We start from the raw sequence: 41,769 nt of genomic DNA on the forward strand, positions 1-41,769 counted from the left end.
GCAGGAGAAGAGGGCGTTCCCGGATCCGGGAACGCCCTCTTCCTGTTAGGCGGAACTTACGAGAGCCGGAACGCCGGGTCCGCCGGCAGGTCGAAGGTGCGCTCCCGCGGCTCGGATGTGAGTCCGGCCGTGAAGCTGAACCCGAGGCCCGGCCGGTCCGCACTGTAGAGGCGGCTGTCGCGGATCCGGACCGGCGACGGGCCGGCCAGGATGCCCAGCTGTTCGAAGGAGGCGTCCTCCACGTCCTCCACGCTGACGGCCTCGGCGAGGGTCAGCGCCAGCTGGCCGGAGAGCTCGGGCAGCAGGTGCGGCGCCACCCGGATGCTGTTGGCCCGGGCCAGCTCAACGATGCGGCGGAAGGGCGTGATGCCGCCTACCCGGATGATGTTGGGCTGGACGATGTCCACCGCTTCAGCCTCAATGAAGTCGCGGAACCGGTAGATGGTGTGGACGTTCTCACCCAGGGCGATGGGCACGGGGGATTGTTTCCGCAGGCGGCGGTAGGCCGATAGGTCGTCGGCACGCAGCGGTTCCTCCAGCCAGTCCAGGCCGAACTGGGCCAGCACGTCCAGGGCGCGGAGGGCAGCGGGCAGGTCCCAGCGCTGGTTCGCGTCGATCATCAGCCGGCGGTCGGGACCGAGCACCGACCGGACCGCCGCCACGCGTTCGGCGTCCTCGGCCAGGTCCGGCTTGCCCACCTTGATCTTAACGGCCTGGTGGCCGGCCGCCACCCACCGTTCGGTCTGCGCCACGAGTTCGTCCAGGGTGTAGTGCAGGTTCACGCCGGAGCCGTAGACCTCCACCGATTCCTGCCGCTGGCCCAGCAGCCCGGCCACTGACACCCCCGCGTTGCGGGCGGTGAGGTCCCAGAGGGCAAGGTCGACGCCGGCCATCGCGATGGTGGTCAGCCCGCCCCCGCCTGCCTCATGCAGGCGCTTCCAGAGCTGGTCCCAGACCACTTCCGGCTTCGCGTCCAGACCGGTGATGAACGGGGCGATGTCGTGGTCAAGGAGGGCCTTGACCGCCTGCGGCCCGATGGTGGGGGTCCAGGAAAAACCGTGCCCCGCACCGCCGTCGTCCGTGAAGAGGCTGGTGGCGATGATGTGGTTTTCGGGCGCCTCAACCCCCCAGCTGCGTCGCAGCGGCACCGTGATCAGGCGCGTGTGCAGCCCGGTGATCCTGGCCGGCATCAGCGGCCGGCCAGTTCGTGGCCCTTGGCCAGGATCGCCTTGAGTTCCACGAGCTGCTCTTCGGTGGGGTCCACCAGCGGCGGCCGGACCGGGCCGACGGCCAGGCCGGTTAGGCGCAGCCCGGCCTTGATGAGGGAGACGCCGAAGCCCGGCGTCTGGTCCCGCAGGCGCACCAGGGGCGCGTAGAAGCCCTCGAGCAGCGCCTGCCGGCGGTCCTCGTCGCCGCTGGCGTAGGCGTCGTAGTAGGCGGTGGCGATTTCCGGTGCCATGGCGAAGGCGGCCGAGGAGTACAGCGGGATGCCGAGTCCGCGGTAGGCGCCCTGGGTGAGTTCGGCGGTCAGGAGCCCGTTGAAGAGCAGGAAGTCCCCGCGTCCGCTGGCTTTGACGGCGGTGACGATCTCCTGGGCGAGCCCGACGTCGCCGATGCCGTCCTTGAAGCCGATGACCTTGGGGTTGCCGGCGAGCCGTGCGATGGCTTTGGCCGTGAATTTGGCCGTGCCTCGGTGGTACACGATGACCGGGAGGCTGCTCGCCCCGGCCACCGCCTCGATGTAGGCCACCACTCCGTCGGTGGGCCCGGCGACCAGGTACGGCGGCAGGACGAGCAGGGCGTCGGCGCCCGCCTCCTCGGCCGCGCGAGCCGCGGCGAGCGCGTGGCCCAGCGGTCCGCCGGCACCGGCGATGACGGGCACCTGCCCGTTGACGGTTTCGACGGCGGCGGTCACCACGGTGCGCACCTCGTCGATGCTCAGCGCATGGAACTCGCCGGTTCCGCAGGCCGGGAACACGCCTCCCGGGCGGTGCTCCAGGCGCGAGGCGATGTGTTCCTTCAGGACCTCAACGTCCACGGCGCCGTCGGCGCTGAAGGGGGTGACGGGAAAGAAGAGTACACCGTCGAGTTTCATTTGGTCTCCTGTGATCCGGTTGTGGCGCCGACCATTGCCTCTTCGGCGAGTTCTGTGCGCCAGGTGCGTTTGGGTTCCCAGCCGAGCAGCCGCTTGGCTTTGGCGATGGAAAAGGCGGGGCTGGTGCCGGTGAGTCCGGCGGCAAGCGCGGCGCTGCCCGGGACGAACCGGGGCAGGAGCGTGGCCAAGGGCTCGGTGGCCAGCGCGTCGGCGGCACCCACGAAGAACGTCTCGCCGTTGGGGATGGTGTCCATCTTCTGCAGGAGCATGTCCAGGAAGTCGGCCACGTCCCGGGCGTCCACGTAGTTGAAGAGGGCAGGCGCGGACAGGGCGGGGTCGGCGAGCCGCTCGCGGACGGTGTGGCCCTGCTGCGTGGGGGCGCCGTCCCATTCCTCCGGCGAGATGACATAGCATGGCCGGAAGGCAGCGTAACGGATCCGGCTGCCCTGGGCGGCGGCGAACATCTGCACCGTCTGCTCGGCGATCAGCTTGGACAGGGCGTAGGCGTTCCAGGGACGGGGCGTGGTGTCCTCGTCCACCGGAAGGGACTCCGGCAGCCAGCCGGCCGGCGAACCATAGCCCAGCACTGTGGGGCTGCTGGCCGTGATGATCCTGCCGATCCCGAGTTCGGTGGCCGCGCTGACCACTGCGAAGGCCAGTCGGGTGTTCGTGCTGAGGATGACTTCCTCGGGCGCGCTGAAAGGCACGGCAATAGCAGCGAGGTGGATGACGGCGTCGGGCGCTGTGCGTTCCAGGAGGCGGAACGCCTCACCGGGGGCCAGCAGGTCCGCGGTTTCCTGTTCGACGCCGGCCGGGAACATGCCGGCCGGTACGGCGTCCCGGTCCGCCGAGACTACGTGGTGGCCTGCCCCGGCGAGGCCCGCGACCACGCTGCGGCCCAGGCGGCCGGCGCCGCCGGTGACAAGGATTCTGCTCATGGTGATTTCCTGTTCTGCTGCGTTCAGGCGCGGCCGCGGCGCAGTTCCACGCCCAGGCCAAGCTCGCTGATGCGGACGGGGAGTTCGGTTTCCAGCGACGTGTTGCCCGCGATGCCGACGGCCACGGAGCGCAGCCCGTCAAGATAGCCGGAGGGGCGTCCCAGCGGGTCCTTGCCGGGGCCGTTGAACAGGTCGGAGAGGAGGAGGTTGTCGCCGCCGCCGTGGCCGCCCTCGCCGTTGACGATGGGCACCTCATATGCGGGCTCCCAGTGGCGCTGGACCACGAGGCGCTCACCGTTCCGGCGTACGGCGTCGTCTTCCTCGACGGGCGTGGCGGAGGGGTCCACCACCGTTTTCTTGTCGGTGCTGTGGACGACGGCGGCACGTTCCACCACCTCCAGCTCGGCCCTGCCTTCGGTTCCGTTGACGGCAACCCGGTAGCCCTCCCAGGGGCTGTGCGCGTTCAGGGAGTAGCTGAGCGTGGCCCCGCCGTCGTAATCCACGGTGAGGGCCAGGTTGTCCTCAATGGTGATGCCGTCGGTGAAGACGTCCTGGTCCCGGCGGTAGCCGTCGAACTTCTCGTTGTCGTAGTACAGTCCGCGGAGCCGCTCGTCCTCGCGGAGGTCCAGGACGAACGGGTCCCGTGTTTCCGGGGTGCTGCCTTCTGTGGTGCCGCGGTCGGGTCTGGCGCCAAGGCCTCGCTCCGCGGCATTTTTGGCACCGTAGAACCGCAGCCCGCCGGAAGCGTAGACCCGCTCGGGCACGTCGTCGATCCACCAATTCACCAGGTCGAAGTGGTGCGACGCCTTGTGGATGAGCAGCCCGCCGGAGTTCTGCTTGTCGCGGTGCCAGCGGCGGAAGTAGTCGGCACCGTGGACCGTGTCCAGGACCCAGCTGAAGTCGACGGAGGTGACCTTGCCGATCACGCCGTCCTGGATGATCTTCTTCAGCGCGCTGTTCCGGGGCGAGTAGCGGTAGTTGAAGGTGACCACCACGTTCCGGCCCGTGGCCGCCGCGGCCGAGGTGATGCGGCGGCAGCCCTCGGCGTCGATGGTCAGGGGCTTTTCAACCACGACGTCGGCCCCCGCCTCGAGCGCCTCGACGATGTAGTCCGCGTGGGTGTAGTCGGGCGTGGTGACGATGACACGGTCAATCGCGTTGGCCCTGATGTATCCGGTCAGGGAGCCGGGCTCGAACGAGTCGGCCGGTACCGCCGCGCCCAGTTCCTGCATGAGCCGCTGGTAGTACTCCACCCGGCCGGGGTTTGCGTCGGAGAGGGCCACCAGCTCCGCCACGTCCGCGTGCTGGCCAAGGATTGCGCGGATGTACATTTCCGAGCGGCCGCCGGTGCCGATCAGCGCGATGCGGGACCGCCTCGTTGCCGTGGCAGGCTCCGGTTGCTGCTGCCGGGCGGTGTCGACGTTGACCATGGATGGGCCCCTTTCCGAAGGCGGTAGGCGGGCTGCTTGACGCCCTGCCCACATGTAGGAAGAATCCTGAGAAAGCGTTTTCTCGAAACGTTATAAGCTTTGTATCAAGACAGCGGCGAGCGCGTCAACCGTCTTTTGAAAAGCCGGAAGTGGCGCTGAGCCGGGGCGTTGTTATGTGCCGCGGCAGCGAACGCGGCACGGGACAGACGGAAGGAAGTTATGGCCAGGAGAACGGGCACCCGGCGCATTGGCATTGCGGACGTTGCCACCAAGGCCGGCGTCTCGCACGCCACCGTTTCCCGCGTCATGAACGGCAATTTCACGGTGGACCCCGCCATTGCCCAGCGGGTGCGGGACGCCGCGGCGGAACTGAACTACCAGCCAAACCCGGTGGGCCGCAGCCTTGCCCTGGGCAAGACCGACACCATCGGCATCGTGGTGCCCGATCTCGCCAACCCTACGTTCCAGGCCATCCTCCGGGGCCTCAGCATGGCCGCAGCCCAGGACGGCTACCGGGTGCTGATCGCCGACTCCTCAGAGGTCTCCAGTGAGGAGGCCATACTGGCCGGAGAAGCGCGGCGGCGCTGCGACGGCCTGGTGCTGTGCGCGCCGCGCATGGGCGACGCCGAACTCGAGGAGCTGGCCCCGTCACTGCACCCCATGGTCCTGATCAACCGCAGCACCACGGAGACCCCCGTCCCGAGCCTGGAGGTGGATTACGGCCAGGGCGTCCAGGAACTCGCCGAACACCTCGCGGGCCTGGGACATACCAGCATCGCGTTCCTGGCCGGTCCCGCCCGGAGCGCCTCCAACCGGGCCCGCATGGCCGGGCTGGACAAGTTCCGGGCGGCGAATCCGGGCGTGGAACTCCTGATGCTCGAGGGCGGATCCAGCTTCGAGTCGGGCCATGGAGCGGTGGACGCGGTGCTGGCCAGCGGGGCCACAGGCGTCCTGGCCTTCAACGATCTCGTGGCCATGGGGCTGCTCAGCGGGCTACACGAGCGCGGGGTCCGCGTTCCCGGGGAAATCTCTGTCACCGGCTTCGACGACATCCCCTTCGCCAGGTACACCACGCCGCCGCTCACCACAGCCGCGGTGCCGATCACGGAGCTCGGGGAACAGGCCTGGCACCGGCTGCGGGCGCTGATCCGCAACGCCGAGGCCCCGGAGGAAGAGAGCACCTTCCAGCCGCGGCTCGAGATCCGCGGGAGCACGGGCCCGGCCGCAAGATAGCCCCTCCGCTGTGGAGTTTTTGTACAGATAATGGCCGCTAAACGCCCCGGAAGTCGCGACAAGTGGACAAAAACTCCACGCCCTGGACGAAATTAGGGGCCGCGCGGACTTAGGGGCCGCCGTCGTTATGACCTGGCCGGCGCCAGGAGTACTTCGACGAGCTCCGTCAGGCCGCCGGCCATGTCCACGTTCTTGTCGTACAGCCACTGCAGCTGCAGGCCGTCGAAGGCGGCGATGACCAGCCGCGCGAGCGACTCCGCAGCAGCGTCGGACCGGACCTCCCCCGCGTCCTGGCGCCGGCCAATGTCGAGCGCCAGTTCCCCGACCAGCTGGGAGTACCTGTCCTGGAAGTAGCCGTGGGAGGCGTGCCCGGGGTCGTTGGCGGTTGCGGACGCGACGGCGTAGAGCGTGGTCAGCCCCGGCTCCCGCCTGTTCCGCTCCGCCACGGACGCCAGCACGGTCAGGCCGAACTCGTCCGGCCCGCCGATTTCCCTGCTGCGGCGGTCCCGCTCCGCGAGCACGGCCGTCAGGAGCTCCTGCTTGCCGCTGAAATAGTGGAAGAGCGTGGCCTCCTTGACCCCCACGAGCTCCGCCACGCGCTTGAGGGCCGTCCCCTCGAAGCCCTCGGTGGCAAAGACATCCGTAGCGGTCTGGATGATCTGCTCGCGGCGTTCGGCGCCTTTGGCGTACGGCCCTCGGGGCTTTGATGGAGACATTGCGCCAGTTTATTTCACGCCGCCTGTCTGCGGACGGCTTCGAGTTTTTGTCCAGATGTCGCGGGTTGGAGCGCCGTTTAAGGCCATTACCTGTACAAAAACTCGCCCCCAACGCTTGTTACGGGCCGGTCGGGTCCCCGCCCTTCGGGCCCAGCCCGGCCTCCCTGTAGTACCCCCTGATATGGGCAGCAACAAGCTCGGCCGCCCGGCCGCCGTCGTCCTTCCGGATGGCGGCCAGAATCTCCCGGTGCTCTGACCGGAGCCGCGACGCGGTGGTATCCCAGTCCGGCAGGTTGGCGGTCAGCTGCCCGGCATAGCCCTGGATGGCTTCACGCAGCGACCCCATCATGGCGCTGACCACGGCGTTGCCGGCGGCGTCGGCCAAGGCCAGGTGGAAGCGGACGTCCAGGGCCAGGAAGTCGTCGGTGCCGTGGTCCTCGTCCATGTCGTCGAGGAGTGCGGCGGCAAGGTCAAGTTCGGGGGCGTCCGGCCTGGCCCGGGCGGCCGCCCAGGACTCAAGCAGCACCCGCGTCTCCACCACGTCCTCCACCGGCAGGTGCTGGGTGGCCACGTGCAGCCGCAGCGCGGAGCCGAGTGCCGCCGTCGGATCCGAGATCACCACCGTCCCGGCCTCGGGCCCTGACCCCACGCCCGCCCGGACCACGCCCATGGCCTCGAGAATCCGGATCGCTTCCCGGACGGAGGTGCGGGACACGCCGAGCTGCTCGGCCAGGGTCCGCTCGGCCGGGAGGCGGCCGCCAACGGAGAGCTGGCCGCCGGAAAGCTGGTCCTCGATCCATTGCAGGACAAGTTGGTGCGTGCGCATGGCCACCATGGTACTTGATGTGGTCGGACCACATGCTTTAGAGTGTGGTTAGACCACAGCGGCGAGGCTGTCCCGTATCCTCCCGCATGCCCCACCGAGGAAAGCGCCCGCGGAGGAACGCCATGACCCACACCATTCAGCCGAGCAATCCCGAAGCCACGCCGGCTCCGGACGCAACGGACATTCCGGCGGCGCAGCCGGCCCCCCGTGCCTCAACCGCCAAAGCCGCTGCCGCCATCCCGGCCGCCCTGAAGCGCCGTATCCCGAAATACTCGGATTTGGCCCCGCTCATGCAGTTCAAGAAGCCCGAGTTCAGCAAGGAAGCCCGGCTCAAGCGCGCCAGCACCGTCTGGGAACTGCGCGACATCGCGAAGCGGCGGACTCCCCAGGCACCGTTCGACTACACCGACGGCGCGGCAGAGGGCGAGATCACCCTGCGGCGCGCCCGCGAAGCGTTCCTGGACATCGAATTCCGGCCGGGCATCCTGCGGAACGTTTCCAGCATCGACCTGCGCACCGACATTCTGGGCAAGCCCTCCCGCCTTCCCGTGGGCATCGCCCCCACCGGCTTCACCCGGATGCTGCAGTCCGAAGGCGAATACGCCGGTTCGCAGGCCGCCGAGGCCGCGGGCATCCCCTATACGCTCTCCACTATGGGCACCGCCTCGATCGAGGACGTGGCCGCGGCGGCACCCAACGGCCGGAACTGGTTCCAGCTGTACTTGTGGACCGACCGGGACCGCTCGCTGGAACTGATCGAGCGCGCAGCCAGGGCCGGGAACGACACCCTCATGGTCACGGTGGATACTGCGGTGGCCGGCGCGCGGCTCCGTGATGTCCGCAACGGCATGACCATCCCGCCCGCGCTGACCCTGAAGACCGTGCTGGACGCCTCCTACCGCCCGGCCTGGTGGTTCAACTTCCTCACGCACGAGCCGCTCACCTTCGCCTCGCTCTCCCGGTACACGGGCACAGTGGCCGACCTCATCAACTCCATGTTCGATCCCACCCTCACCTTCGAGGACCTGGACTGGCTGCGCGAAACGTGGAAGGGCAAGCTGGTGGTCAAGGGCATCCAGACGGTTGACGACGCCCGCAAGGTGGTGGACCACGGCGCCGACGGCATCGTCCTGTCCAACCACGGCGGCCGGCAGCTGGACCGGGCCCCGATCCCCTTCCACCTGCTTCCCGAGGTGTCGAAGGCGCTCAAGGCGGACAACAGCAACGCCGCGATCATGCTGGACACGGGCATCATGAGCGGCGCGGACATCATCGCGGCACTCGCCCTCGGCGCCGACTTCACGCTGATCGGCCGCGCCTACCTGTACGGGCTCATGGCCGGCGGGCGGGCGGGCGTGGACCGCGTCCTGCAGATCCTCGAGAAGGACATGGCCCGCACCATGGCGCTTCTCGGCGTCAGCAGCATCTCCGAGCTGACCCCGGACCACGTGCGGATCCTCGGCAACTAGGCTGGGGCCCGCTACTTCTTGCGGCCGAACTTGGGCAGGTTGGCCAGCAGGTCGGCGGCCTTCGTCGCGGCGCGGCCCACGGTGCGGCCGATCTGCTGCGGAACGGTGTCGTCCTGGCCAGCGTTTCCGGCGACCTGTCCGCCCGGAACCACGACGGCGGGACTCAGCTGGCCGCTCGCCGGCCGGCCGGGTGCGTGGGTGGCATCGCCCGCTGCAGTCCCGGAATGTGCCGCAGCCGCGGGGACGAAGGCGTCCGGGACGCCGGCAGAAGCCGGGCCGGGAGAACCTGCGCCGGCCGACGCCGGGCTTCCGATCGACGCCGGGCTGCCGGTCGCGGCGGCCGGTACCCGCCGCGCGGAGCCGGCCTGCGCTTCGTCCGCCTGCTGTTCCGGCGCCTGCTGAACCGCCACCTCCGGTGAGGCTGCGGCGGAAGCCGCACGTCCGACGTCGAACGTCTCCAGCCAGCTGGCGACCCCCTCGAGCGGCTTGGTGTTGAGCGCGTAGTAGCGCTTCTGGCCCTGCGCGCGCATGCTGACAAGGTCTGCTTCGCGCAGCACCTTCAGGTGTTTGGAAATGGTGGGCTGGCTCGCGGCGAGCTCCTCGACCAGCTCCCCCACGGCTTTGTCCCCGGCCTGGAGGGACACGAGAATGTCCCGCCGCGTTGCCTCAGCAATGACGGCAAATACGTCGTCTGTCACCATGAGACCCACCCTAGCGACATATACGCCGGATGGCATCTAGTATTTCGCGCCCGGACCGTCCCGTGAAGAAGGGTTGAAGCTAGTCGAACCAGGGGTCCAGCCCGTGCAGCGGGAAGACTTCCTTCCGTGTGGCCATCACGGTGCGGTCCACGTCGTCGTTGGGATCGAAGCCGACCTCCCACGACCGCCACCAGAGATCGGCGTCGTCACCCATGCTCTCCGGCGTGTCCACGCCGTAGCGCTCCTGCACATACGACCGCCACGTCTCCGGCACTGGCGTGCGCAGCGGCACCGGACGGTTTGCGGCGATGCCGATCAGGTGGCTCCAGGTCCGCGGCACCACGCCGGTGATGTGGTATCCGCCGCCCCCGGTGGCAATCCAGCGGTTTTCGCAGTACCGCGCGGCGAGGTTTGCGACGGCGGCGGCGGCCTCACGCTGCCCGTCCACACTGACGTTGAGATGAGTCAGCGGATCAAGCCGGTGCGAATCGCACCCGTGCTGGCTGACGATGACCTCGGGTCCGAAGGCGCCCACCAGCTGCGGAACCACGGCGTGGAAGGCCCTCAGCCAGCCGGCGTCGCCTGTCCCCGCAGGCAGTGCCACATTAACAGCGCTCCCCCGGGCCCCGGGACCGCCGGTCTCGTTGGCGAAGCCGGTGCCGGGAAACAGGGACATTCCGGTCTCGTGCAGGGAGATGGTGAGGACGCGGGGGTCGTCCCAGAAGATACTTTGCGTCCCGTCCCCGTGGTGCGCGTCAACGTCGATGTATGCCACCCGCTGCACGCCGCCGTCGAGCAGTTTCCGGACCGCCAGGGCGGCGTCGTTGTAGACACAAAAGCCGCTGGCGCGCTCCCGTGAGGCGTGGTGCAGCCCGCCGCCGAAGTTCACGGCCCTGACAGCCGACCCGTCCAGGATCGAGCCCGCGGCGAGGATGGATCCGCCGGCCAGCCGGGCCGCGGCCTCGTGCATCCCGGCAAAGGCGGGGTCGTCCTCGGTGCCCAGCCCGTAGGACGCGTCCGCGGCGGCGGGATCGTCGCTGGCCCGGCGGACGGCGGCCACGAACTCGGGGCTGTGGACGGTGGTGAGTTCGCCGTCTGCCGCCACGTGCGGGGCGGCAAGAGTGACGTTGTTGAGGTCCAGCAGGCCCAGGCTCGAGGCCAGGCGCGCGGTCAGGTCCAGGCGCTCGGGCGCCATGGGATGTCCCGGACCGAAGTTGTACGCCGTCATGGCGGCATCCCACACCACCATCGTCGGCAGTGCGGGGAGGCTGAGTCCGGACTGGAATGTCATTACTCACAGGCTACCGGAGCACGGTCTGCTCCCGGGCCCGGCCACGGCGCGGGGTTTAGTGGTTTACTACTTGAGGAAGCAGAGTCAATCGAGGAACAGCCGCACATGACCCAGAGCCAGTCAAGGTCCAAGAGCCCGGCCAGCTGGCAACCCGCACCGCCGGAGCGTGAGGGCCTGTGGATATTCACGGGCATCCGTGACTTCATCGATGACATCGCCAACACCTCCCCGGCCCGGCTGGCCCTGAGCGCCTTCGTGGTGGTCATCGTCCTCTTTACTGCCCTGCTGTCGCTGCCGGCGTCCTCTGCCACCGGCGACTTCACTCCCCTGCACCAGGCCCTCTTCACCGCGGTCTCGGCTGTCTGCGTCACGGGCCTGACAGTGGTGTCCACTGCCGTGCACTGGTCCTTCTTCGGGCAGCTGATCATCCTGGTGGGCATCTTCGTCGGCGGCCTCGGCACGCTGACCCTGGCCTCGCTGCTGGCGCTCATGGTGAGCAAGAAGCTCGGCGTCCGGGGCAAGCTCATAGCGCAGGAAGCCATGAACAACGCGGGCCGCCTGGGCGAGGTGGGTACGCTGCTGCGGATCGTCATCACCACCTCTGTGGTTATCGAGGCCATTCTGGCGGTAGCCCTGATCCCCCGCTTCATGGTCCTGGGTGAGCCGTTCTGGCAGTCCGTCTGGCATGGCGTCTTCTACTCGATCTCGTCGTTCAACAATGCCGGTTTCACCCCGCACTCGGACGGCATCGTCCCCTACGAAACAGACCTCTGGATCCTCATCCCGCTCATGCTGGGCGTCTTCCTGGGCAGCCTGGGCTTCCCCGTGGTCATGGTGCTGCAGCAGAACGGGCTCGACTGGCGCAAGTGGAATCTCCACACGAAGCTCACCATCCAGGTCTCCTTCATCCTGCTCGCGGCGGGCACCGTGCTGTGGGCCCTCATGGAATGGGACAACACCCGCACCATCGGCGGCATGAGCCTGGGCGACAAGATCACGCACTCGATCTTCGCGTCCGTCATGACGCGCTCCGGCGGCTTCAACCTGGTGGACCAGAACCAGATGGAATCCACCACCATGCTGCTCACGGACGCCCTCATGTTCGCCGGCGGCGGCTCCGCTTCAACCGCCGGCGGCATCAAGGTCACCACCATCGCCGTCATGTTCCTGGCCATCATCGCCGAGGCGCGCGGTGATGCGGACGTCAAGGTCTACGGCCGCACCATCCCGGAGGGCACCATGCGCGTGGCCATCTCCGTGATCGTCGCCGGCGCAACGTGGGTCTCGGCGTCAGCCTTCCTGCTCCTGCACATCAGCGGCGCGTCCCTGGACCGGGTGCTGTTCGAGACCATCTCGGCGTTCGCCACGGTCGGCCTCAGCACCAACCTCAGCGCCGAGCTGCCGCCGGAGGGCGTCTATGTGCTGGCCGTCCTGATGTTCGCCGGCCGCGTCGGCACCGTCACGCTCGCCGCTGGCCTGGCCCTGCGCCAGCGCAGCCAGCTGTACCACTACCCGGAAGAGAGGCCCATCATTGGCTAATTCGTCAGGCGCCCCCAACCGCCCCGCCCATAACGCACCGGTACTGGTGATCGGGCTGGGCCGTTTCGGTTCCTCCACCGCCGAACAGCTGGTGAAGCAGGGGCGTGAGGTCCTGGCCATCGAACGCGACAGGTCCCTGGTCCAGAAATGGGCACCCGTTCTGACCCACGTGGTGGAGGCGGACGCCACCAACATCGACGCTCTGCGCCAGCTGGGTGCGCAGGAATTCAGTTCTGCGGTGGTGGGCGTGGGCACGTCCATTGAGTCCTCGGTGCTCATCACCGTGAACCTGGTGGACCTCGGCATCGAGCACCTGTGGGTCAAGGCCATCACCCCGTCCCACGGCAAGATCCTCACCCGGATCGGCGCCAACCACGTCATCTACCCGGAGGCCGACGCCGGCGTCCGCGCCGCGCACCTGGTCTCCGGCCGCATGCTGGACTTCATCGAGTTCGACGACGACTTCGCCATCGTGAAAATGTACCCGCCGCGTGAAACGGTCGGTTTCACGCTGGACGAGTCCAAGGTCCGGTCCAAGTACGGCGTGACCATCGTGGGCGTGAAGTCCCCGGGTGAGGACTTCACCTACGCCCGCCCGGAGACCAAGGTCTCCGCCCGGGACATGCTGATCGTGTCCGGCCACGTGGACCTGCTGGAGCGGTTCGCCGCCCGGCCGTAAAGGTCAAGCACGACGGCGGCACCCGCCGTCGTGCATACCCCCCGCCCGCCGTGGGGAGTTTTTGTACAGATAATGGGCGCTAGAGCCCTCGGAAGTCGCGGTATCTGTACAAAAACTCCACGGCTGGGGCCACGGTGGAGACTAGCCGAGCTGCTTGGTGATTTCGGCGGCGCGGTCGGCAGCGGCGCGCGCGCCGGCCGCGATGATTGCCGGCATGCCGCGGTCGTTGAACGTGGCGATGGCCCGTTCGGTGGTGCCGTTGGGGCTTGTCACAGCCTTACGGAGGGCAGCCGGCTCGGCGCCCGGTTCGGCCAGCATGAGCCCGGCCCCTGCCACGGTTTCACGCGCCAGCAGAAGCGCCAGCTCCTCGTCGAGACCAAGCTCGACGCCGGCAGCGGCCATAGCCTCGGCCAGGTAGAAGGCGTACGCGGGACCCGAACCGCTGATGGCGCCCAGCGCATCCACCTGTTCCTCGGGGATGTCGACGACGGTTCCCACCGCACCGAGAATATCTTTCGCCCGCTGGAGCTGCTCGGGCGAGCAGCTGGTGCCGGCAGAGACCGAGACCACGCCACGGCCCAGCTTCGCTGGCGTGTTGGGCATCGTCCGGATCACCGGCTGCCCTGCGGGCAGGGCGGCTTCAAGCTGGGCGATGGACACCGCAGCGGCAACGCTGATGACGATCGCATCCGGTGACAGGGAACCGCTGATTTCCCGGGCCAGATCCGCGATACCCACCGGTTTCACACCAAGGATCACGACGCCGGCACCCTTCGCCGCCTGCTTGTTGTTGTCGGGCTCTTCACTGCCGGCGATGGCGGTGATGCCGGCGTGGCGCTCGGCCAGCTCCGCTGCCCGCTCCGCGCGCCGGACGGTGGCCACGATCTCCATGGGATCCGTGCCGCTTTCAAGGAGGCCGCCCAGAATGGCCTCGTTCATTGATCCACAGCCAAGGAATGCGATTCGGTTGCTCATTGGTCCATCATTGCAGTTCAGCGCTGCGGATGCAGATGGCGTCCACTGACCGGGAGGAGCGCCATTCACAGGAAGCTCACATGTTGGCCGAAGCATTCACACACCTTCGGCCCCTACCTTAGGAAGTACCTCATTGAGGGTGCGAGTGATGAAGCAAGCATGGGGATGCTTGTCAGGCACCGGCGGTCTGCAGTGGTTTTGCCCATTTTTCTGCAGCAGACCGCCGGTGTCTTTGCTTTAAGCGCCACCGGCAAACGCACTCCCAGCCGGCTTTCAGGTAGTTCACCCTGAACGCCCATACTCGGCCGCTATAGTCGTAAACGCCTCACAGGTGCGAGTGATGGAAACCGGCCCTTCGGGACCGGAGCGGCGCCGGTCGGTTGCAGAAGTGTTCCCCCCAGCTTCTTCTGCGTAACCGGCCGGCGCTTGCTGTTTAAGCGCTTGCTCGTTTAAGACGGACAGTCCGGCCGGGAGGCGTCCAGCGGGGGGAAAAGCAGCCCGGCCCTAGAGTGCAGGTAGCGCCGACGCCTGCTGGACGCCCACATGCGGTGCCGGTTCCAGCGGGCCGTCGAACACCAGCTGGTCGAGACGCCGGAGGATGAGGCCCTCCCGCAGCGCCCACGGGCAGATCTTGATTTTCTTGTACTCAAAAAGCTCCAGGGCTGCTTCAGCCACCAGCGCGCCGGCGAGAAGCTGGTTGGCGCGCGCCTCGGACACCCCGGGCAGGTGGAGCCGGTCCTCGGTTTTCATGGCAGAAATCCGCTGCGCCCAGATGCCCAGGTCCGTGCGGTTCAGGTCGCGCTTTACGTACGGCCCGGCGTCGCTGGGGGCCGCCCCGGCGATCCGCGCCAGGGACCGGAACGTCTTGGAGGTGCCTGCCACGACGTTCGCCCTGCCCACCTCGTTGAAGTTGCGGACCACGGGCTTGAGGGTGGCCCTGATGTAGCGGCGCAGTTCCTTGACGCTCTTGGCGGACGGCGGATCCTCGTGCAGCCAGTCGCGGGTGAGCCGGCTCGCGCCAAGGGGCACGGACGTGGCCAGTTCCGGCAGCTCGTCCTGCCCGAGGGCCATTTCAAAGGAACCGCCGCCAATGTCGAAGTTCAGGATCGTGCCGGCGCCCCAGCCGTACCAGCGGCGGACGGCGAAGAACGTCATGGACGCTTCCTCGCTGCCGGTGAGTTCCTGCAGCGTCACAGTGGTTTCGTGCTTGACCCGGGCCAGTACCGCCGGGCCGTTGGTGGCCTCGCGGATGGCGGACGTGCAGAATGCCAGCAGGTCATCGGCCTTGTGCCGCGCGGCGAATTCCCAGGCCTCCAGCACGAACTCGGTGAGCTCATGCTGGCCCTCGTCGGTGATGTTGCCGTCCTCGTCGAGGTACTGCACAAGCGACAGGGGCCGCTTGTGCGAAGCGAAGGGCACCGGCCGTGCGCCGGGGTGGGCATCCACCAGCAGGAGGTGGACAGTGTTGGAACCGATATCGAGGACGCCTAGCCGCATCCTGCCATTATTCCTCCCGCCGGCGCAGCGGACGCAACCCGCCGCTTACATTGCGGACGACGCCGGTTGCCGGCAACCGCGGCGCTTACTCGCCTTCGAGCCCTGCGGGGTTGGGATCCACCTCGTCGGCACGCTTGAAGTCGCGCTTGATGTTGGCGATGCCTTCGGGGTTGATCTCGAAGCCATAGGCGGCACCCGGGTTGATGACCATCCCGAGCTCATCACCGATGTTGGCGATGATCGCCGCGCCCTGGGTGCCCAGCACGTTCGGGGCGGCCTCAAGGTACTGTGCGTCCACCCGGCTGGGGTGCGAGAACACCGCCAGGACGGGCTGGCCGTCCGCGTTGCCCAGCACGAGCGGCTCAACCTGGGAGTCCTCGCCCTCAAGCGCGTCGGAGCTCACGATGTAGACCTCGTTGTTGAGGAACGACAGGATGACGTCCACGGGATCGGCGTCCGGCTGGCCGCCCCGGGCCAGTTTCTCCTCAAGGTCGTTCAGCGGCGTGGTGTCTGCGGGTTCCGGCTGTTCAGTCATGCATCTACTCGACCACGTTGCCGGGCACGAAGCAATTCGTCCCCTACTTCTTCGCAGCAGCCTTCTTCGCCGGGGCCTTGCGCGTGGCGGTGCGCTTGACCGGGCCCTTGGCCCGCTTTTCGGCAAGAAGTTCGACGGCGCGTTCCCGGGTCAGTTCCTCCAGCGAGGTGCTGCGGGGCACGGTGATGTTGGTGATGCCGTCGGTGATGTAGGGACCGAAGCGGCCCTCCTTCACCACGATGTTCTTCTCCGACACCGGGTCCGGACCGAATTCGGCCAGCGGCGGCACGGCCGCGCGGGCGCCGCGCTGCTTGGGCTGGGAGTAGATCTCCAGCGCCTGCTCCAGCGTGATGGTGAAGATTTCCTCCTCGGAACCAATAGACCGCGAGTCCGTGCCCTTCTTCAGGTACGGGCCGAAGCGGCCGTTCTGCACCGTGATCGGGTTGCCCTCGGCGTCCTCGCCGAGCACCCGGGGAAGGCTCATGAGCTGCAGCGCCTCGTCCAGGGTGACGGACTCCACGGTCATGGACTTGAACAGCGAACCGGTGCGGGGTTTGGCCTTGACGGGCTTCTTCGGCGGCTTGGGCTTGCCGTTCTTGTAGTACTCCACGGGCAGGTTGGCCAGCTGCTCCTCGGTCATTTCCGGGATGATCTCGGTGACGTAGGCGCCGTAGCGGCCGTTCTTGGCCACCACCGTGTGCCCGGTGTGCGGATCGGCACCCAGGACCCGCTCCTCGGGAGCCGCGGTTTCCATGAGCTCCACGGCTTTCTCGGCCGTGAGCTCGTCCGGGGCAAGGTCGTCCGGGACGTTGGCGCGGGCGGACTCCACCACTTCGCCGGTCTTGGGGTCAACCGTGGGCAGGGAGCTCTCCAGGTACGGCCCGAACTTGCCCACGCGCAGCGTGATGCCGTCCGCGATGGGCACGGAGTTGATCTCGCGGGCATCGATCTCGCCCAGGTTGTTCACGATGCTGAGCAGGCCGGGATCGGCGTCTTCGCCGTAGTAGAAGTGCTTGAGCCAGGCGGCGCCAACGGCCTGGCCGTTGGCGATCTTGTCCAGGTCGCCTTCCATGTCGGCCGTGAACTCGTAGTCCACGTAGTCCGTGAAGTGCTGTTCGAGGAGCCGCACCACGGAGAAGGCGATCCAGCTCGGCACCAGGGCCGAACCCTGCTTCCGCACGTAGCCGCGGTCCTGGATGGTGGAGATCGTGGAGGCGTAGGTGGACGGGCGTCCGATGCCCTTCTTTTCCAGTTCGGCGGTCAGGGACGCTTCCGTGTAGCGCGGCGGCGGCGAGGTCTCATGGCCGACGGCGACAATCTCCGAGGCGGTCAGGCCGTCACCCTTGGCAACGTTCGGCAGGCGGCGGGCCTCATCCGAGTCGTCGTCGCCGCGGCTTTCGTCCTTGCCTTCCTCGTAGGCGGCCAGGAAGCCGGGGAACGTGATGACCGTGCCGGAGGCGGAGAATTCGGCGTCGCGGCCGTCGGAGGCTACCGCGCCGAGCCGGATAGTGGCTGTGGAGCCCTTGGCGTCTGCCATCTGCGAGGCGACGGTGCGCTTCCAGATCAGCTCATACAGGCGGAACTCGTCGCCGCTGAGCTGCTGGGCAACCTGTGCCGGGGTGCGGAAGGAGTCACCGGCGGGACGGATGGCCTCGTGGGCTTCCTGCGCATTGGCGGCCTTGCTGGTGTAGACGCGCGGCGACTGCGGAACGTATTCGGGGCCGTACAGCTCGGAAGCCTGGCGGCGGGCGGCCGTGACGGCCTCGTCGCTCAGCGCCGAGGAGTCCGTACGCATATAGGTGATGTAGCCGTTCTCGTACAGCCGCTGGGCGATCTGCATGGTGCTCTTGGACGAGAACCGCAGCTTGCGGCCGGCCTCCTGCTGCAGCGTGGAGGTGGTGAACGGCGCGGCGGGACGGCGCGTGTACGGCTTGGTGTCCACCGCGCGGACACGGAAATCGGCGTCCTGCAGGGCGGCGGCCAGGGAGGTGGCGAGTTCCTCGTTCAGGTGCGCCACATTGCGCGAGGTGAGTTCGCCGTCGTCGTTAAAGTCCCGGCCAGTGGCGACCTTGGCGCCGTCAACGGCGGCGAGCTTCGCTTTGAAGGAGCCGGCATCGGCCCCGAACTGCCCGGTCAGGTCCCAGTAGGACGCGGCCTTGAACGCCATGCGCTCCCGTTCGCGGTCCACCACCATGCGCGTAACCACTGACTGGACGCGGCCGGCGGACAGCCCGCGCGCCACCTTGCGCCACAGCACCGGGGAGATCTCGTACCCGTACAGGCGGTCCAGGATGCGGCGGGTTTCCTGGGCGTCCACCAGCGCGGCGTCGACGTCGCGCAGGTTGTCCATGGCCCGGTGGATGGCTTCCTTGGTGATTTCGCCGAAGGTCATCCGGTACACGGGAACCTTGGGTTTCAGGACCTCCAGGAGGTGCCACGCGATGGCTTCGCCCTCGCGGTCCCCATCGGTTGCGAGGTAGAGAGCGTCGGCGTCCTTGAGCTGGGCCTTGAGCTCGGCCACCTTTTTCTTCTTGTCCGGGGAGACGACATAGTAGGGCTTGAAGTCGTTTTCGACGTCGACGGCGAACTTGCCCAGGGAGGTTTTCTTCAGGTCCGCGGGGAGCTCGGACGGCTGCGGCAGGTCGCGGATGTGACCGATGGAGGCCTCAACGATGAAGCCCTCGCCCAGGTACTTGGCGATGGTCTTGCTCTTGGCCGGAGACTCCACAATCACGAGTTTCTTGCCGGTTTTGGCCTTGCTTGGCACAGTGCTCCTACAGAAAAAGATTGCTCGGGCAGATCAGCCCATATTGGCCTAGTTCACCATATTTTGCAGAATCCTGCGCTGTCATGTGGAAATCGGTGGCCCCGGTCACGGCTGGGACTGCCGGCTGCCCGGCAGGGTGCGGTCATCCGGAATCATGGACCACATGGTGGCGATCCGCTCGGCACCCGGCGGAATGCGGCTGGGATCCTCCAGCTCGTAGCCCCGAAGCAGTTCAAAGACCTTTTCCGTAAGCTCGGCGCGCTGGTCGGCCGTGAGATAGAGCAGGTTGCTGGCGAGCAGAACAGCGGATGGCGGATCCGCGTCCTCGCCGCGCCGCCGCTGCTCGTCGCGCACCCTGGCGTACGCGCTGGCGCGGCGGCGGAACGCATCCAGTTCGATGTCGATGACGGCAAAGTCCGGGCCCGCCACCGCCCCGCCCGAGTTAATCGCGAAATCCGTGCCCGCGGCCTTCCACCGGCGTTCCCGGGCATCGGCAGACGCCTCGGCCGCGACCACGATGCCCCACTTCTGCAACGCCCGCAGGTGGTAGCTCATCGCACTGGGCGTCAGCCCTGTCTGCTGCGCGAGTTCGGTGGCGGTCCGGCTGGCCTGCGTGGAGTACAGCTCGGAGATGACCTCCAGCCGGGCGGCATGGGCCAGGGCCCGGATCGCCTTGGGATCGGTGATTTCCACCTTCTTCTCCGGCCGGCTCTTGCGCCCCGGCGCGGCGCTGGATCCAGGCTCCGGCGGCGGCCATTCTGAAGTCATTTCTTCAGTCTACGCAGCCGCCCACGGGCTCTGAAAGAAGTCTTTGAGATCCCCCGTTCCCGCCGGGCCGGCTTGCTTCGGAAATACTAAGCATGCTTTGCTTACTTCCGTAAACAGACCTCCCGCAAGCAGTTTCGCGGCGGGGCCGCCAATGTTGGCGGTTCCGTGAAAAGCCCAAAGGAAGACCATGATTACCCTCGACGAAGACGCCTTGATGCCGGCAGCCCAGCCCGCCGGCCAAGTGACGGACGCCAGCCTGGAAACGGACGCAGACCTTGACGGCTCCCTGCTGGCGGCTATGGGAACTCCGCGGCACTGCCGGCGGCCCATGAAGCGGCTGGACCAGGAATTCTCCTTGGAAATGGCCATCCGGGTGGACGGCCAGCGCCTGATCCGCTCGATGAAGACCGTGGGCGCCGCCGACGCCGTCACCTACCGCTGCATGTGTGGCTTCACCCTGGACGTTCCCGCTCCCGGAATGAAGCACGCCCACATCAACTGACTCCCTAACAGCATCAGCGCGAACGTACAGTTGTGGCCCCGGATCCGCAGGGATTTGGGGCCACAACTGTCCGTTCGCGCTTCGGTTCGGTGCCTGGGTCAGTCCTGCGAAGCGGGCAGGAGGAAACCGTCGCGGACCAGGTTGGCCACTTCGGTGAGCAGGCCGCCGCGGAAAGCATCGCCGTCGAACCCCTCCGTCCCGCCCAGCAGCGCCTCAAGGGCGCCGATGATCTGCCCGGCGGTCAGGTCGCCGTCGCACGCGGAGACAAAGCCGGCCAGTTCGGTGCTCAGCAGGTTGGTTCGGCGCAGACCTGCGCCCTGGCGGAGCAGGATGACGCCGGGGTGTTCGGCGCCGGGGCGCTGGTGGCGCTCCTCGGTGACGTCCTCGGCCACGAGCAGATGGGCGGCGGACACGTCATGCTCCGCCAGCCAGTCCGCCCGCTCCACGGCCGCCCCGAGGTGCGGGCCGATCGGCTGTTCGATCGGGTAGGTGATCTCCTCGAACCGGTGGATGCGCCGCGCACCCGCCGGGCGGCGCAGGAAGACCATGCCAAAACCGATCCCGCCCACGTTCCGTGACGCGAAGTCCGCCAGGTACGCTGCGTAGGCATCCTGGTAGTGCCGGCGGTCGCGGGTCTCGGAGGAATCCTGCAGCCAGGTCTCGGCGTACTGCTCCGGCCCCACCTGTTCGCGCTGGATAAACCACGCGTCGGTGTCCGGACCGGCCCAGTTTTGCGGCCGTTCGTCCCAGGCCGAGCCCTCCGGAACCTCCCAGTTGCCCAGAAGCTGGGCTGTTCCGCCCGGGGCGAGCACACCGGGCAGGGAGCGGATGAGCGACGCCACGATATCGTCCCCCGGCAGGCCGCCGTCGCGGTAGGTGAACTGGTCCGCCGCGGCCTCTCCGGCGGTGCGGGGTGTGATGACGAAGGGCGGATTGGACACGATGAGGTCGAACTCCTCTCCCGCGACGGGCTCCAGCAGCGATCCGAGCCGCAGGCTCACGCGCTCTTCGGGCCGCGCCGGATCGATGTCCAGCGCCGCGGCATTGAGCAGGAGGTTAAAGCGCGTGAATGCCAGGGCGCGCGCCGAGATGTCGGTGGCGGTGACGTGGCCGGCGTGCTGCAGAAGGTGGAAGGTCTGGATGCCGCAGCCGGTGCCCAGGTCCAGCGCCCTGCCGGCAGGCCGCCGGATGGTGGACTGGACGAGGGTGGTGGAGGCCTGCCCGATCCCGAGCACGTGGTCGTGCCTGAGCACACCGGGCCGCTGGTGCGCAGCCAGGTCGCTGGCCACCCAGATTTCGATGCCCTTGTCCCCGCCGGAGTCCCAGCCGTAGGGCCGCAGGTCCGCCTCGGCCGTCACCTGGGTCGCCGTGATTTTTGCCAGGCCGAGTGCCGCCAGGCCTTCCGCACGGGTCCGGGGCAGGGCGGCGTCGAGCACTTCCGGCTCCTGCGGCACGGCCAAAAGCCAGAAACGCACGACGGCGGCCAGCGCCGCGGTGCGCGGGTCACCGGAGGCCGCCGCTTCAGTGGCGATGAGCGCCGGGATGAGCTGGTCGCGGTCCAGGGCGGCGTACGCGGATTCCCCCAGCAGCTCCGCCACGCCGTCGAGGTTGTAGCCCGCCTCGCGGAGGTCCGCGGCCAGCGCCTCCAGAAGCTCTGGCTGGTCGCTGCGCGGTGCGTCGGGAGTGTTGCCGGTGGTGAAGAGCGTTGGTTCAGTCACCGGCCAAGTCTATTTCCCGGCCGCCCCCTATTTCCCGCGCCTTTATTTCCCGGCCGCCCCGCCGGCGCCGCAGCCCTGTGTGGCGCCTCCTCACTGTCGGTGCGTGCAGCTACAGTTGGGCCATGCTCGGAACCCAGGCCATGGCGGCCGATCCGGATTGGCTCCGCTACGCGGCGGCATTCGCCCCGCTGCTGGCCGCGCTCATTGCCGGCTGGATTGCCTGGCGGACGCTCGCCCAGCGGCGCGAGGCGGACCGGCGGGACCAGTGGTGGAAGCGGACGCAGTGGGCCATCGGCCTCGCCATGGACCCGGACTTCAGCAGGGCGGTCGTGGGTCTGGTCGCCCTGAGGCACCTGGCGGCCAGTGACCTGTGCACCGGGGAGGACTACGAGCTGCTCGACAAGATCGGCGGCGCCAAAATCGACGCGCTGCCCCTGTCCGAGGAGAGCGCCCGGCGCACAGCCCCCGAACCACAGGTTCCCGGACACCAGGCCGCGGGACCGGAAGTCCCCCAAGCTGCCGGACCGCCCGTCACCACGGCAAGGCCAACGGCCATTCCCGTAACCCTGAAGTCGCGCGGCGAGCAGGTACTGGCGTCAAGCGCAGGCACCGCCAAGGTCCTGGCTGAGGCGGACAGACTTGTCTCTTTTGTGGTGTCGCAGCGGGGCCGGCAAAGGGGACGGGAACCCGGCAGCACGCCAACCCGGTAAGTTTGAAGCCATGCCTGTGCGTTGTTCCCTGATTTCCCCTGCCCGGGTGATTCCCCGTGCCCTGGCCGCGGCGGCGTCCGCGGCCATCATGCTGGCCGTCGCAGCCTGCTCCCCCGTGGTTTCGGTCGAGAATGCGGATGTCCCCCAGTGGCGGTCCACCGCGCTGCCCTCCGACAGCCAGGCGGTGCTGCAGGATGCGGGCAAGATCCTCAACCGGAACAGGATCGTCCAGTCCGCCGCCAGCGTCCCGTCTGGCGACTACACGCTGACCGTTACCTGCGACGGCGGGGGCAAGGCGTTCTTCGCGGTGACGCTCGCCGGCAAGGAGCTGACGGAAGCCGGAGCGGCCTGTAATGGCAGCAGGGAAACGGCGAGGATCACCGTACCGGAGGCGGGACGAATGGAGATCAGCGCCTCCAGCGTGGACGCGCCGCTCCTGTATGCCTATCATCTGGTTCCAGCCCGCTAAGCCGGCCGATTACCATCTGTACCGGTGCCGTCGGCGGGCTTAAAGTCGGGGTATGCCCACGGTGCGGATGGCCTCCGCGCATCGTTTTTTGGGGCGGGTGCGACGCATGCGTCGGCTGCGGGCGCCGGCAACCGCCGTCGTGCTTTTCTGTGTGCTGGTCGCAACGGTCCTGGCCGGCTGTGAATACAGCTACGACGACGGCAGGGGCGAACTTCCGGACGCCGCCCCGGTGGTGACGGATCCCGTGCTGCCGCGTGACCCGCTGGAGAATGAGCCGGTGTCAGGCGAGGAGCTCACGGAATGGGCGAAGGACGTCCTGCCCGACGCCGAGGGACAGGTGTTCCACACAAGCTACGGCAGCGTTGCCAGGGGCCGCAGCAAGACCGAGTCCACCAAGCAACTGCCGGGCGGCACGTACTCCCTCACCCTCGCCTGCCGGAGCGAGCGGCGGGTGGCTTTCACCGTGCGCGATTCGGAGTTCGCCCTGGTGGATTTGAGCCTCCGGTGCGGCACGTCCCGCGTCAATGTGGTGCACGTGTCCAAGGACTCGGTGCTGCGGGTGACGGTTGAGTCGCGGGCGGACGCCAATTTCGCGTACCGGATCAGCCGGATCTGACCGCCGGGCCATTGCTGCGCCCGCTCTTAGCGCCATTGCTGCGCCCGCTCTTAGGGGCCGCAACCGCGCCTTGCTGAGGCGGTTCCCCTGCCCGGGGCACCCTGCTTAGGCGGCGCAGCCGTCAGGGCAGCGCAGTGTCTCCGGGTTGGCCGCGCACCCGGCGCAGTACAGGGTGAGCGTGCGGCAGCTGGGGTTCGAGCAGTTCTCGAACTTGCTGGTGGGCGCCTGGCACCGGACGCACTCGCCGATGGTCTTGGCGTCCTCGCTGAATTCGAGGTGCATGCGCTTGTCGAAGACGTACAGGGACCCTTCCCAGAGCCCCTGGTCCTTGAACTTCTCCCCGTAGCGAACGATGCCGCCGTCGAGCTGGTACACCTCCTTGAAGCCGCGGTTCACCATGAGGCTGGACAGCACCTCACAGCGGATCCCGCCGGTGCAGTAGGTGACCACCGGCTGGTCCTTGAGGTGGTCGTACTTGCCGGAGTCGAGTTCGGTGATGAAGTCGTGGGTGGTGGCCACGTCCGGGACCACGGCGTCCTTGAACTTGCCGATCTGCGCTTCGAAGGCGTTCCGGCCGTCGAAGAACACGACGTCCTGGCCGCTGGCCTTCCGCGCCTCGACGAGTTCGTGGAGTTCCTCGGGCAACAGGTGCGTCCCGCCCCCGACGACGCCGTTCTCGTCCACCTTCAGCTCGCCGGGGGCGCCGAACGAAACGATCTCATCGCGGACCTTGACGCTCAGGCGGGGAAAGTCCTCCGCCCCGCCGTCGGACCATTTGACGTCGATGCCGCGGAAGCCCTTGTATTCACGGGTGGTTTTCACATACTGCTTGACGGCTCCGATCTCGCCGCCGACGGTGGCGTTGATGCCGTCTTTGGAGATCAGGATGCGCCCGGTCAGGCCGAGCTTTTCGCACAGGGCGCGCTGCCAGAGGCGGACTGCGTCCGGGTCTGCGATGGGGGTAAAGCCGTAAAAGAGCACGATTCGGTTCAAAGCCACGTATTTAAGGGTACTGGGTGGGCGCCGGGACAGGGTTCGGGGCCGGGGAAGAGCCCGCTATCACAATTGCATAAGCAAGCGCCAAGGCTCTGTTGCTTATGACAACGCTGGAATACGCTCATCACATGACGCCAGAAGCCATGGTTGGAGACATCACTCATCTGCTTGAAGTCTGGGTAGCCGGTTGGGCTGGCTGCCGGGGCTACGAGACCCGGACCGAGGGACGGTTCCCCGCCGCCCTCCGCGCGGACACGACCGGGGACTGGGAATACTTCGCTTCAGACCCGACGGACGCCGAGTTCGCGGATCTGGCGGCAAAGACAGCCGAGGCCCCCAAGCGGATCCTGACCATCCTCACCAATGATGTGGGACGATACAAGCTCCTGGCCGAGCAACATAACCTCAACGCCACATCGGCGTCCCAGACCATGATGGTCGTGGACATGGAGACCCAGGACTCTGAGGACCCGTGGCTGTCGGACGACGACCTATCCCTGAAAACGTGGGAGTCCAACGGCGTCCATTTTGCCGAAGTGCGCTCCGGCGAGACGCTGGCAGTGAGCGGCCGCGTGATCGTCATCAATGGCACTGCGGTGTTCGACAAGATCGTGACTGAACCCTCCTTCCAACGCCGGGGGTTGGGCAGCTTCATCATGAAGGCGCTGGCGGCGCAGGCGTTTTCCCATGATGTGGAAGACGGCCTCCTTTTGGCATCCTTGGACGGACAGAAGCTGTATTCACATCTGGGCTGGTCCTCGGTGTGCCACGTGCTGATGCTTTCCGCCTCGGATGAGGGCGCCGACCTCTCCGTGGTCTGACCCTTCCTCGCAGTTCTTCGTCGCCCTCCGGCCCAGGACGGCTGACGCCTGCTGGTCACTGTCCTGTTCTGTTCCGGGTCTTGCATTGTGCCGGGGTCTTGCGTTGTGCCGGCGATTTCTGCCCGGATGAAAGAATGTTGGGGTGAACCCCCATGACTCGCTGATTCCGTTGCTGGGCCGTGGCCCGGACCCGGAGCAGCTCCGGCATGTGCGGACCATCCCGGCGCGCCAGGCCGTGCACGAACCATGGCCCTCCTGGGCGCACCCTGACCTGGTCGCCGCCTACGGCAAGCTCGGCATCCACCAGCCCTACCGGCACCAGATCCGGGCCGCCGATATCGCCCACGAAGGCGGGCACGTGGTAATCGCCACCGGCACGGCGTCGGGGAAGTCCCTGGCCTACCAGCTGCCGGCACTGGACGCGATTCACCGGTCCGAGCTGCGGGTCCTGTCCGAGCCCGGAAAAATCCACGACGACGGCGCGGTGACACTGTATCTGTCCCCCACCAAGGCGCTGGCCGCCGACCAGCTCGCAGCGATCCGGTCCCTGAACCTGCCCACCGTCCGGGCCGAAACATACGACGGCGACACCGACCAGGCGTCCCGCCGCTGGATCCGCGACCACGCGAACTTCATTCTGGCCAACCCCGACATGCTGCACTTCGGCATCCTCCCGAACCACGCCTGGTGGGCAGGGTTCTTCCGGCGCCTGCGGTACGTGATCGTGGACGAGGCGCACAGCTACCGGGGCGTCTTCGGCTCCCATGTGGCCAACCTGATGCGCCGGCTGCGGCGCATCTGTGCCTACTATGCAGCCGATGGCAGCTCCGCCGGACCGGTGTTCATCGCGGCCTCCGCCACCGCTTCGGAACCGGAGAAGTCCTTTGGCCGGCTTATTGGCGCGCCGGTCCAAGGAGTTTCGGAAGATTCCTCTCCGCACGGGTCCACGACTGTGGCGTTCTGGGAACCTGCGCTCACGGAGGTGCGCGGCGAAAACGGCGCCAAGGAGCGCAGGACGGCCGTGGCCGAGACTGCGGACCTTCTCGCAAACCTCGTCTCCGCACGGATCCGGACCATCGCGTTCATCAAATCCCGGCGCGGCGCCGAAACCATCTCCTCCATCACCAAGCGGCTCCTGGACGAAGTCGACCCCAGCCTGCCGCAACGCGTGGCGGCCTACCGCTCCGGTTACCTTCCGGAGGAACGCCGCGCCCTGGAAAGGGCACTGCGGACAGGCCAATTGCTGGGAATTTCCAGCACTTCGGCACTCGAACTGGGCATCGACGTTTCGGGACTCGACGCGGTCCTGGTGGCTGGCTGGCCCGGCACCAGGGCATCACTGTTCCAGCAGATCGGCCGCGCAGGCCGCGCCGGACAGGACGCCATCGCCGCCTTCGTGGCCAGCGACGACCCCCTGGACACCTACCTGGTCAACCATCCTGAAGCCATCTTCGACGTGTCCGTTGAAGCGACGGTATTTGACCCGTCAAACCCCTACGTCCTGGGCCCGCACCTCTGCGCCGCGGCCGCTGAGCTACCGCTCGGCGTGGCCGAACTGCCCCTGTTCGGTGCCACCGCGGAGAAACTCCTCGGTCAGCTGGTGGCCCAGGGCTACCTGCGGCGGCGACCGGCCGGCTGGTTCTGGACCCATCCGCAGAGCGCGGCGGCCATGGTGAATCTGCGCGCCGACGGCGGCGGGCCGGTGAGCATCGTGAACGCCGACACCGGTTCACTGCTCGGAACAATGGATTCGCCGCAGACCCATTACCAGGCACACACGGGAGCCGTGTACGTCCATCAGGGTGACAGCTACGTGGTGGAGGACCTGAATGAGGATGATCACTGCGTGGTGGTGCGCCGAGCCAATCCCGACTACTACACGACGGCGCGGGACATCACTCAGATCGAGGTCCTCGAGACCCAGCGGACGGCACAGTGGGGCGATGTGGCCGTGCATTTCGGCGACGTCAAGGTCACAACGCAAGTGGTCTCCTTTCAGCGCAAGGCCCTGATTTCCAATGAAGTCCTGGGCGAGGAACCCCTGGACCTGGGGGCCCGGGACCTGTTTACGAAGGCCGTGTGGTTTGAGGTCGAGAACAGGTCACTCACAGGCGCCGGCCTGATTGAAGCGCAGTTCCCCGGCGCCCTCCACGCAGCCGAGCACGCTGCCATCGGGCTGCTGCCGCTGGTTGCCTCCAGTGACCGCTGGGACATCGGCGGGGTCTCGACCGCGGTCCATGCCGACACCGGCGTCCCGACGATTTTCGTCTACGACGGCCACCCCGGCGGTGCCGGGTTTGCCGAACGGGGCTTCGAAAAAGCGAAGGCGTGGCTCACGGCCACGAGGGATGCAATCGAGGCCTGCGAGTGCGAATCGGGCTGCCCCTCCTGCGTCCAGTCACCAAAGTGCGGCAACAAGAACAACCCGCTGGACAAGGATGCCGCCGTCACGCTGATCGACGTGTTGCTGAAGGATGCCCGGGACGCCCTGGCGCCGGAGGATGCCCGGGCTGGCGCGCCTGCACCGCATGCGGTCTAGGTGCAGCCCGTGGCGGCTTAGGCCGCCTCATTTGGATCCCGTCTAGTCTCAGGGTGGGGGTCCGGATTTGGATCCCCTCTAGTCTCAGGGTGGGGGTCCGGCCCTGGCCCGGCCGGTGGCGGCGCCGAGGAGGGGCCCCGCGGGCAGTTCCGTGCTGACTTCGATGGATTGGTCGCCTCCCGCGGTGCAGCTGATGAGTGACGCTTTGTGGCGGGCAGCGACGGCGGCTGCCACGAGGCAGGGCTCCCCGGCCGTCACCCCGCGCAGCGCGTCGGCGGCGGCCAGCGCGGCGAGGTCGGCCGCTGCGGCCGCCCGGGACGCGGCTGCCGACGCCTGGGCCAGCAGGAGGAGCAGTCCCATGATCAGGACAACCACCATGCCGAGCCCCGCAGCCAGCACAGTGCCCGATCCGCGTTCGGATTGGACACCGGACTCGGGGTTCCCCCGCCGGCCGAAATGCTGGTTCCGCCGCCAGCTCACAGGAGCCACCCGGTACCGGTGCCGCGTCCCTGCCCGGCCGGTGCCACCTGCTGTCCAGGCCCGAAAGGGCCGGTCCCTGCCACCGCCGTTCCCGGGGATTGCATCGCCGATGCCGTTTCGCTGCGGGCCTCTGCCCTGGCTGTTAGCGTCCACGGAACCATGCGTCCCAACGGTCCTGCGGGCCGGTCCGACACCGTGACGCTCGTCCATTCCCCGCCGGGCACCACTGCCGACGAGGCCGACGGCCCGGCCAGCTTGCGGACGATACTGTCGACGGCGGAGGGGTCCTCACCCCTGGCAAGTGCCCTGGCACCGGCCCGGGCCGCCTCCTCGAGCCGTAGTTGGGTGATCCCCGCCGCAGACCCCGCCAGCAGCATCGCCAGAAGCAGCAGGACCGCCGGAAGGGCCACCGCGAATTCGGCAGTCACGGCTCCGCCGCTGTTTCCGGAGTGGCTCTCGGCACCGCGGTCCTTCCCCTGACCGCGGCTGCCGGCGTCCTCGGAAAGCGTCCCGTGCTCGCGCCCGGACTGGTGTCCGGCCGCCGGCAGGATCTGCGGAGCGGGTTTCACGGCAGGGCCAGCGCCGTACGGATCAGGTTGAGGAGGAAGCCACGAACTTCATCGCTTCGCAGGATGAACACCAGCAGCCCGGCAAAGCCCACCGCCGCCAGCGTGGCAATGGCATATTCCGCGGTCGCCATGCCGGCTTCCGAACCCATGAGGCGCGTGCGCAGCCGTGGCTTCACCCGTGGCGCCATGCTGGCACCCGGATAGATCTCCAGCACATCGGCTTCGGTGGAACCCTGGGGCAAGGGCCGGGCGGCTTCACCCCGGGTTTGGTGGTTGAGGGACATGAATTTTCCTTTCCTTGGTCCGGCGGACTGCCGGTGCATCCGACTCTCCCGTCCGCCGCCCGGTCCGGTAAGGCCTGACCTTCCGTAAGTGGAAAAGCAGCCGGAGCGGAGGCCTGTGGAGGGAAAGTGCCGTACTTGGACGGCGATAGCCAGGGCCGTGCGGCGGCACGGGCGGGGCCCCAGCGGGCGAGAGCGAGAACGCCGGCGGAGTGCAGGGAGCCGCGGCTATGCGTGGCGGCACGGAAAACTTCCGGCGGGACATACCCGTTCCAGTGGGTAGTTGCTGGCCACTTCACGCCGGCAGGACAGCGGAAACCAGACCTGGCGGTGACAGGAGCAGTGCGCGAACGTCCCCCGGACGCCCGAAGCATGGGAATGCGGGACCCCCGCCCCGCGAGGACCGGGAACATGCCATTGAAGGTGCTCAGCCACCCGAAGAAGGTCAGCCGCCCGAAGGAACCAGGGCAAGCAGGACGGGAACGACTCCCAGGCAGATGAAGGCCGGCAGCGAACAGAGTCCCAGCGGCACCACCAGCTTGACCCCGAGCGAAGCAGCACGTTTCTCCGCCGCCCGGAAGCGTTCCCGCCTCATCCTTGCCGCCTGTGCATAAAGGATGGTCGACGACGGTGCACCCGTCAGTGCCGCGAAGCCCAGGGCGTCCCGCAGCGCCAGTATTTCCGGCGAGCGCACGTCTGAACTCCGCCAGGCCGTCTCCCAGTCGGCACCTATGGCCATGGCACCCACAACAGGCCGCAGCGCGCGACCGTACTCGGGTGACGCCACAGCGGCCACCAGTTCAAGGGCCCGGCCGATGCCGGCACCGGCATGGAGCATGGCGGCAATCAGCTCAAGCATCATGGCGGTGTCCCGCAACCCCGGTAAATGCCCAGCCAGTTCCTGCGTGCAGGGCTCCCCATCCGCCATCCCGTTTCCCGCCGCCAGTCCGCTTCGGCGGAGGAGCCCTGATCTGACGTGGGCGGTTCCTCCCAAGGCGAAGCATGCGGCCGCGGCCAGCGCCAGCGAGACGAAGGCAGCCGCCAGAACGGGGCCGTTCATTGGCCTGCTCCAGCTGACTCCGGGTGGCCGGCAAAGCAGGTGCGGCGAGTTAAGCAGGGGCTGGCCGATAAGCAGGGACAGCCTGGCTGGCGGGCAGTCACGGCGCAGCCGCTCCGGCCGCTGCCCGCACGAGCCTTGCGGACCAGACCCGGCCGGCAATAGTCAGCCCGATGCCAGCAACCAGCGCCGCCACTCCGAACGGCGTGCCCAGCAGCATGGCCAGCGGGTCCACGCCCAGGCAGACACCCAGTCCCAGTCCAAGCAGCGGGAGCCAGGTCAGCAGCGAAACCGTCGCCTTGGGACCGGCGAGCGCCGTCTGCCGGGCGGCTTCGGCGTCATCCTCAACCTCCAACTGCGCCGCAAAGCGGGTCAGGATGTCGGCCAGCGGACAACCGCTGGCCGCCGCTATCTCGAAACAGGCCGCCAGTTCACCCCAGATCCGAGGCTCACGCCCGCCGGGTCCATGACGCGAGGGCGAACATGCCGACCGTATTGCCTCGGATACCGGGGCTCCCCGCAGGGCTGCTCCCCGGGCAGCGGACAGGACAGCCGCCGATCCGGGGCTGAGCCCTGGCCGGCGCACGCCGTCATCCAAGGAAGCGTGCTCCACGTACAGCTGCCACATTTCGTCCCACAGCCGGGAAGGCGCCCGGCCGCCCTTGAGCAGGGCGGCCAACTGCTGGACCACGACCGTGAGGGAAACGAAGGCCTCTTTGCTTCGGCCCCGTGTGAGGCCAAGTCCGCTCCGGCCGGTTGTGACGGGCCGGCCGGAGCGCCGGACGCGGCCGGTGCCTGTGCCGGTCCCGCCGAGGGCTCTGCGTGCACGCCGAAGCGGTCCGCGTGCGGGGCTCGCGATCAGCCACGCGGCAAGCACCAGCGCACCAACCAGGGCCGCGGTCATGCCGATGCCTTGCGGGCTCCGTGGTGGCCAGCGCCTGCTTCGGGTACAGCGCCGGCGTCGGGAACAGTGCCGGCCCCGGACACGGTAGCCGGGGACAGGACTAGACCGGGATCGAGGGCCAGCCGCCGGGCAAGGAATTCCCACGCCGGCCCGGGGACAGGTGTGCCGGTTGAGATGTCCAAGGCGACAGCGACATCCAGGCCGCCCGACTGCTCAGTCAGGATGCCTATGCACGCGACGTAGCGGCCGTGCCTCGCCCGGGCCACGTGCACCACCACATCCAGAGCACTGGCCACCTGCAGGCGGACCGCGTCCTGCCCCAGTCCGGCCAGTGCTCCCAAGGCCGTGAGCCGCGCCGGGACGGCACCTGCCGTGTTTGCGTGGATGGTGCCGCCGCCTCCGGTGTGGCCCGTGTTCATGGCCGTCAGCAGTTCGCGCACCTCGGCGCCCCGGCACTCCCCCACAATCAGCCGGTCTGGCCGCATTCTCAGTGCCTGGCGAACCAGCTCACCGAGGTCCACGGCGCCGCCACCTTCGAGGTTCCCGTGCCGCGACTCCAGCGAGACCACATGCGGGTGCACCGGATTGAGCTCCGAGGCATCCTCGATCAGGACCAGCCGCTCCCCCGGATGGCAGAGCCCGAGCAGTGTGGACAGGAGGGTGGTCTTTCCCGAGCCGGTGGCTCCGCTGACCAGGAAACTCAGCCGCTGCTCCACCATGCGCTGCAGTACGCGCTGAACCAGGGGCCCGAACATGCCGCCGTCCCGGAGCTCGTCCATGGAGAAGACCTGTTCCCTGCGGATCCGGATGCTCAGCAGCGTGCCCGCAGCAGAGATGGGAGGCAGCACGGCGTGGACCCGGTAGCCGCCCTCCAGCCGCACGTCCACGCAGGGCGACCCGTCGTCCAGCCGCCGTCCGCCGGATGCCACGAGCCTGGCGGCAAGGGCCCTGAGCTGGGTCTCCCCCGCGAAGGTCACGGAGGTCCGTTCGATGCCGCGGCCCCGGTCCAGCCACACGGAGTCGGGGGCATTTACGAAGACGTCCGTGACCGAGGGGTCCCGGACAAGCTGCTGCAGCGGCCCGAGGCCATTGAGTTCGGCACTGATCCGTTCCGCGGCGGCGAGCGAACCGGCTGTTCCCAGCAGCTTTCCGGTCGCCTGCACCGCGGCCGCCACCCGCGACGGCGTCACCGGCCCGGCTTCCGCCATCACCGAGTCGCGGACAGTCTCAAGAAGCCCTGCGTCCAGGACCCGCGCCGCACGCCGCCGGCCCGCCGTCTCCCCGAGCGCGGCTCGGGAAGCTGGTGCTGCGGGAAAGCCCGATGCAGTCCGGGCGCCGGCACTGTCTCCACGCGCACCGGCACCTGGCCCTCCCAGATGGGCACTCACCGTGGGTCCCCGCCCTGCACATCGCCGGCGAGGAGGCCCAGCACCGAGGACGCGAAACGCCGGACCGTCTTCCGCCTGCCCTGGTCGAGCAGACGGCCCAGCTCGGTGGCGGCTGCTGTGCCCCGCACCTCGGGCATCACCCCGTGCAGGGGAAGCCCTACGGATTCAGCAACCAGCGCGGCGTCCAGCGCGACTCCGGCCTTTCCCCTGATGACCAGTGCCGATTCGACCGGCGGCAGCTCCTGCAGCAGCCTCGCCGCGGCAACGGCAGCCTTCAGCTGCGCGGGCACCACAACCAGGAGGCGGTCACAGTCCCAGGCAAAAGTCCGCAACGGCTCGGCGCTACGGCCGATATCGACAATGACCACCTCATATCCCCGCCGTGCGGCGTCGAGGACTCCACCCACCGTGACCGGATCCACGAGGGGCGGCCGTTCCCTGCTTCCGGGCCACGACAGAAACGAAAACCCGCCGGCGACGGGCAAGGCATCCGCGAGCTGCTGTGGATCAATGCTGCCGCTGGCATCGGCCAAATCCGGCCAGCGCAGGCCCGGTGATTCTTCCGCCGCCAGGGCCAGCTCGAGGCCACCGCCCCAGGGGTCCGCGTCCACGAGCAGTACCCTTGCACCGAGTTCAGCCGCGGCCTGCGCGAGCCAGGCAGCTGCCGTGGTGGCGCCCGCGCCTCCGCAGCCGCCGGTGACTCCCAGCACCAGCCCGCCTGCCTCCGGAGACCGAGAGCGGCTCAGGTACTCCGCCAGCCAGGCCGCGGCGTCGGGAAGAACGGCGACGCGCTGCGCACCCAAGGCGGCGCCAAGGTGCCAGAGTGTGTCCCCTTCCCCGCTGAGGCCTACAAGAACGGCGGGGGCACGGCGCCGGGGCGGCAGTTCACGGACGTCACTGCCGACCAGGACATCGGCGGCGGAATCCCAGAACGGGGCGGCCTCTGCAACGTCGTCCACCACCCGGAGCCTTCCGCCGGCGGCCGCGACAATCCGTTCCACCTCGCCCCGCAGGAATTCAAAGCCGGTGACGAGCAGGACGTCCCCGCCGTCATCGGGGAGCCAGGTTCCCGGTTCCGGACCAGTCAGTTGCATTGCCGGAGCTGCCGGCGCAGCCTCTGGCACGGCACCATCCGGCAGCGTGTTATCCGGGTCTGATGGAATTCGCCGGTTCCGGGCGTGTTGCCTGCTCATGCAGCAACTCTGCCCAGCGGAGCGGCCCAGCGTCAGCGGCGAATATCCCTATGTGGAAAACCGCCGGTCACCTGCCTGCAAAAGAAGGCCCGGCCCACAAAAGGAGCCCGGTCCGCTGTGGAGGACAGCAGCCCTGGCCGCCGCGCCGAGCCGCGCGGTGACAGCGTAGAACGCAGTGACAGGGCAAACGCGGTGACAGGGCAGAATTGGACATATGTATCTGCTGCTCGCCGCCCATTCCGACGGCGCAGCCATCCAGGAGCTCACCGCGGCGGGGCTCCCCTCCCCGGCCAATCCGCGGCCTCGGATCGTCAGCGCGTCCCGGACCGGAGCGGACGCCGCACTCGGCAGCGGAACGGGGCTGGCCGCCGTCGTCCGCGAACTCGAAAAGCGGCGCCCGCGCTGGATCTGGCACCGCACCCAGGACTGGTACCCGGGACTGCTGGCCGCGGGCGTCGACGTCGAGCGCTGCTACGACCTTTCGCTGTGCGGTGCCATCCTGGCCCATTCCGAATTCACGGCCCACACCCCGTACGCCAGGACCGCCGAAAAACTCACGCAGGACGACGAACTGCAGCCACCGCGCCTGCTTCAGCCACCCCCTCCGCCTGCCGACCAGGGCGCACTCTTCGACGATCCCGGCGCGGCGACCGAACCGCGGCAGACCCTGGCCGAGCTCCGCGCCGAGTTCGCTGCCCAGCAGGAAGCCCTGGCCGCCGCCGGATCAGCGCCGGCAGCCTCCGCGGCAGGAGGACCAGCCGAGGCTGACGGCACCCGCAGGCAGCGGCTCCAGCTCCTCCTCGCCGCCGAATCCGCCAGCGCCCTGGTGGCGGCCGAGATGCAGCACGCCGGCGTGCCTTGGCGCGAGGAGCTGCACGAGCAGATCCTGGCCGAGCATCTGGGACCACGGCCGCCGCTCGGCCACCGCCCCGCCAAACTGGAGGCCCTGAACACCGAGCTCCGGGGCCTGCTGAACGCGCCGGCCCTGAATCCGGACTCCCCGCAGGAGCTGATGCGGGCGCTGCACCGCAACGGCATCGAGGTGAAGTCGACACGGCAGTGGGAGCTCAAGGGGTCCAGCCACCCGGCCATCCCACCCCTGCTGGCGTATAAGAAACTGTCGCGGCTGCACACCGCCAACGGCTGGGTGTGGCTGGACGCGTGGGTGCGGAACGGCAGGTTCCGGCCCGAATACGTGGTGGGCGGAGTGGTATCGGGCCGCTGGGCGTCACGCGGCGGCGGGGCACTGCAGATCCCGCGGCAGGTCCGCGGTGCCGTGCACGCCGACCCGGGGCACAAGCTCATCGTTGCTGACGCATCCCAGCTGGAACCCCGCGTTCTCGCCGCCCTCGCGCAGGATTCAGCCATGGCCGAGGCCGCACGGGACCAGGATCTCTATGCCGGGATCGCCGCCAAGGGATTCGGCGGCGACCGCGGCAAGGCAAAAATGGCCCTGCTCGGCGCCATGTACGGTGCCACCTCGGGCGAGGCCGGTCGCCTGATGCCGCAGCTGGCGAGGATCTATCCGCGGGCGGTGGGCTTTGTCGAGCGTGCGGCCCGCGAGGGCGAAGCCGGCCGGACGGTGACGTCGCGGCTGGGGCGCAGCAGCCCGCCGCCATCGGAACGGTGGTTCCGCAGCCAGCGGTCGACGTCCGCCGAGGAGCAGCGCCGGGCGGACGCCATCGCCCGTTCCCGCGGGCGCTTCACCCGCAACTTTGTTGTCCAGGGTTCGGCTGCGGACTGGGCCGCCTGCTGGCTGGCTGAACTGCGACGGCGGCTGCGCGCCATGCGTGCCGAGGGTTCGGCACGCGGGGAACTCGTGTTTTTCCTGCATGACGAGGTGATGGTCCACGCCCCCACTTCCGCCGTGGACGTCTGCATCCGCGCGATCGAGGAGGCGGCCAACGCCGCCAAGGAGCTGCTTTTCGGCCCCATTCCGGTCGAATTCCCGGTGAGCGTCTCCGTCGTCGATTCCTACGACAACGCCAAGTAGGCCCCCGGCCGCCACTGACCCGTCTCCCGGCCCGACCGGAATGGGGCACTTTGGCGCCTGGCACGCCTCCCGCCGTCGTAATTACGACGGCGGGACCTCCAAAGTGCCCCGCGACGGCGTCCGCTCGGCACGCCTGGCGCCTGTTTGGGGGCAGACGATAGCCCGTAGCTGCGGGAAACAAAAGTCACATCCGCCACATGCGCCTTGCACGGTTGCATTCGGTAACTTACCCGCCAGTAGTTCGCTTCGTGTGGCATGGACCACTAGGGTCAGTGGTGGCCGGGCAGTGGCAATGAGTTGGCCCGGCATGTGCGACGAAGCATCAGCAGGGGGTTTCCACGCCAATGGCGGGCAAATTTGAAGTGCACCAGGACAGCGACCAGTCTTACAAGTTCCGGCTCATGGATGGGGACGGAAACATCGTGGCAGAGTCGCCGCGGTTCAAGAGCGTTTCAGGAGTAGTGGCCGGCATCAACGCCTTGCGCGAAAACGCCGCCACCGGCTTGGTAGTGGATCTGCGGAAATCGCAGCACTGACGCCAGGCACCTAGAGGTCCAGCGGATGGAGCCTGGTCCGGTCCCACGGGACCGCCCAGGCCAGCTGGTCGAACAGTTCGTTCAGGATCATGCCCGTAAAGCCCCAGACCACCAGGTTGTTGACCGTGAACGCCGGGCTCTGGAACGTCTGGTCCATGCGGGTCACGGCCGCCATTGCCCGGTTCTCCGGGTCCAGCAGGTCACGGACCGGAACCCGGAAAACCTGGGCGGACTCGCCGTAGTCCACCACCCGGACCGGCGACGGCGCCGCCCACCAGGCCAGGACAGGGGTCACCAGGAAGTTTCCGCGCGGCAGGGCCAGTTCCGGCAGGGCACCGAGCACGTCGACGCCGGAAGGGTCCAGCCCGGTCTCCTCCTCCGCTTCCCGCAGTGCAGCCTCCACCGGGGTCTCGCCCGTGTGGATGCCACCGCCGGGGAAGGCCACCTGGCCGGGATGGTCGTCCAAAGTATGGGCGCGTTCCAACAGCAGAACGTCCAGGTCTGCAGCTGCCAGCGGTTTGCCGGACGCCGCGGGCACATCGTCCAAAGCACCGAAGAGGATCAGGACAGCCGCTTTGCGTGCGACGGACTCGTCAACTGTCAGCTTGCGCCAGTACGGGTTGCGGGCAGGGCCGGTTCCCGCACGGATTGACTCGACCAGGTCCACCAGGTCCTGGCGGGCCGTCACGGCGTCCTCCGTTGCGATTCCATCCGGATCTCGGCCGCACGGTGCGTCTCGGCCAGCAGCTTCGCCAGCAGCTCCTCGTTGCCGGGTGCGAGCTCGTACTTCAGCAGCTTCGCCGCCTTGGCCGGATCCGTCTCGCCTGAGCCGAAGCTGGGGCACCAGTTAGCCACGGCGCAGGCACCGCAGGCGGGTTTGCGGGAATGGCACACCCGCCGGCCGTGAAACACCACGCGGTGGGACAGCATGGTCCAGTCCCTGGGCTCAAACAGCTCCGCCACGTCCGACTCGATCCGGACGGGGTCGTCCGACTCCGTCCATCCGAAGCGCCGCGCCAGGCGCCCGAAGTGGGTGTCCACCGTGATGCCGGGAATGCCAAAGGCATTGCCCAGCACCACGTTCGCGGTTTTCCGCCCGACGCCGGGAAGCGTCACCAGATCTTCCAGCCGGCCTGGGACTACGCCGTCGAACTCGTCCACCACCTTGTTGGCCAGCGCGAGGAGGTTCCGGGACTTGGCCCGGAAAAACCCCGTCGGCTTGATGATGGCTTCCAGCTCTGCTGTGTCCGCTTCCGCCATGGCGCGGGCGTCCGGGTAGCGGGAGAATAGCAGCGGCGTGATCAGGTTGACGGTCACGTCCGTGGTCTGCGCCGAGAGCACCGTGGCCACGAGGAGCTCGAAGGGGTTCCGGAAATCGAGCTCGGCGTGCGCGTAAGGGTACTGCTCGGCGAGGGCCCGGTTGATCCGGCGTGCCCGCCGCTTCAGGGCAAGGGGCGACTCACCGGAGCGAGCGGGATCCACCGGGGAGCCGCCCGGCGTGCCGCGCCGGTGCGAAGCGGAATCGGCCACGGTGGCCGCTAGCCGCGCTCGATGTTGCTGAGGTCGCGCAGGACGCCCACCCGGCCGTCCGTGTGCTGCACCAGGAACTCGTCCCCGCGGTCCTCGAGGGCCAGGACCCAGCCGCCGGGCTCAATACCGAACAGCGGCGCACCCGTGCGCTCGTCGACTGCCGTGCGGTGCTGGGCCACGGCGAACCAGAAGGCCTCATGCACCTGCTCCTGCTCGGACTCCTCCGGCCGGCTCGCGGGGTCCACCGTGGCACCGATCGGTTCCTGCGACCTCGCCTGTTCCGGCACGTCTACCCTGGGGTGGACGGCGGTGGCGGGTGTGGCGGATGCCGCGCGCGCGGCCTCGGCTTCCCGCACAGAGGCATCGGCAGGCGCCCCGGCCGATGCCGCCGCAGGCGTTGCGCCTTCTGCTGCCGGGCCTTGCGCACCGGCTGGTGCGCCGGACGTCGCCGAGACCGGCGTGCCGTCCGGCTGGGTCTGTTCGGCTTCCGGAACGTCCTGCGGGGCCGCGGCACCGGCATCTACGGATGGCGCGGCGCCGGTTTCCGCGGCGCCCGCGTGCGCGGCGCCGTCCCGGGCGTTCCCGGAAGGCACGACGGCGGCCGGTCCCGTTTCCGGGGATGCCGCGGCGCTGCTGGCCGCATTGGCGGCGGGCCAGGCACCGGCGGCAGGTGCCGCACCGGCTGCTCCGGCAATGGGGGCCGTGGCGCCGGGAATTACGGCGCCGGTCCCGGTCTGGGCGGCACCCTGCCCCGGCTGTCCGACGGCGGTCGCGCCATGGGAAACATGGCCCGAAGAAACAGGACCGCGGGCCTCAGAACCCGCGGGGGCCGCGCCGAAGGGAGAGGCGGGGGAAGAATTGCCCGGCTTGGCAGCAGCGGGCTTCGGCTCCTTGGGAGCCCTGGGCTTGCGCACCGGAACGGCCGAGTCGCGGGCCATGACGTGGGCCGGCACCTCGGCGCGGTCCAGGAAGTCCCCGGCAAAGAACGGGATGTACCGGGCCAGCACGGTGGCGGCCAGCAGCACAAGGGCACCGATCAGGGCCACCAGCAGGCTGGGCGTGTAGGCGCCGGCAACGGACAGGAAGAAAAAGCCGACGGCGAACGAGGCCACCACGGAACCGAACTGGTCAACAGAGAGGGACCCGATGCGGACCTTCGTGTCGGGGGCGAGCCGGCGGGCCACAAACAGTGCGGCAACGATGAGCGGCAGCACCACGCCAAGCCCCAGGAAGAACAGGCTCCCGAGGTTCCACAGGTTGTAGCGCACAGCGAACATCGGAATCAAGGATGCGACAAAGAGGACCAGCGTGGCCGCGAATACGGTCAGGTCGCGGACAGTGAAAGGTCCGGCTACGGCTTCATTCCGCACACCCTGCTGCTTCATGAAGTTCGGCGCAGCGTTGTGCGCGTCCTGCCGCCCGGACGGTCCGATACCGGACGGTCCGGCACCGAGCGGTCCCTGACCGTGGCCAGGCTGGGCTGCGTCCTGCCGGGCCGGGCCCGGCTGGCCATGGCTTTGCTGATTCATTCTGTTCTCCTTAGCGTGGCGGCACCCCGGACTGGCGTCCGTTGCGTGATTCCGCCCTACGGCCGGAGCCTGACCGCAAGCGGTCTGGCTGCCCCCGGCCACTGTCACGAGTCCATCTCAGCCTAGTCAAGTGGAGGGTGCTTCACTAGCTGACTGGCCGCGGCGCGGCGTGCTCACAGAAGCCGCACAGCTCCCCCAAAGAACCATTCACCGCTAAATGGGCACCGCTCACGGCTCCCGATGTGACGCGGCCCACGCGCGGATGCCGGAGGCGCTAGTCTGGTTTCGGAACAGCTCTTTGCGGTGTATCCGCGACGGGCCGTTGCCCTCCGCCACGTGGCCGGCTCTGTATGGCCGATACCGTGCGTCCGGGCAAGGGCCGGGACCGGTGCACCGCGCAGCAAAGATCGATGAATGATGAGGTTCACCATGTCCCAGGACACCCCCGGCTCGACGGCCACCGCTGCCACGCCCAGCCAGCAGGGCGATGCTCTTGAAAACCTGCTGCATGAGAACCGCAAGTTTGCCCCGTCCGAGGATTTCGCCGCAAACGCTGTCGTGGGTGCGGAGGTCTACGGGGAGGCGGCTGCTGACCGGCCGGCGTTCTGGGCGAAGCAGGCCCGTGAGCTGCTGTCCTGGAGCAAGGACTTCGATCAGGCGCTGGACTGGTCCAACCCGCCGTTCGCGAAGTGGTTCGTGGGCGGTGAGGTCAACGCTGCCTATAACGCGCTGGACCGGCACGTGGAGAACGGGCTCGGTGACCGGGTAGCCATCCACTTCGAGGGCGAGCCCGGCGATTCCCGCTCCTACACCTACGCGGAGCTGACCGAGGAAGTGAAGAAGGCCGCCAACGCCTTCGAATCCCTCGGTGTGTCCAAGGGCGACCGGGTGGCCGTCTACCTGCCGATGATCCCCGAAGCCGTGATCACCCTGCTGGCCTGCGCCCGGATCGGTGCCGTGCACTCGGTGGTGTTCGGCGGGTTCTCCGCGGACGCGCTGCGCTCCCGGATCGAGGACGCCGAGGCCAAGCTCGTGGTCACCGCCGACGGCACCTACCGGCGCGGCAAGCCCAGCCCGCTGAAGCCGGCAGTGGATGCCGCGCTTTCCCTCGAGGGGAACGGCGACGGCCACACGGTGCAGAACGTCGTGGTGGTCAAGCGCAACGGCCAGGACGTGGACTGGCACGAGGGCCGGGACCACTGGTGGGATGACACAGTCGGCGCAGCGTCTGCCGAGCACACCGCCGTCGGGCATGACTCCGAGCACCCGCTGTTCATCCTGTACACCTCCGGCACCACCGGAAAGCCCAAGGGCATCCTGCACACCACCGGCGGCTACCTCACCCAGACCGCCTACACCCACAAGGCCGTCTTCGACCTGCACCCCGAAACGGATGTGTACTGGTGCACGGCCGACGTCGGCTGGGTCACCGGCCACTCCTACGTCGCCTACGCGCCGCTCATCAACGGCGCCACCCAGGTCATGTACGAAGGCACCCCGGATTCCCCGCACCAGGGCCGCTGGTGGGAGATCGTGGAGAAGTACAAGGTCTCCATCCTCTACACCGCGCCCACCGCGATCCGCACGTTCATGAAGTGGGGCCGGGACATCCCGGACAAGTACGACCTCTCCTCCATCCGCGTCCTGGGTTCCGTGGGTGAACCCATCAACCCCGAGGCGTGGATGTGGTACCGGGACGTCATCGGCGGCAACAAAGCACCTATCGTCGACACCTGGTGGCAGACCGAGACCGGCGCCCAGATGATCGCCCCGCTGCCCGGCGTCACGGCAACCAAGCCCGGCTCCGCGCAGGTCCCGCTGCCCGGCATCGCCGTGGACGTCGTGGACGAGAACGGCACCTCCGTCCCGGACGGGCACGGCGGCTTCCTGGTCATCCGCGAACCGTGGCCGGCCATGCTCCGCGGCATCTGGGGCGACCCCGAACGGTTCAAGGACACCTACTGGTCCCGCTTCGAAACCATGTACTTCGCCGGGGACGGGGCCAAAAAGGACGAGGACGGGGACATCTGGCTCCTGGGCCGCGTGGATGACGTCATGAATGTCTCCGGGCACCGGCTCTCCACCACCGAAATCGAATCCGCCCTGGTCTCCCACCCCGCGGTGGCCGAAGCCGCCGTCGTCGGCGCCACGGACGAAACCACCGGCCAGGCCGTCGTCGCCTTCGTCATCCTCCGCGGCGACGCCGTGGACTCCGGCGACGAAATCGTCCAGGACCTGCGCAACCACGTCGGCAAGGAAATCGGCCCGATCGCCAAGCCCAAGACCATCCTCGTGGTTCCCGAACTGCCCAAGACCCGCTCCGGCAAGATCATGCGCCGCCTCCTCAAGGACGTCGCCGAAGGCCGCGACGTCGGAGACGCCACCACCCTCGCCGACAACACCGTCATGCAGCAGATCGCAGCATCGCTGAAGAAGTAGCGGAATGAAGCCAGGCAGGGCCCGTCCGGACCACCGGACC

Annotated in this window: 38 protein-coding genes; 13 read left to right on the forward strand and 25 right to left on the reverse strand. The window is 68.2% G+C overall.

Annotated features, from left to right (window positions below; translation table 11 throughout):
* Nucleotides 1-56: 56 nt before the first annotated feature.
* Genes ACFUTU_RS16770 through ACFUTU_RS16785 form a run of 4 tightly spaced genes read right to left on the reverse strand, consistent with a single transcriptional unit; the run spans nucleotide 57 to nucleotide 4,463 of the window.
* Nucleotides 57-1,190, reverse strand: a complete 1,134-nt coding sequence (locus tag ACFUTU_RS16770) for a mandelate racemase/muconate lactonizing enzyme family protein (protein ID WP_377966253.1) — start codon at nucleotides 1,188-1,190, stop codon at nucleotides 57-59.
* Nucleotides 1,190-2,095, reverse strand: coding sequence for a 5-dehydro-4-deoxyglucarate dehydratase (locus tag ACFUTU_RS16775; protein WP_377966255.1), 906 nt, complete (start codon nucleotides 2,093-2,095; stop codon nucleotides 1,190-1,192). The genes ACFUTU_RS16770 and ACFUTU_RS16775 overlap by 1 nt, the downstream gene beginning before the upstream one ends.
* A complete protein-coding gene (locus ACFUTU_RS16780) occupies nucleotides 2,092-3,033 on the reverse strand; it encodes an NAD-dependent epimerase/dehydratase family protein (protein WP_377966257.1) in 942 nt (313 codons plus the stop codon). Before ACFUTU_RS16780 ends, ACFUTU_RS16775 begins: the two co-directional genes overlap by 4 nt.
* 23 nt (nucleotides 3,034-3,056) lie before the next feature.
* Entirely contained in the window at nucleotides 3,057-4,463 is a 1,407-nt protein-coding gene (locus tag ACFUTU_RS16785; protein ID WP_377966259.1) for a Gfo/Idh/MocA family protein, read from the reverse strand.
* Between the two features lie 219 nt (nucleotides 4,464-4,682).
* On the opposite strand from ACFUTU_RS16785, the gene ACFUTU_RS16790 reads away from it, so the two are divergent.
* Nucleotides 4,683-5,696: a LacI family DNA-binding transcriptional regulator gene (locus ACFUTU_RS16790; protein ID WP_377966261.1), complete on the forward strand. Its 1,014-nt coding sequence runs from the start codon at nucleotides 4,683-4,685 to the stop codon at nucleotides 5,694-5,696.
* 125 nt (nucleotides 5,697-5,821) lie between these two features.
* On the opposite strand, the gene ACFUTU_RS16795 is transcribed toward ACFUTU_RS16790, so the two are convergent.
* Nucleotides 5,822-6,412: a TetR/AcrR family transcriptional regulator gene (locus ACFUTU_RS16795; RefSeq protein WP_377966263.1), complete on the reverse strand. Its 591-nt coding sequence runs from the start codon at nucleotides 6,410-6,412 to the stop codon at nucleotides 5,822-5,824.
* A gap of 118 nt (nucleotides 6,413-6,530) precedes the next feature.
* Nucleotides 6,531-7,238: a FadR/GntR family transcriptional regulator gene (locus ACFUTU_RS16800; RefSeq protein WP_377966265.1), complete on the reverse strand. Its 708-nt coding sequence runs from the start codon at nucleotides 7,236-7,238 to the stop codon at nucleotides 6,531-6,533.
* Between the two features lie 122 nt (nucleotides 7,239-7,360).
* Between ACFUTU_RS16800 and ACFUTU_RS16805 the strand changes: the two genes are divergently transcribed.
* Entirely contained in the window at nucleotides 7,361-8,707 is a 1,347-nt protein-coding gene (locus tag ACFUTU_RS16805; protein WP_377966267.1) for an alpha-hydroxy-acid oxidizing protein, read from the forward strand.
* 11 nt (nucleotides 8,708-8,718) lie between these two features.
* Here ACFUTU_RS16805 and ACFUTU_RS16810 read toward each other — a convergent pair whose 3' ends face one another.
* Together ACFUTU_RS16810 and ACFUTU_RS16815 are read right to left on the reverse strand one after the other, a co-directional pair.
* A complete protein-coding gene (locus tag ACFUTU_RS16810; RefSeq protein WP_377966269.1) occupies nucleotides 8,719-9,408 on the reverse strand; it encodes a metalloregulator ArsR/SmtB family transcription factor in 690 nt (229 codons plus the stop codon).
* A 79-nt stretch (nucleotides 9,409-9,487) separates the two neighbouring features.
* Nucleotides 9,488-10,699, reverse strand: a complete 1,212-nt coding sequence (locus tag ACFUTU_RS16815; RefSeq protein ID WP_377966271.1) for an acetoin utilization protein AcuC — start codon at nucleotides 10,697-10,699, stop codon at nucleotides 9,488-9,490.
* A gap of 105 nt (nucleotides 10,700-10,804) precedes the next feature.
* On the opposite strand from ACFUTU_RS16815, the gene ACFUTU_RS16820 reads away from it, so the two are divergent.
* Together ACFUTU_RS16820 and ACFUTU_RS16825 are read left to right on the forward strand one after the other, a co-directional pair.
* Nucleotides 10,805-12,238, forward strand: coding sequence for a TrkH family potassium uptake protein (locus tag ACFUTU_RS16820; RefSeq protein ID WP_377966273.1), 1,434 nt, complete (start codon nucleotides 10,805-10,807; stop codon nucleotides 12,236-12,238).
* Nucleotides 12,231-12,917, forward strand: a complete 687-nt coding sequence (locus ACFUTU_RS16825; protein WP_377966275.1) for a potassium channel family protein — start codon at nucleotides 12,231-12,233, stop codon at nucleotides 12,915-12,917. The genes ACFUTU_RS16820 and ACFUTU_RS16825 overlap by 8 nt, the downstream gene beginning before the upstream one ends.
* Before the next feature lie 141 nt (nucleotides 12,918-13,058).
* Here ACFUTU_RS16825 and proC read toward each other — a convergent pair whose 3' ends face one another.
* The 5 genes from proC to ACFUTU_RS16850 form a co-directional block, all read right to left on the reverse strand.
* The gene (gene proC, locus ACFUTU_RS16830) at nucleotides 13,059-13,892 is read right to left on the reverse strand and encodes a pyrroline-5-carboxylate reductase (RefSeq protein WP_377966277.1); all 834 of its coding nucleotides are present in this window, start codon (nucleotides 13,890-13,892) and stop codon (nucleotides 13,059-13,061) included.
* Between the two features lie 504 nt (nucleotides 13,893-14,396).
* Nucleotides 14,397-15,389, reverse strand: coding sequence for a Ppx/GppA phosphatase family protein (locus tag ACFUTU_RS16835; RefSeq protein WP_377966279.1), 993 nt, complete (start codon nucleotides 15,387-15,389; stop codon nucleotides 14,397-14,399).
* 85 nt (nucleotides 15,390-15,474) lie between these two features.
* Nucleotides 15,475-15,924: an SseB family protein gene (locus ACFUTU_RS16840; protein ID WP_377966281.1), complete on the reverse strand. Its 450-nt coding sequence runs from the start codon at nucleotides 15,922-15,924 to the stop codon at nucleotides 15,475-15,477.
* Between the two features lie 43 nt (nucleotides 15,925-15,967).
* Entirely contained in the window at nucleotides 15,968-18,691 is a 2,724-nt protein-coding gene (gene topA / locus ACFUTU_RS16845) for a type I DNA topoisomerase (RefSeq protein ID WP_377966283.1), read from the reverse strand.
* A 105-nt stretch (nucleotides 18,692-18,796) separates the two neighbouring features.
* The gene (locus tag ACFUTU_RS16850) at nucleotides 18,797-19,459 is read right to left on the reverse strand and encodes an ArsR/SmtB family transcription factor (protein WP_377966285.1); all 663 of its coding nucleotides are present in this window, start codon (nucleotides 19,457-19,459) and stop codon (nucleotides 18,797-18,799) included.
* Nucleotides 19,460-19,646: 187 nt separating this feature from the next.
* Here ACFUTU_RS16850 and ACFUTU_RS16855 point away from each other — a divergent pair, with 187 nt between their 5' ends.
* On the forward strand, nucleotides 19,647-19,961 hold the full coding sequence (locus tag ACFUTU_RS16855) for a hypothetical protein (RefSeq protein WP_377966287.1): 315 nt from the start codon (nucleotides 19,647-19,649) through the stop codon (nucleotides 19,959-19,961).
* A gap of 98 nt (nucleotides 19,962-20,059) precedes the next feature.
* Here ACFUTU_RS16855 and ACFUTU_RS16860 read toward each other — a convergent pair whose 3' ends face one another.
* Nucleotides 20,060-21,679 carry a methyltransferase gene (locus tag ACFUTU_RS16860; RefSeq protein ID WP_377966289.1) on the reverse strand — a complete coding sequence of 540 codons (1,620 nt, stop codon included), beginning with the start codon at nucleotides 21,677-21,679 and terminating at the stop codon, nucleotides 20,060-20,062.
* A 122-nt stretch (nucleotides 21,680-21,801) separates the two neighbouring features.
* Between ACFUTU_RS16860 and ACFUTU_RS16865 the strand changes: the two genes are divergently transcribed.
* From ACFUTU_RS16865 to ACFUTU_RS16875, 3 genes are all read left to right on the forward strand, one after another.
* Nucleotides 21,802-22,389, forward strand: coding sequence for a hypothetical protein (locus ACFUTU_RS16865; RefSeq protein ID WP_377966291.1), 588 nt, complete (start codon nucleotides 21,802-21,804; stop codon nucleotides 22,387-22,389).
* A gap of 10 nt (nucleotides 22,390-22,399) precedes the next feature.
* Nucleotides 22,400-22,858 carry a hypothetical protein gene (locus ACFUTU_RS16870; protein ID WP_377966293.1) on the forward strand — a complete coding sequence of 153 codons (459 nt, stop codon included), beginning with the start codon at nucleotides 22,400-22,402 and terminating at the stop codon, nucleotides 22,856-22,858.
* A gap of 106 nt (nucleotides 22,859-22,964) precedes the next feature.
* Nucleotides 22,965-23,474, forward strand: a complete 510-nt coding sequence (locus ACFUTU_RS16875) for a hypothetical protein (protein ID WP_377966294.1) — start codon at nucleotides 22,965-22,967, stop codon at nucleotides 23,472-23,474.
* 105 nt (nucleotides 23,475-23,579) lie between these two features.
* Here ACFUTU_RS16875 and ACFUTU_RS16880 read toward each other — a convergent pair whose 3' ends face one another.
* Complete coding sequence (locus ACFUTU_RS16880; protein ID WP_377966296.1) at nucleotides 23,580-24,473, reverse strand: rhodanese-related sulfurtransferase; 894 nt, start codon at nucleotides 24,471-24,473, stop codon at nucleotides 23,580-23,582.
* A 125-nt stretch (nucleotides 24,474-24,598) separates the two neighbouring features.
* Between ACFUTU_RS16880 and ACFUTU_RS16885 the strand changes: the two genes are divergently transcribed.
* Together ACFUTU_RS16885 and ACFUTU_RS16890 are read left to right on the forward strand one after the other, a co-directional pair.
* Nucleotides 24,599-25,291, forward strand: a complete 693-nt coding sequence (locus ACFUTU_RS16885) for a GNAT family N-acetyltransferase (RefSeq protein WP_377966298.1) — start codon at nucleotides 24,599-24,601, stop codon at nucleotides 25,289-25,291.
* A gap of 142 nt (nucleotides 25,292-25,433) precedes the next feature.
* The gene (locus ACFUTU_RS16890; RefSeq protein WP_377966300.1) at nucleotides 25,434-27,830 is read left to right on the forward strand and encodes a DEAD/DEAH box helicase; all 2,397 of its coding nucleotides are present in this window, start codon (nucleotides 25,434-25,436) and stop codon (nucleotides 27,828-27,830) included.
* Nucleotides 27,831-27,914: 84 nt separating this feature from the next.
* On the opposite strand, the gene ACFUTU_RS16895 is transcribed toward ACFUTU_RS16890, so the two are convergent.
* From ACFUTU_RS16895 to ssd, 7 genes are all read right to left on the reverse strand, one after another.
* Complete coding sequence (locus ACFUTU_RS16895; protein WP_377966302.1) at nucleotides 27,915-28,310, reverse strand: Rv3654c family TadE-like protein; 396 nt, start codon at nucleotides 28,308-28,310, stop codon at nucleotides 27,915-27,917.
* Nucleotides 28,307-28,879: a TadE family type IV pilus minor pilin gene (locus tag ACFUTU_RS16900; RefSeq protein ID WP_377966304.1), complete on the reverse strand. Its 573-nt coding sequence runs from the start codon at nucleotides 28,877-28,879 to the stop codon at nucleotides 28,307-28,309. The genes ACFUTU_RS16895 and ACFUTU_RS16900 overlap by 4 nt, the downstream gene beginning before the upstream one ends.
* Nucleotides 28,876-29,202, reverse strand: coding sequence for a DUF4244 domain-containing protein (locus ACFUTU_RS16905; protein WP_377966306.1), 327 nt, complete (start codon nucleotides 29,200-29,202; stop codon nucleotides 28,876-28,878). The genes ACFUTU_RS16900 and ACFUTU_RS16905 overlap by 4 nt, the downstream gene beginning before the upstream one ends.
* A 403-nt stretch (nucleotides 29,203-29,605) precedes the next feature.
* Nucleotides 29,606-30,220, reverse strand: a complete 615-nt coding sequence (locus ACFUTU_RS16910; RefSeq protein ID WP_377966308.1) for a type II secretion system F family protein — start codon at nucleotides 30,218-30,220, stop codon at nucleotides 29,606-29,608.
* 97 nt (nucleotides 30,221-30,317) lie between these two features.
* Complete coding sequence (locus tag ACFUTU_RS16915; protein ID WP_377966310.1) at nucleotides 30,318-31,121, reverse strand: hypothetical protein; 804 nt, start codon at nucleotides 31,119-31,121, stop codon at nucleotides 30,318-30,320.
* Entirely contained in the window at nucleotides 31,118-32,509 is a 1,392-nt protein-coding gene (locus tag ACFUTU_RS16920) for a TadA family conjugal transfer-associated ATPase (protein WP_377966312.1), read from the reverse strand. The genes ACFUTU_RS16915 and ACFUTU_RS16920 overlap by 4 nt, the downstream gene beginning before the upstream one ends.
* Nucleotides 32,506-33,603, reverse strand: a complete 1,098-nt coding sequence (gene ssd, locus ACFUTU_RS16925; RefSeq protein ID WP_377966314.1) for a septum site-determining protein Ssd — start codon at nucleotides 33,601-33,603, stop codon at nucleotides 32,506-32,508. The genes ACFUTU_RS16920 and ssd overlap by 4 nt, the downstream gene beginning before the upstream one ends.
* Nucleotides 33,604-33,916: 313 nt before the next feature.
* Between ssd and ACFUTU_RS16930 the strand changes: the two genes are divergently transcribed.
* Nucleotides 33,917-35,695 carry a bifunctional 3'-5' exonuclease/DNA polymerase gene (locus ACFUTU_RS16930; protein ID WP_377966316.1) on the forward strand — a complete coding sequence of 593 codons (1,779 nt, stop codon included), beginning with the start codon at nucleotides 33,917-33,919 and terminating at the stop codon, nucleotides 35,693-35,695.
* A 344-nt stretch (nucleotides 35,696-36,039) separates the two neighbouring features.
* Nucleotides 36,040-36,231 carry a DUF1508 domain-containing protein gene (locus tag ACFUTU_RS16935; RefSeq protein ID WP_043417572.1) on the forward strand — a complete coding sequence of 64 codons (192 nt, stop codon included), beginning with the start codon at nucleotides 36,040-36,042 and terminating at the stop codon, nucleotides 36,229-36,231.
* Nucleotides 36,232-36,241: 10 nt separating this feature from the next.
* Here the strand turns inward: ACFUTU_RS16935 and ACFUTU_RS16940 are convergent, their stop codons facing one another.
* The 3 genes from ACFUTU_RS16940 to ACFUTU_RS16950 are packed head-to-tail and all read right to left on the reverse strand — an operon-like array spanning nucleotide 36,242 to nucleotide 39,290.
* Nucleotides 36,242-36,919, reverse strand: a complete 678-nt coding sequence (locus ACFUTU_RS16940; RefSeq protein ID WP_377966318.1) for an NUDIX hydrolase — start codon at nucleotides 36,917-36,919, stop codon at nucleotides 36,242-36,244.
* Nucleotides 36,916-37,713 carry an endonuclease III gene (gene nth / locus ACFUTU_RS16945; protein WP_377966322.1) on the reverse strand — a complete coding sequence of 266 codons (798 nt, stop codon included), beginning with the start codon at nucleotides 37,711-37,713 and terminating at the stop codon, nucleotides 36,916-36,918. Before nth ends, ACFUTU_RS16940 begins: the two co-directional genes overlap by 4 nt.
* A gap of 56 nt (nucleotides 37,714-37,769) precedes the next feature.
* A complete protein-coding gene (locus ACFUTU_RS16950) occupies nucleotides 37,770-39,290 on the reverse strand; it encodes a hypothetical protein (protein ID WP_377966320.1) in 1,521 nt (506 codons plus the stop codon).
* 429 nt (nucleotides 39,291-39,719) lie between these two features.
* Between ACFUTU_RS16950 and acs the strand changes: the two genes are divergently transcribed.
* Nucleotides 39,720-41,729 (forward strand): acetate--CoA ligase, encoded by a 2,010-nt coding sequence (gene acs / locus ACFUTU_RS16955; protein ID WP_377966324.1) that lies wholly within the window; start codon nucleotides 39,720-39,722, stop codon nucleotides 41,727-41,729.
* The last annotated feature ends 40 nt before the right edge of the window (nucleotides 41,730-41,769 follow it).

Source organism: Arthrobacter sp. NPDC057388 (assembly GCF_042668165.1).
GTDB lineage: Bacteria > Actinomycetota > Actinomycetes > Actinomycetales > Micrococcaceae > Arthrobacter.

Bases quoted from the DNA above. Each gene is read 5' to 3' on its own strand.
- ACFUTU_RS16770 (WP_377966253.1), bottom strand. From the start codon at position 1,190: ATGCCGGCCAGGATCACCGGGCTGCACACGCGCCTGATCACGGTGCCG.
- ACFUTU_RS16775 (WP_377966255.1), bottom strand. From the start codon at position 2,095: ATGAAACTCGACGGTGTACTCTTCTTTCCCGTCACCCCCTTCAGCGCC.
- ACFUTU_RS16780 (WP_377966257.1), bottom strand. From the start codon at position 3,033: ATGAGCAGAATCCTTGTCACCGGCGGCGCCGGCCGCCTGGGCCGCAGC.
- ACFUTU_RS16785 (WP_377966259.1), bottom strand. From the start codon at position 4,463: ATGGTCAACGTCGACACCGCCCGGCAGCAGCAACCGGAGCCTGCCACG.
- ACFUTU_RS16790 (WP_377966261.1), top strand. From the start codon at position 4,683: ATGGCCAGGAGAACGGGCACCCGGCGCATTGGCATTGCGGACGTTGCC.
- ACFUTU_RS16795 (WP_377966263.1), bottom strand. From the start codon at position 6,412: ATGTCTCCATCAAAGCCCCGAGGGCCGTACGCCAAAGGCGCCGAACGC.
- ACFUTU_RS16800 (WP_377966265.1), bottom strand. From the start codon at position 7,238: ATGCGCACGCACCAACTTGTCCTGCAATGGATCGAGGACCAGCTTTCC.
- ACFUTU_RS16805 (WP_377966267.1), top strand. From the start codon at position 7,361: ATGACCCACACCATTCAGCCGAGCAATCCCGAAGCCACGCCGGCTCCG.
- ACFUTU_RS16810 (WP_377966269.1), bottom strand. From the start codon at position 9,408: ATGGTGACAGACGACGTATTTGCCGTCATTGCTGAGGCAACGCGGCGG.
- ACFUTU_RS16815 (WP_377966271.1), bottom strand. From the start codon at position 10,699: ATGACATTCCAGTCCGGACTCAGCCTCCCCGCACTGCCGACGATGGTG.
- ACFUTU_RS16820 (WP_377966273.1), top strand. From the start codon at position 10,805: ATGACCCAGAGCCAGTCAAGGTCCAAGAGCCCGGCCAGCTGGCAACCC.
- proC (WP_377966277.1), bottom strand. From the start codon at position 13,892: ATGAGCAACCGAATCGCATTCCTTGGCTGTGGATCAATGAACGAGGCC.
- ACFUTU_RS16835 (WP_377966279.1), bottom strand. From the start codon at position 15,389: ATGCGGCTAGGCGTCCTCGATATCGGTTCCAACACTGTCCACCTCCTG.
- ACFUTU_RS16840 (WP_377966281.1), bottom strand. From the start codon at position 15,924: ATGACTGAACAGCCGGAACCCGCAGACACCACGCCGCTGAACGACCTT.
- ACFUTU_RS16850 (WP_377966285.1), bottom strand. From the start codon at position 19,459: ATGACTTCAGAATGGCCGCCGCCGGAGCCTGGATCCAGCGCCGCGCCG.
- ACFUTU_RS16855 (WP_377966287.1), top strand. From the start codon at position 19,647: ATGATTACCCTCGACGAAGACGCCTTGATGCCGGCAGCCCAGCCCGCC.
- ACFUTU_RS16865 (WP_377966291.1), top strand. From the start codon at position 21,802: ATGCTCGGAACCCAGGCCATGGCGGCCGATCCGGATTGGCTCCGCTAC.
- ACFUTU_RS16870 (WP_377966293.1), top strand. From the start codon at position 22,400: ATGCCTGTGCGTTGTTCCCTGATTTCCCCTGCCCGGGTGATTCCCCGT.
- ACFUTU_RS16875 (WP_377966294.1), top strand. From the start codon at position 22,965: ATGCGTCGGCTGCGGGCGCCGGCAACCGCCGTCGTGCTTTTCTGTGTG.
- ACFUTU_RS16885 (WP_377966298.1), top strand. From the start codon at position 24,599: ATGACGCCAGAAGCCATGGTTGGAGACATCACTCATCTGCTTGAAGTC.
- ACFUTU_RS16905 (WP_377966306.1), bottom strand. From the start codon at position 29,202: ATGCACCGGCAGTCCGCCGGACCAAGGAAAGGAAAATTCATGTCCCTC.
- ACFUTU_RS16910 (WP_377966308.1), bottom strand. From the start codon at position 30,220: ATGAACGGCCCCGTTCTGGCGGCTGCCTTCGTCTCGCTGGCGCTGGCC.
- ACFUTU_RS16915 (WP_377966310.1), bottom strand. From the start codon at position 31,121: ATGACCGCGGCCCTGGTTGGTGCGCTGGTGCTTGCCGCGTGGCTGATC.
- ssd (WP_377966314.1), bottom strand. From the start codon at position 33,603: ATGCAACTGACTGGTCCGGAACCGGGAACCTGGCTCCCCGATGACGGC.
- ACFUTU_RS16930 (WP_377966316.1), top strand. From the start codon at position 33,917: ATGTATCTGCTGCTCGCCGCCCATTCCGACGGCGCAGCCATCCAGGAG.
- ACFUTU_RS16935 (WP_043417572.1), top strand. From the start codon at position 36,040: ATGGCGGGCAAATTTGAAGTGCACCAGGACAGCGACCAGTCTTACAAG.
- ACFUTU_RS16950 (WP_377966320.1), bottom strand. From the start codon at position 39,290: ATGAATCAGCAAAGCCATGGCCAGCCGGGCCCGGCCCGGCAGGACGCA.
- acs (WP_377966324.1), top strand. From the start codon at position 39,720: ATGTCCCAGGACACCCCCGGCTCGACGGCCACCGCTGCCACGCCCAGC.